Here is a 55,443-nt window from a genome sequence, read left to right as displayed (position 1 = left end):
ATTGCCACGAGATTGTCGCCGGAGGTGGACCGTTTGGCCCTGTCTGCGCTGGTTCTGACATTGGCCGCCGGGATGATCCTGCCCTTGGCGCTGCTGGTTGAGGGATGGCCTAGTGCATTGAATACAAAAAGCTTATTGGCGCTGCTTTATCTTGGCATCCTGCCGACCGGGGTGGCGCAAGTCCTGCTGGTGCAGGTCAACCGCGAGGCGGGCCCGAGTTTTTTCAGCCTTGTCAATTACATGGTGCCGGTCTGGTCGGTGATCCTTGGCGCGCTCGTGCTCAGCGAGGCTTTGCCGCCGAGTTTGCTGGCGGCGATGACGCTGATTCTGGTGGGTGTCGGCATGAGCCAATGGGGGGCCTTGCGCCGGGTGTTTGGCGCAAGGTGATGTTTACAGAACTTACGAAATACCCCCGGATTCTGTAAGGTCCCTACCCTATCGCGCGGCCCGGTCAGGATTTGGCAAGCAATCGGCCTCAATCTGTGGACAAGTCACGATCCCGGACGAGGTTTCGACAAGCCTAGGATCGCGGCGCGGCAAGGGTTGCACGCCAGAGGTCGAGCGCGGCGCGGGTTTCTGCCACGTCATGCACGCGCAGGATCTGCACCCCCTGCGCCGCGCCGCCCAAGGCCACGGCGAGCGAGCCGGGGGATACGGTCGGCGGCAACGGGCGTGCGGCTGATTTCGCCGATAAAGCGCTTGCGCGAGGCACCAAGGAGGATGGGACAGCCGAGGCTGTGAAAGAGCGAGAGGTTTTGCAGAAGGGTAAGGTTGTGCGCGACCGTCTTGCCAAAGCCGATGCCGGGATCGGTCACGATGCGCGCGCGGGGAATACCAAGCGCGACAAGCGCCTCGATCCGTGCGGCGAGCCAGTCGTAGACATCGAGCAGGACGTGGTCGTAACGCGGGTCTTGCTGCATGGTCTCGGGCGTGCCCTGCGCGTGCATCACGCAGACCGGCAGGGCATGGGTGGCGGCATAGGGGGCAAGCGCGGGGTCATAGGTAAAGCCCGCCACATCGTTGATGAGATTGGCCCCTGCCGCATGGGCGGCCTGAGCCACGGGGGTCTTGCGGGTGTCGATGGAAATGGGTGTGGTGATGCCGGCGCGCAGGGCCGCGATGACCGGAGCGGTGCGGGCGATTTCATCCTCGATCGGCACAGGCGCGGCACCGGGGCGGGTGGATTCGCCGCCCACGTCCAGAATTGCGGCCCCGTCGGCGGCCATCTGACGGGCATGGGCAAGGGCCACCTCGGGATCAAAATGCTGCCCGCCGTCGGAAAAGCTGTCCGGGGTCACGTTGAGGATGCCCATGATCTGCGGCGCGGCCATATCGAGCCCCGCAACCGGCGCGCGAGGCGTGGTGAGGCGATGCAGCGCCTCGGTCGGCAGGTCAGCGGCGGGCATGAGATAGGAGGGCGCAGAGCGATCCAGCACCTCGACCGTATCGAACCAGCACAAGCCGCCCGCGAGGGTCAGCGCACCGGCAGGGCGTGCGGGGTCGGTGCGGGGGATGGGGCGATAATAGGGCATGGGCGGCCTCGATACGGCATGGGATCAGGCCGGGGAGGTAAGGGGATGGGCCGCTGCGGTCAAGGCCGCGCGCAATCAGACGCTCGCGTCGGGCGCGGGGCGCACCGTCACCCCGTTGATGCGCCAGCCCTCTGGCGTTTCAATCATCTCGTAGTCCACGATCCAGCCTGCGCCCGCAGTATCCACGACGCGCACCCCCTGCCAAAGGCGTCCGGCAATCTCGCGCATCTCGAGAAAGGTCACATCGGAGGGGCGCCAGACCATTGGATAACCCTCGCGCACCATGGCCCCGAATTGCTCGGGCGAGCCGAATTTCTGCTGGATGAAGGGGCTGGCATAGTCATAGGCGCGGGTGACATCCTGCGCCAGAAACGCCTCGATCTGCGCCGTGATGACGGCCTGCGCGTCCTCATCGGCGCGCAGGGGGGCTGCAAGACCCAGCATAAGGGTCAACGACAGAATGATAGAGCGCATGGCGCACCTCCCGCTGGATGAGAGGTAGCCCCCTCTTTTCCTGCGTCAAGCGATCAGGGGGTTTGCAGCGTTTCGAGATAGGCCACCAGATCGACAACCGGCTGGCTGGTCAGGATGGTCTGGCCGCGTTCGGTGCGCAGGCCCACGTCGCGATCCTCGAAAAAGCTGCCATAGATCGGCATCGGGCTACCGTGCGACACGAGAGGGTCGCGCCCGTCGATGCGGCGCACCACCCGCTCCACCGGGAAATGGCCATTGTTGCTGGATTTGAGCGCGGTCAGGTCGGTGGGATGCAGCGTCAGCACCGCCCGCATGGGGCCAAAGCCCGTGCCGTCAATCCCGTGGCAGGCGGCGCAATAGCGCTCATAGGTTTGGGTTCCGGCGCGGATGTCCTGAGCTTGCGTGGCGTTTGCCAAAGTGAGGCTTGCCAAGATTACGATCGAGAGTGTCGCGCGCATGAGAGGTCTCCTTGCGGTGTCCAAAAGCGGTGGTTCTCTTTATAGGTCCGGAGCGTGCCTCATGCCTTGATCGGGATCAACCGGCAAGGTCACAGACCTGAGCCCAGAGGGCATCCGGCACTGTGACGGGATCGCAGCTCTGCTTGCCCTGCCCCGGCATCCGCGCGCCTGCGTCCATGGTCGCGGCCTCTGCCACCTGCGCCAGCCGGTCAAAGAAGGCGCCTGACAGGTCCGGGTCCATCAGCAGGTAATACTGGCCCAGATCATGCGGGGGGCCATCCGGTGCCTTGAGCGGTTTCACATCGCGGCTGACCACGCCGCCGGTCATACCAGCGGCCAAAAGCTCGGCCATGAGGCCAAAGCCCCAGCCCTTTGCCCCGCCGATGCTGACGAGAGAGCCGCCCAGCGCCGCCTCGGGGTCGGTGGTGGGGTTTCCTTCCGCGTCAAGCGCCCAGCCGAGCGGGATCGGCTGGCCTGCCGCCTTGGCAATGGTGATCTTGCCAAGTGCTACAACGGTGGTGGATTGGTCGAACTGCATGGCAAGACCGCCCTGCCCGTCGGGCACCGAGAATGCGATGGGATTGGTGCCGATCACCCGCGTCTTGCCGCCCGGTGCGGCAACGATGGGCGAGGCATTGGTCATGCCGAGGCCAATGAGCCCGCGCCGCGCGATCTGTTCGGTGAAATAGCCCAGCGAGGTGCAGGTATGGGCATGCCCGATGGCAAGGCTGGCCACGCCATTGTCGCGCGCGGCCGCGGCGGCGCGGTCGATGCCACGGGCAAAGGCGGGTTGGGCAAAGCCCATGCGCGCATCGACCATGACCGCAGCGGGGCGAGGCTGGGTCACCTCTGGTTCGACGGTGCCATTGACGCGGCCCGTGCGCAATTGCTGGCAATAGCTCTCGAGATAGTAGAGGCCGCAGATGCGGTTGCCGATGCTTTCGGCGGCACGCACGGCGCGGGCGACCTCTGCCGCGATCCAAGGGGCGGCCCCATGGCGAATGAGGGCCGCCGTGGTGCGGGTCTCGATGTCATTCAGGTCTACGTCGGCCATGGTGCCCCCTCTCGCGGTATCTGCGCCGACAGCTATGGGTGCGCGGGCGGCGCGTGGTCAATCCAATCCTTCTGAAGTGGAGTTCAGTTTGGCCGAAATGGCAGCCCGGTGGCGGGGCTTTGCAGGGGATGGCGCGATGCTCTTGCCCCTTGGGGCCAAGGCGGGGTAAGAGCAGCAAAAGCGCAATAAGGGAAGGGCAGCATCATGCGGCGTGTCGTTGTCACAGGTCTGGGTCTGGTGACCCCGCTGGCCGATGGGGTCGAACTGAGCTGGAGCAGGCTCTTGGCGGGGCAATCGGGGGCGGGCACCATCATCCGCTTTGACCCGGTCAATGTGGTGACGAAATATGCCTGCCAGATCCCCTTGGGCGATGGCACCGACGGCACTTTTCACTCCGATAAGTACATGGAACCGAAAGAGCGCCGCAAGGTGGATGATTTCATCCTCTATGGCATTGCCGCGGCCCAGCAAGCGGTCGAGGATTCAGGCTGGATGCCCGAGGATGAGGCCGCGCGCGAGCGCACCGGCGTGATGCTGGGATCGGGCATCGGCGGGCTTCGCTCGATCGAAGAGACTGCCGGGATCATCCGCGAAAAGGGCGTGCGGCGGGTGTCGCCGTTCTTTATCCCCGGCGCGCTGATCAACCTGATCTCGGGTCAGGTGAGCATTCGCTATGGGTTCAAAGGACCGAACCATTCGGTCGTGACCGCCTGCGCCACCGGCGCGCATGCGATTGGCGATGCTGCGCGGCTCATTCAATGGGGTGACGCGGATGTGATGGTGGCGGGCGGCGCCGAAGCCTCGATCTGCGAAATCGGGATTGCCGGGTTCAACGCCTGCAAGGCGCTGTCGACCAAGCGCGCGGATGATCCGCAGGCCGCAAGCCGCCCCTATGACGTAGACCGCGACGGTTTCGTCATGGGCGAGGGCGCGGGCGTGGTCGTGCTTGAGGAATACGAGCATGCCAAGGCGCGCGGCGCTAAAATCTATGCCGAAATTCTGGGCTATGGTCTGTCGGGGGATGCCTATCACATCACCGCGCCGTCCGAGACGGGCGATGGCGGGTTCCGCGCGATGCAGGCGGCGCTGAACCGTGCCGGGCTGAACCCCTCGGATATTGATTACGTCAACGCGCATGGCACCTCGACCATGGCCGATACCATCGAATTGCAGGCGGTTGAGCGGCTCTTGGGTAATGCAGCGGCGAATGTGACGATGAGTTCGACGAAATCCTCGGTCGGGCATCTTCTGGGCGCGGCCGGTGCGGTTGAGGCGATCTTTTGCATTCTGGCGATCCGCGATCAGGTGGCCCCGCCGACGATCAATCTGGACAATCCGGCGGTGGAAACCCCGCTTGATCTGGCCCCGAACGCCAAGCGTGAGCGCAAGATCGACGTGGCGCTCAGCAACAGCTTTGGCTTTGGCGGCACCAATGCGGCGCTGATTGTCGGGAAGCCGCGCTGATGTGGCGACACATCGTCTCGAACTTTCTGACGCTGCTGGTGGTGGTGGTGTTTCTGCTCGGCGGTGTGATCCTCTGGGGGCAGCAGCAATATTCGGCACGCGGTCCCTTGTCGGATGCGATCTGTCTGCGGGTTGATCCCGGCAGCACGATGCGGCGCGTCTCGAGCCGGTTGGAAAGTGACGGGGCGGTGACGAGCGGCGCGATTTTTCGCATCGGCGCGGAATATACCGAGAAGGACGCGCTGCTCAAGGCGGGAAGCTGGCTGATCCCTGAAGGCGCGAGCATGGCGGAGATCACCGACATCATCACGCGCGGCGGGGCCAGCACCTGTGGCACCGAGGTTGTCTATCGCCTGGGCGTGACCAGCGCCGAAGTGGTGGTGCGCGAGTTGGATGCCGCCACCGGGCGCTATGAGGAACGGGCCAAGTTCGATCCCAATGCCGAGGGCGCACCACCGGCGGAGTTCACGGACGTGCGCGAACAGGCCGATACGCGCTATCGCGTGGCCCTGGCCGAAGGCGTGACAAGCTGGCAGGTGGTCGAGGGGTTGAAGGCGGTTGATGTGTTGACCGGCGAGGTGGCCGAGCTGCCGCCCGAGGGCACGCTTGCGCCCGACAGCTACGAGGTGCGCGCCGGTGATACGCGCGAGAGCGTGCTCACCCGCATGAGCGAGGCGCAGGCGGTCATTCTGGCCGCGGCGTGGCAGGGACGCGCCGAAGGCCTGCCGCTGCAATCGGCGGAAGAGGCGCTGATCCTTGCCTCGATCATCGAGAAGGAAACCGGCGTGGCGGATGAGCGGCGGCAGGTGGCGAGCGTGTTCGTCAACCGCCTCAACCGTGGCATGCGGCTCCAGACCGACCCGACGGTGATTTATGGCGTGACCGAGGGCAAGGGCGTGTTGGGCCGGGGCCTGCGGCAGAGCGAATTGCGCGGTGCAACGCCTTGGAATACCTATGTGATCGAGGGGCTGCCGCCCACGCCTATCGCCAATCCGGGCCGCGCCAGCATCGAGGCGGCGGTGAACCCGGACAGCACGGATTACGTGTTCTTCGTGGCCGATGGCACCGGCGGCCATGCCTTTGCCGAGACATTGGACGAGCACAACCGCAACGTCGCCCGCTGGCGCCAGATCGAGGCAGAGCGCGGGAATAACTGAGGGGGTGAAGGGGCGTTTCCAAGCGGCGAGCCGCGCGGTCGCTGGGCCGGGGACTAGCGAAGCAACATCTTGGATGCCACTTAATACCAGTCAAGGCCGTATGGCCTATCAGAATTGCGCCACACTTCAAAATCGCTAGGCCGCGGGACGGCCCAGCGATCGCGCGGCGGCGCTACGCGCCTTGTTCCGCGCGCGGTTAATTGCCGAACGGCATCCCCCCTCACCGCCCCCGGATTCTCGGGTCCAGCGCATCACGCAACCCGTCGCCCATGTAGTTGATCGACAGCACCGTGAGCGAGATGCCCAGGCCGGGCCAGAACACGCGCTCGGGGTAATCCTGCAGATATTGCACCGCGTCGTTCAAGAGCCGCCCCCATGTCGGGAAATCGGGCGGAAAGCCCAGGCCCAGAAACGACAGCGCGCTTTCGGTGATGATCGCATTGGCAATGCCAAGCGTGGCCGAGACCATGATCGGCGACATCACATTGGGCAGGATATGCCGGGTGATGAGGCCGAAATTGGTGGTGCCGATGGACCGCGCGGCGAGGATGAATTCGCGCTCTTTCAGCGCCAGCACATCGCCGCGCACGATCCGCGCCGTGGGCATCCAGCTTGTGACGCCAATGGCGACCACGATCAGGATGAAAATCCCGGTCTCGGGGCCAAAGACACCGTTCAGGCTCTCGCGAAAGAGCAGCACCATCACGAGCAGGAGCGGCAGAAGCGGCAGCGACAAAAAGAGGTCCGTGAGCCGCATGAGCGGCCCGTCAAGGCGGCGAAAGAACCCCGCCAGAACCCCCACCAGCGACCCCAGCACCAGCGCCAGCAGCATCGCCGTCAGACCCACCGCAATCGAGGTCTGCCCGCCCGCCATCATCCGCGCCAGCGTGTCGCGGCCAAGCTGGTCGGTGCCAAAGGGATGCGCCCAACTTGGCCCCTGATTGCGGGCGCGAATGTCGATGAAGGTGGCGTCATAGGGCCAGACCAGCGGGCCAAGAAAGACGGCGGCGATGATCGCGATCAGCACGATACTGCCAATGAGCGCGCCCCGGTGGCTGCGGAACTGATCCCAGACGTCGCGCCACTGGCTGCGCGGCGGGGCGGTGGGGCCGGTGTCGGCGAGGGCCGCGATGGGTTTGGGGGTCTCAGTCATAGCGAATCCTGGGGTCGAACACGCCATAGAGCACGTCGGCGACGATGTTGAAAAAGACGATCAGCACAGCAATCATGAAGGTCACGGTCTGCACCATCGGCAGGTCGTTGGCCTCGATCGCGGTGATGAGAAGCTGGCCCAGACCGTTCACCTTGAAAATCTGTTCGGTGATGATCGCGCCGCCAAAGATCGAGGGCACGCCAAGGGCGATGACCGTGATCACCGGGATCATCGAATTGCGCAGCACATGCACCATGACCACCGACCATTCCGACAGCCCCTTGGCGCGGGCGGTGCGCACGTAATCCTGATTGAGGTTGTCCAGCATCGAGGCGCGCATGAAGCGGCTGATCTGCGCCGTGGTTTGAAGGGCGAGCACCATCACCGGCATGATCATCTGCATCAATTGCTGTTTGAACGTGGCCCAGTCCACCACCACCAGCGTGGTGTCATAGATCGAGGGCAACCAGCCCAGTTGCACCGAAAAGATCACGATCACCAGCACGCCGGAAAAGAAGGGCGGCACCGAATAGCCGACCATGGTCACAAAGGTGCCGGTCTGGTCGAACACGGAATATTGCCGATAGGCGGAATAGATGCCGATGGGCAGGGCGATGAGGATGCCCACCACATAGGACATGGCCACCACCCAAAGGGTCTGCGGCATGCGCTGCACGATCACATCCATGACCGGCGAGCGGAATTGCCAGCTGAGCACGCGCTGTTGCCCTTCGGCCCAGGCCGTGCCGAAGAGCCAGTCGATGAACATCATCGGCTCGACCACGAAGAATTGCCACATCCATTTGACAAAGCGGATATGCGTGGGCTCGCCCAGACCGAGAGCGAGGCGCATCTTTTCCTTGACCTCGGGCGGCACGGTCAGCGGGACCTGTGCCATGGGATCGCCGGGGGCCAGTTCGAGCAAGAGAAAGATCACGAGGCTGATGAACAGCAACGTCGGGATCGCGAGGACGAACCTTCGGATCGTATAGGTCAGCATGCGCGGCGCCTTATGCGGGTCGTTCTTATTCGTGTCTGACAGTCAAAGCGCCGCCCCGGAGGATGCACCGGAGCGGCCTTTGCCGTCAGATCACTTGATCCGGAACCAATCCGCGGCGTTCCAGAGCTCGGTGTCCCAGGTGTTCAACTCGACCCCGCCCAGCGAGTTGGAGCGCGCCGAGACGCGGCCACGATCCACCAGCGGCACGATGGTATAGCTGTCCTTGGTCAGCATGTCGTTGAGTTTGCGGGCAATCTCGCCGCGCTTGTCCAGCTCGGCGGTGCGGCCCAGTTCCTTGACCAGTTCGTCATAGGCCGGATCGCAGAAGCGGTTGATATTCTCGCCCTGCCACTGGGTTTCCGGGCGCGGGGCCTTTTCACAGGTATAGCCGGCCAGATAGCTTTGCGGATCGGTGCCGTCGAAGTTGTTGGCATACATTTCCACATCGGCGTAGAACTTGGGGAAGGTATCGGGGCTTCCCGGATCGCTGCCAAAGAACACGGAGGCAGAGATATTGCGCAGCTCGGTCTCGACGCCGATTTCGGACCACCACTGTTTGATCAGCGCCTGAAAGTCCTGACGCACGGCGTTGGTCGACGTTTGATAGAGCAGCGACAGCTTCTTGCCGTCCTTTTCGCGGATGCCGTCCGCACCCACGGTCCAGCCTGCCTCTTCCAAGAGCGCCTTGGCCCCTTCGATGTCCTGCGTCAGGCAGTCGGTGTTGTCGGAGGCAAAGATTTCCGGTGCCGGCACGAGGTTGCAGGTGGGACGCCCCGCCTTGCCATAGCCGATTTCGGTCAGCAATTCGCGGTCGATGGCCATCGACAGCGCCTTGCGCACGCGCATGTCGGTCAGGATCGGATGCGGATGCTTGGCGGTCGAGCGTTCGCCCTCGGGCAGGTCGGGCGAGGGATCGGTGAGGTTCATCTCGATCCGTTCGACCAGCGTGCCAAAGGCCGACATGGCCACGCCCTTGCCCGCCGCCTCCATGTTGGCGATCACGTCGGGGGCGAGTTGCAGGTTCCACGCATAGTCAAACTCGCCGGTTTCCAGCACCGCGCGGCCCGCCGCCGTGGCATCGCCGCCCCCCTTGAAGGTCATGGTGGCAAAGCGCGGCTTGGCCGGGTCGCGGTAATTGGGGTTGGCCGAGAGCGAGATCACGTCATTGGGGCGGAATTCATCGACCTTGAAGGGGTCGGTGCCGATGGGGGCGAAGTTGGCATCGGCACATTCCTGCGCCTTGGCCCCCAGACAATTTGCGAATTGCGCCGCCTGAATGATCGGGGCCTGCCCACCCATGAAGGGGCCATAGGGCACCGGGGTGGGCTGCGAGAAATTGACCTTGACCGTCAGGTCGTCGATCACCTCGACCGAGGACACGCCCTCATATTTGCCAAGCTGGGCGCAGCCGCCTTCGGGGTGCATGCAGTATTCGGCAGTGAATTTCACGTCATTGGCGGTAAAGGGCGTGCCATCCGACCACAGGATGCCCGGCTTGATCTTCCATGTGATCGAGGTGAGGTCCTCGGACACACCGCCATTGCCGACGGTCGGGATTTCCTCGGCCAGATAGGGGATCATCTCGCCCTTGGTGTTGTAGCGGCCCAAGGGTTCGATCACGAGGCTGGCGGCCTCGACCTCTTTGGTGCCGCCCGAGAGATAGGGATTCATGATGGACGGCGCTTGCCAGTAGATCAGGTTCACGTGGCCATCGGCGCCGCGCTCGGCTTGCGCCATAGTGGCGAGACCGGCAAGGGCGGTCGCGCCCAAAAGCAATGGTTTCAGGGTCATTTTGGTTCTTTCTCCACTGTTGGACAGCTCTTTGCGCCGTCTCGTTTGCGCTTTTTCAGGGAAAACAGGCCGCGATGGCGCGTGCCGCATCCCCTGACCGGCACTGGCATCACAGACTGGATAAGAATAAAATGCAAGCATTCCATTCATCGCGTCGCTCAACATCGCGTCATGCGTGCAGCGTTATTTGACAGGCGCGCGCGAAAGTGAGTAGCGTTTAGGCATCATCCCCTGAATGCAGAGGCCGCCCCCATGCTGGATACCCCGATTGTCCGGATCGAGAATCTCCGGGTCGAGTTCGAGACGCGGGATGGGCCGGTGGTGGGGGTCGAGGATGTGTCCTTTGCCGTCAACCCCGGCGAGACGGTCTGTGTCGTCGGCGAGAGCGGATCGGGCAAATCGGTGTCGTCGCTGTCGCTGATGCGGCTGATTGATTACGGCGGCGGCACTATTGCGGGCGGGCGCATCCTCTTTGACCGCAAAGAGGGCGGCGCGGTCGATCTGGCCCAAACGGATCAGAGCCTGATGCGCACGATCCGGGGCAATGAGATCGGGATGATCTTTCAAGAGCCGATGACCGCGCTCAACCCGGTCTTTACCGTGGGGCGGCAATTGTCCGAGGGGCTGCGCGTGCATCGCGGCATGGACAAGGCGGCGGCACGGGCGCAAGCGCTGGAATTGCTGCGCGAGGTGCGGATTCCAGAGCCGGAGCGCCGGTTGGAGCAATATCCGCACGAGTTGTCTGGCGGGATGCGGCAACGGGTGGTGATCGCCATGGCGCTGGCCTGCAAACCGCGCCTTCTGATTGCGGACGAGCCGACGACCGCGCTCGACGTTACCATTCAGGCCGAGATTCTGGCACTGATTGACCGGCTCAAGCGTGAGACCGGCACGGCGGTGATTTTCATCACGCATGACATGGCGGTCGTGGCACAGATGGCTGACCGGGTGGTCGTGATGTTTCGCGGCAACAAGGTGGAAGAAGGGCCGGTCGAGCAGATTTTCGAGGCCCCGAGCCATGACTATACCAAGGCGCTGCTCGCGGCGGTGCCCAAGCTGGGCGAAATGCGCGGCAAAGCCTGGCCCGAGCCCATGCGCCTCTTGGGCGCGGACGCCCATGAGGTCAAGCCGATCAAAGGGCAGGATCAGGAGCTGTTGCGCGTCAAGGGGTTGATCACGCGGTTCCCGGTCAAGGGCGGGTTCTTTCGCCGGACGCTGGCCAATGTCCATGCGGTCGAGGATCTGTCCTTTACCCTGCAAAAGGGCCGCACGCTCAGCCTTGTGGGGGAATCGGGCTGCGGCAAATCCACCGCTGGCCGCTCGATCCTGCGGCTGGTCGAGCCGATGGCAGGCGAGGTGGTGTTGGATGGCGTTGACATCATGGCGCTTGGCCCCGCCGATCTGCGCCGTGCCCGCGTGGATATGCAGATGGTGTTCCAAGACCCGTTCGCAAGCCTCAATCCGCAGATGAAGCTGGCGGCGCAGGTGGCGGAGCCGATGAAGAATTACGGGCTGGCCTCGGGCTCCGAGATCGAGGACCGGGTGGCGATGCTGTTTGACCGGGTGGAATTGCCGCGCTCTTTCCTGCGGCGGTTTCCACATGAGCTCAGCGGCGGACAGCGGCAGCGGGTGGCGATTGCCCGCGCGCTGGCCCTGAACCCCAAGCTCATTGTCGCGGATGAGGCGGTAAGCGCATTGGATGTCAGCGTGCAGGCGCAGGTGCTCAACCTGATGATGGAATTGCAGGCCGATCTGGGGCTGAGTTACGTCTTTATCAGCCATGACATGGCCGTGGTCGAACGGGTGAGCCATGATGTCGGCGTCATGTATCTGGGACGGATCGTCGAGCGGGGGCCGCGCGCGGCGGTGTTCGAGAACCCGCAGCATCCCTATACGCAGGCCCTGATGAAGGCGGTGCCGATCGCCGATCCGCGGCGGCGCAAATCCGAGAAGGACCTGAATTTCAAGCCGATCCCCTCGCCCATCCACCGGGTCGGGTACGAGCCGGGACCGTCGGTCTATCAAGAGGTCACACCCGGGCATTTCGTGCTGACATCCGAAAGCGGATATTGAGCATGGCCGCGCGTTTGACGCCGTTCGAGATCATGGAGCGGCTGGTGGGTTTTCCCACCGTGAGCCGCGACAGCAATCTGCCGCTGGTGGATTGGGTCGAGGACTATCTGGCGAGCCACGGCATCGCCGCGCATCGCCATTACGACGAGACCGGGCAGAAGGCCGCGATTTTCGCGCATGTCGGGCCCGAGGTGGCGGGGGGTGTCGTCCTCTCGGGCCATACCGATGTGGTGCCCGTGGATGGCCAGCCCTGGAGCAGCGATCCCTTCAGCGTGGTCGCGCGCGACGGCAAATATTACGGGCGCGGCTGCTGCGACATGAAAGGCTTTGACGCGCTGGCGATCTGGGCGCTGGTCGAGGCGCATCATTCGGGCGTGGCGCGCCCCCTGCAACTGGCGCTCAGCTATGACGAGGAGGTGGGCTGTATCGGCGCGCCGCCGATGATTGCGGCGATGCAGGGCGTTCTGCCGCGCGCCGACCTCGCCATTATCGGCGAGCCGTCGATGATGCAGGCGGTCACGGGCCACAAGGGCGGGCTGGGATACGAGGTGCATGTGGTGGGCTATGAGGTGCATAGCTCGATCCTGCATCTGGGCGTCAATGCGATCATGGCCGCCGCCCCGCTGATCGACTGGGCCAATGCGCGCAATGCCGAGAACCGGGCGCAGGTGCCAACGGATCTGGCCGCGATGTTCGACCCACCCTGGACCACGCTGCATGTCGGGCAGATTTCGGGCGGCACGGCGCATAACATCACCGCCAAGGATTGCCGCTTTGGCATGGATTTCCGGGTGGTGCCGGGCGAGGATGCCGAAGGATGGGGGCAGCGGTTTGTCGACGAGGTGCGCGCCGCCGAGGCCGCGATGCAGGCGTTGCGCCCCGAGACGCGGATCGACCTGTGCCCGAGGTTCCGCGTGCCGGGGCTGCAACCCGAAGAGGCGGGCGCGGCGGAGGGTCTGGTGCGCCAGATCACCGGCGACAACGGCCGCCACGTGGTCAGCTACGGCACCGAAGCCGGGCAATTCCAGGAGGCGGGCTATTCCGCCGTGATCTGCGGGCCCGGCGACATCGCGCAGGCGCATCAGCCTGATGAATACATCACCGTGGCACAGTTCGAGGCAGGCCATGATTTCATGCGTGCCCTCTTGGGGCGGTTGCAGGGGTAAAGGCCCCTGCCCCTTGCCCCGCCCCCTGCCCTAGGATACTCCGACGGCATCAAGCATTTCATCTCGAAGGTGCCCTGCCCATGCGTCTGAGCCGTTACTTTCTGCCCGTTCTCAAGGAAACCCCCGCGGAGGCGCAGATTGCCTCGCACCGGCTGATGCTGCGGGCGGGGATGATCAAGCAGGCGAGCGCCGGGATCTATTCCTGGCTGCCGCTGGGCTTCAAGATCCTGCGCAAGCTGGAAAACATCGTGCACGAAGAACAGGTGCGCGCGGGCCATATCCCGGTCTTGATGCCCACGCTGCAATCTGCGGACCTGTGGCGCGAGTCCGGGCGCTATGACGATTACGGCGCGGAAATGCTGCGGATCAAGGACCGGCATGATCGTGACATGCTCTATGGTCCGACCAATGAGGAATTGATCACCGATATTTTCCGGGCGCATGTCGGCAGCTACAAGGACCTGCCGCTCACGCTCTATCATATCCAGTGGAAATTCCGCGACGAGGTGCGCCCGCGCTTTGGCGTGATGCGGGGCCGCGAATTCCTGATGAAGGACGGGTATAATTTCGACCTGACCAAGGAAGACGCGCTGCACGCCTATAACCGCCACATGGTCAGCTACCTGCGCACCTATGAGCGGATGGGATTGCAGGCCATCCCGATGCGCGCCGATAGCGGGCCGATCGGCGGCGACGACACGCATGAGTTTCTGGTGCTGGCCGATACGGGCGAATCGGAGGTGTTCTACGACAGCGCCATCACCGATCTGACCCTTGGCAACCGGGTGGTGGATTATGCCAGCCGCGAAGAATGCGAGGCCATCGTCAAGGAATGGACCACGCCCTATGCACGCACCGACGAGACCCATGACGCAGCACTCTACGAGGCGATCCCCGAGGCGCGGCGCAAGGCCAGCCGTGGCATCGAGGTGGGCCAGATTTTCTACTTCGGCACCAAATATTCCGAGCCGATGGGGGCCAATGTGCAGGGACCGGATGGCAAATCCGTGCCGGTGCATATGGGCAGCCATGGCATCGGCGTGAGCCGTCTGATCGGCGCGATCATCGAGGCCAACCATGACGACAAGGGCATCATATGGCCCGAGGGCGTGACGCCGTTCCATGCCGGGATCGTGAATCTGAAACAGGGCGATGCCGAGGCGGACGCCGCCTGCGAGGCGCTGTATGCGTCGCTGGTGGCCTTGGGGATGGAGCCGCTTTACGATGACCGCGACGAGCGGGCGGGCGGCAAATTCGCCACGATGGACCTCATTGGCCTGCCGTGGCGGATCACCGTGGGACCGCGCGGGTTGAAGAATGGCGTGGTCGAGGTGACCTGCCGCCGCACCGGCGAGAGCGAAGAACTGCCGCCAGAGCAGGCGGTGGAAAAGCTGGCGCGGGTCTATGCGGGCCATGTGCTGCGGCCGAGTTTGTGAGGATGTGAGGGGGGGCGAATTCCCCCGCGCGGAACAAGGCGCGGAGCGCCGCCGCGCGATCGCTGGGCCGTCCCGCGGACCAGCGATTTTGAGGACGAGAGCCTTACTTTGAGGTCATACGGACTTGGCTGGCATAAAGTGGCAGTCACGTCTGTTGCATCGCTAGTCCCCGGCCCAGCGCCCGCGCGGCTCATCGCTTGGGGCTGAGGTTGCCCCTCCCTTGACGCCCCCATCCGAAACCCCCACTCTCCGCCCGAACCCGAGATCGAAGGAACCGGAATGGCCAGAACGCCCACCCCTTTTGCCGCCTTTGAATGGCTGATCGCCTGGCGCTATCTGCGCGCCAAGCGGGCCGAGGGCGGCGTCAGCGTCATGACCTGGATCAGCCTCATCGGCATCACGCTGGCGGTCTTTGCCCTTATTGCCACGCTCGCCGTGCGCTCGGGCTTTCGCGCGGAATTCGTCGATACGATCCTTGGCGCCAATGCGCATGTCACGGTTTACAATTCCGGCGCGGTCGATGCCTCGGGGCGCGTGGACCGCAGCCTTGAGAATTACGCCGCCATGGCCGAGCGCGTGCGCGCGGTTCCCGGCGTGACCCGCGTGGCCCCGCTGGTCAAAGGGCAGGTCATGGCCAATGCCCGCGACCGCAACGCCGGGGTGCAGATCTTTGGCATCATGGCCGAGGATCTGAAAACCATCCGCCGCGTGGCCGATCCCGAAACCTCTCAAGGGGACATTGGCCGCTTTGACGAGGGCATCGCCATCGGTTCCGGCGTGGCGCAGGAACTGGGTGTGACCGTGGGCGACCGGATCAAGCTGATCTCGCCCAACGGGGTCAAGACACCGCTGGGCACCAGCCCGCGCGTCAATGCCTATGAGGTGGTCTATATCTTTACCGCCGGGCGCTATGACATCGACCGGGTGCGCGCCTATCTGCCTTTCGCCGAGGCGCAGAGCTTTTTCAACCGCGATGGCCGCGCCGACGAGCTGGAGGTGATGGTGGCCGAGCCGGAAACCGTCGATGACCTGACCCTGCCGCTCTTGGAGGCGGCGGGCGAGCGGGCGCTGCTCTGGACATGGCAAGACGCGAGCGGGTCATTCCTGCGCGCGCTCGAGGTCGAGGATAACGTGATGTTCGTGATCCTTTCGATCCTCGTGCTGATCGCGGCCATGAACATCACGAGCGGCCTGATCATGCTGGTCAAGAACAAGGGCCGCGACATCGGCATCCTGCGCACCATGGGTCTGACCGAGGGGTCGATCCTGCGGGTGTTCTTTATCTGCGGGGCCTTTACCGGGATGATCGGCACGGCGATGGGGGTCATTCTGGGCTGTCTCTTCACGCTCTATATCGACCCGATCTTCAGCTTTGTGAACATGGCCATGGGCGGTCAGGTCTGGGATCCGTCGATCCGGGGCATTTACCGGCTGCCCGCGCAATTGCGGGGCGAGGATGTGATGTCGGCGGTGGTGCTGTCGCTTGGCCTGAGTTTCGTGGTCACGATCTTTCCGGCGCGGCGCGCGGCGCGGATGAACCCGGTGGAGGCGCTGCGCTATGAGTGAGGCGGTGTTGCGCCTGAGCGGCGTCGAGAAGATCTACAATCGCGGCCTGACCTCTGAGGTGCGGGTGCTGAACGGTGTCGACCTCACGCTCGCGCGTGGCGAGATGGTGGCGCTGGTGGCCCCGTCAGGGGCCGGCAAATCCACGCTGCTGCATATCGCGGGGCTGCTCGATACGCCCGACGCGGGCCGGGTCGAGATCGGGGGCGAAGACATGACCGGCCTCAACGACCGGCGGCGCACCATGGTGCGGCGGCAGGAGGTAGGCTTTGTCTATCAGTTCCACCACCTCTTGCCCGAGTTCAGCGCGCTGGAAAACATCGTGTTGCCGCAACTGGCCAATGGCGTGGCACGGCGCGAGGCCGAGACGCGGGCGCAGGCATTGCTGGAAGAGGTGGGTGTCGGGCCGCGCGCCGGGCACCGGCCCTCGGCCATGTCGGGGGGCGAGCAACAGCGCGTGGCCTTTTGCCGGGCGCTGGCCAATGCCCCCCGCGTTCTCTTGGCAGACGAGCCTACGGGCAATCTCGATCCCGGCACCTCGGATCAGGTCTTTGCCGCGCTCACCGGGCTGGTGCGCGGCACGGGCCTCTCGGCGCTGATTGCCACGCATAACCTTGATCTGGCGGCCCGGATGGACCGTATCCTGCGGCTGGATCAGGGGCGGGTCGTGCCGGGCTGAGCGGCCGGGCTTACAAACCCGACTGCGCCACGTCCTGAAAGAGCACCGGCACGCGGCAGGATTTGGGCGGTGCCTCGCCGATCATCAAGAGGTCCGAGGCCTCGATATGGCCCGCGAACCACGCCGCGAGCGCCACGGGGTCATCGGTCGCGACCCCCGGCCCGTCCACGGCATCGAGCACGATCTTGGACGGGGCCCAGACGCTGATCTGTCCGTGTTTCATCGACCAATCCAGCTCGGTCCGGGTGGCCACCACGACGCAGCGCTCATCCTGCCCGGCCAGAACCCAGGCATTCTGCTCCATCGCCAAAAGGTCGACACGGCGCTGTGTCATGCGGTGCCCCGTCTGGGGGGCTGCCACATCGGCACGGCCCACACAAAGGATCACCGGCTCGGCCCGCGCCTCGAGCTGATCAAGCCAGCGGGCCAGATTGGGCGAGCGGATCGCGGTATTGGTCAGGAACACCACATGCGGATGCGGCGTGGTCGCGGCATGGGGCGTGATCGGCTTGGTCTTGAGATCATTGACCGAGCGCACGATTTCGACGCCCAAGGCCCCCGGACCCCGGTCCAGCTTTTCGATGCGGACGAAGGTGCGCACCGCCTGCGGCTCCCACAGGATGCGTTCGGCGATACGTTCCGCGAGGGTTTCGAGCAGGTTCAGCCGCTCTTCGGCCAGTTCGGCGGCAATCGCCTCTGTCACCTTGTCATAGCTCAGGATGCGGTCCACATCATCCTCGATGGCATCGGTCAGCGGGCGCACCTCGACCACCACGTTAAAGCAGATGCGCTGTGTCGTGCCGCGCTCGGCCTGAAAGGCGCCGATCTCGACCTCGACCACGTGATCGCGCACCGAAATGCGGTCCAGCGGCCCATCGGGCGAGGTGGCGCGCGCGCGGGCAGAGGGATGCTCGAAGGCGAGGCGGATTTCGTGTGTCATAGTATCGGTCCTGCGTATCTTGGGCATGGGGATAGCACGCAGGGTCAAGCCCTTGAAAGGGCGAATACGACCGCCAAGCGTGCGGAGGCGGCAGTGACACGCAGGAATGGGCAGACACCGCAACAGACCCCGGATCGCTCCGGGGCCTGTTCTTCGCACGGCACATGGCCCGGCGGGCGGGCCTAGATCGCGGGCCTCAGGCCTTGCATGCGGGGCAAGGCGCGTCTCCGGCAGAGGGCTGTCGCGGAGACTGGACAAGGACAGGGAGCGACCCGGCGTGCGGACCCTGTTGGCGCTCGGCCTCTGGCATCTCGGCCAAGGCTTCGTGCAGCCCATCGAGATCGGCGCTGTGAAAGAGGCGCGAGGACGTCATAGAGAGATAGAAATAGGACATGGGTGTGGCTTTGCGGTCTGCGCCGGTTAGCCGGTGCGTACGGTATCGGGCTGGATGCGCCCCAGCATCATGCGGGTGACGTGAATGGCATCCTTGAGCCCGAGACGTTCCTGTTTCAGCCGCTTCAACATGGCCATGTCAGGCATCGGGCGCTGGTGTTCGGTCGTGATACGGGCGTCGATATCCTGATGGCGGCGGCGCAGGGTGGCGATCCGGCTGAGCAGCGATTGCGGGGAAATACGGCGCGGTGTCATTCTGGGTCTCCTTCTGCGGACGTCAGCGGGGCATCATGCTGACAGCCCTGATATGGGTAGGGTGCGCGTCAATAAAATCCGATGGAATATTAAAACTTGATAGGAATTTCCTATATTCTCGCCAGGGCAGAGGAGGGCCGACATGGCGCAGGATGTAACACTCAGGCAGTTGCGCTATTTCATCGCGCTGACCGAGACCGGGCATTACCGCAAGGCCGCTGAACGTGTCGGCGTCAGCCAACCCTCGCTCAGCCAGCAAATTCTTGGCCTTGAAACCGCGCTTGGAATGACGCTGGTCGAACGGGGCCATCGCGGGGCCATCCTCACGCCGGGCGGGCGCGAGGTGCTGGCCCATGCCCGCAAGATCGTGGAACAGGCCGAAGTTCTGGGCAGTCTGGCACAAGCCACCCGCGAGGGCATGGCCGGCACCATCCGCCTTGGGGCCAGCCCGACGCTGGGCCCCTATTTCCTGCCCTATGTGGTGCGGCGCCTCAGGCGGCATTATCCCGGGCTCAAGCTGATCATCCGCGATGCCGCCCCGACCGTCCTGCAAGAGGAATTGCTGGAGGGGCGGCATGATCTGATCCTTGCGCAACTGCCGCTCCATTCGGGGGATATCGCCGTAGAGCGGCTCTTTCGAGAACCGCTCAAACTGGCGGTGGCGCAGGATCATCCGCTGGCAGGCAAGGACATGGCGCGGGATGAGGATCTGACCGGGCAGGACATTCTGGCGCTGCCGCGTGGCTATCCGCTCCATGCGCAGATGGTCGCGCTCTGCGAAGAGGTTGGTGCGCAGTTGCGGCAGGATTACGAGGGCAGCAGCCTTGATGCGCTGCGCCAGATGACGGCGCTCAATATGGGGATATGCTTTCTTCCTGCGCTCTATGTGCAGTCAGAGGTTGCACCAGAGACCGGCGATGTGGCGATCCTCAGCTTTCGGCAGGACAGGTTCCTGCGCTCGGTCGGGGTGGCGTGGCGCAGGCGGTCGGCGCATGGGCCGATGGTGGAACAGATCGTGCGGGTGATCCGGGATGTCGCGCGCGACCGTTTTGCCGGTCTGGTGCGGCTGGAGTGATCACGCGCGGCGCTTGCGGGACACGCGCACGAAGGGGGCCGCCAAGAGAGACCAGCCCAACAGCGCCTGACCATGAGCAGACAGGCTGTGCGGACCTTGCAACGCGAGAAGTGCCAGCGCCTCTGCCGGGGTGCGCGGCGGCCATATTACCCATTGCGCAGGCAGGCTTGGGATCAGAAGGCGGTAGTATTCGTAATAGACTTGGGGGGATAACCAGACAAAGAGCCAATAGAGGCTGAACGCGCCCAAGAGCCGAACCCAGATTGCACTGGTCCGCAACAAAAGCCGGGCCACCAGCAGAAAGGCAATAGACAGCAGGAGGCTCAGAGCGACAAGGCCGCATTGCCCCGCGAGGGACAGATCGAAAAAGGAATCCCGCGCATACATCGGCAAGCTATTTCATAGGGGGCACGCGTGATCGGCGCTTGGGATACCTCGCGCCCCGAATTGGCAGGAAAGGGAAAACCGCCATTTCCGGCGGTTTTCGGTGTCACGCGCCGACAGCGGATCACTTGAGCGGGGCGACGCCCAAGATGACGCTGAACTGTTCGCAATAGATGTAGAGCTCATCATAGTTGTCGACGTCGATCGATGCAGGCACCTCAAAGCTGGCGGCGCCTTTCTTGACGGTCAGCTTGTCATGGATCTTGGAGCCCTTGGCATATGTCTCGTGATTGCCAAAACCGATCTTGATATCCGGTGGGTTCTTGCTGGGATCAAAGACGTAGTCTTCTGCGAGGTGGACAACGGTCTTGCCATCCTGTTTCTTGATCTTGACCGTTCCCGACACCGTATAGCCCTGCCGGCCCGACAGCGTGCCCTTGCGGATGTCCGGGCCAGCAAAGGACGGCGCGGCCCCGAGCGTGGTGGCCGCAGCGGCCAAAGTGAGGCCAGCAAAGTGTCGACGCGTGATGTGCATGGAAATTTCCCTTTATGACTGTATCGAAACCGCACTTAGGCACCGCTTGGCCGCATGGCAATTACGGGGCCGCTCACGTGTGATCACCTTGGTGATAGCGCGGCAATTGCGGGGCCGCGCAACGGATGCGATGCTTGCGCAATGCCCTGCGGCGCAGGATTGGGCCGCTGCCATGCAAAAGGCCCCGGATTTCTCCGGGGCCTTTGTGTTTCATGCGGTCCGCCTTAATGCGCGGGCTGTTTGTCCCAGTCTTCACGCTTGGGGAGCTGTTCAAAGGTGTGCTCCGGCGGCGGCGACGGCAGGGTCCATTCCAGCGTGTCGGCATATTCGTTCCACGGGTTCGGACGGGTCTCGCGTGCGCCCCGGAAGAGGGCATAGATCACGAGGCCAAAGAAGAACACGAAGGACGCGAAGGAGATGAAGGCACCGACCGACGACCACCAGTTCCAGACCGCGAAGGCCTCGGGATAGTCGATGTAGCGGCGCGGCATGCCCTGACGACCCAGGAAGTGCTGCGGGAAGAAGGTCAGGTTCGCACCGATGAACATCGCCCAGAAGTGCAGCTTGCCGCCCCATTCGGGGATCATGCGCCCGGTCATCTTGGGGAAGTAGAAGTAGATCCCCGCAAAGATCGCGAACACCGCGCCCAAGCTCATCACATAGTGGAAATGCGCCACGACATAGTAGGTGTCATGATAGGCACGGTCCACGGCGGCCTGGCTGAGGACAATGCCGGTCACGCCACCCACGGTGAAGAGGAAGAGGAAGCCGAAGGCCCAGAGCATCGGAGTGCGGAATTCGATCGATCCACCCCACATGGTCGCAATCCAGGAGAACACCTTGACGCCCGTCGGCACCGCGATGACCATCGTTGCCAGCATGAAGTAGCTCTGCTGCGTCAGCGACATGCCCACGGTGTACATGTGGTGCGCCCAGACGACAAAGCCCAGAACACCGATCGCGATGAGCGCCCAGACCATCGGCAGATAGCCAAAGATCGGCTTGCGCGCGAAGGTGGCGATCACGTGGCTGATGATCCCGAATCCGGGCAGGATGATGATATACACTTCCGGGTGGCCAAAGAACCACAGGATGTGCTGATAGAGGATCGGATCGCCGCCGCCCGAGGGGTCAAAGAAGGTGGTCCCGAAGTTGCGGTCGGTGAGCAGCATGGTGATTGCGCCCGCCAGAACCGGCAGCGACAGCAGGATCAGCCAGGCGGTGACAAAGATCGACCAGGAAAACAGCGGCACCTTGAACAGGGTCATGCCCGGCGCGCGCATGTTGAGGAAGGTGGTGATCATGTTGATCGCACCCAGGATCGACGAGGCACCCGACACGTGGACCGCGAAGATCGCGAGGTCCATCGACATGCCGCCTTCGTTGACCGAGAGCGGTGGATAGAGCACCCAGCCCACACCCGAGCCCAATTGACCATTGCCACCCGGTGCCAGAAGCGAGGCGACGCCCAGCGAGGTGCCCGCAACATAGAGCCAGAACGACAGGTTGTTCATGCGCGGGAACGCCATATCCGGCGCGCCGATCTGCAAGGGCATGAAATAGTTGCCAAAACCGCCAAACAGCGCGGGAATGACGACAAAGAACATCATCAGCACGCCGTGATAGGTGATCATCACGTTCCACAGGTGGCCGTTGGGCGTACATTCGGCGACGTCAGAGGCGATGAACCGCGCGCCTTCCATGCACATGTATTGAACGCCCGGTTCCATCAGTTCCATTCGCATATAGACGGTGAACGTGACCGAGATCAGGCCGACGAATGCCGAAACGATCAGATAGAGGATACCGATATCCTTGTGGTTCGTGGACATGAACCACCGGGTGAAAAACCCGCGCTGATCTTCGTGTTCGTGGCCGTGAATGGCTGCATCTGCCATTGTGTGCCTCCTGCTGGTGTTGGTGCCGGGGCAAGGAACGTCTGAGTCTCACATGCCCGTGATGTTTCAGGGTTTTAGAATGTCTGGGGGAGCGCGGCAATGCGCGAATTTGATGCAGATCAAAGAATTTTGTCGCACCCCCTTGCGGTTGGGGCAGGGATGACGGGGGGGTGGGGGAGGCAAGGCATGGGCAGCCGCCCGCTGCTGCGCCTAAACTTGGCCTTAACCAGACTCGGCCCATCATGGCGGGGCAACATAGGCGGGCGGGTACGATGAATCACCTCTACTACGGCGACAAACTGACGGTGCTGCGCCCCGTCGAAACCACGCCCGTCCCGGGCCTGACCCGGGACCTCTCCGAGGCAGCGCAGAGGCCCCGGCGCGGGGGCCGGGGCGATATGACCCCGATCAGACCCCTTCACCCTTTCGCCGCGAACACCTCTGTTATCCGCGCGAGTTCCGCCTCGAGCCCATAGGGCGGGTTGACCACGAAGAGGCCGGAGCCCACCATCCGGTGCCCGGCGCGCACCGGGGGAAAGCGGACCTCGTGGCGCAGACCCTCGGGAAAGGCCGCGCCAAGCTGGGTCAGCATCCCCTCATGCGCCCCGCTGGTCAGGATCGGATACCAGAGCATCAGGATGCCCACGTTCCATTTGCGGGCGATCTGGGCGAATTGCCTCGGGATGCTGTCATACTCGGTCTTGACCTCATAGCTGGGGTCCGCGAGCAAGAGGCCGCGCCGGGGCGTGGGCGGGCAAATCTCTTGTGCCATTTCGAACCCGTCCTGCTGGCGGATTTTCACATCATACCCCGCCAGATTGCGGCGCAGATGGGTATTCTCGCCGGGGTGCAATTCGGCCAGATGCAAGTGATCCATGCGGCGAAGGCCCTGCGCGGCGATCAGGGGCGAGCCGGGATAGGCAGCGGCCCCATGCGCCGCGCGGGTCTGGGTCAGGCAGCGGCGAAACGGGTGATCGGGGGCAAAGCGCACCTCGAGCCGCGCCACGCCCTGCGCCGCCTCGCCGGTTTTCAGCGCCGCGGCATCATTCAGATCATAGAGGCCACGCCCGGCGTGGGTCTCGATATAGCTGAGGGGTTTGTCCTTTTGGCACAGATAAGCCAGCACCCAGGCCAGGGCCGCGTGCTTGTGAACATCCGCCGGATTGCCCGCGTGATAATGGTGCTGATAGCTGAGCATGGCGGTTGGTAGCAGGTCGCGCGGGGGGCGAAAAGGGGGCGCTTGGCGTTCCCATCCCGGGCCTGACCCGGGACCCCTCTGCCAAATCCAGAGGCCCCGGCTCAGGGCCGGGGCGGCAAATACACCCGTCCCGGGCCTGACCCGGGACCTCGCGCCCCAAACCCTGAGGCCCCGGCCCAAGGCCGGGGCGGTTTCCCTACCCCGCCGCAGGCGCGCGCAGCGCACGGAGCAATTCGCCGTAGAGCGCCACACGCTCTTCTTCGGACAGGAACGCGCCGATCTCGACCTCGCGCCCCGCCCCCTTGAGCGTGAGGTAATGCGCGACCGGCCCGCCGGTGTCATGCATGTTGACCTGCGCCCAATAGCGGTTGCAGGCCCATTCCTGCACATCGCCGCGCGGGTTGGTGCGCAGCAGATGCACCTCTTCGGGCGCGATGGTCAGCACCTCGCTCAGCCGCGCGCTGCGATAGCTGTGTTCCAGCGCCCACCACATCCCCGCCAGCGCCAAGAGCAGGAACGGCAACAGCCCCCAGAGCACCGCCGTCCCCAGAAGCGGATAAAGCGGCAGGGTGATGAGCGTGAAGGTGGCCAGCACAAAGGCGGCAAAGCCCCGGCGCGGCAACGAGCGATGCGGCCAGAGCGAGAGGGTCATATCTGTGTCGGCCTCGGGGTGAGGCGTGGTCCATTCATACGGCATGTCGGGGTTTTAATCCGCCGGTGCGAAATGAAAAGAGCGCGGAGAGCCTGTAAGCCGGATTCTGTCCACCCCGGACCGAAACCCGGGGCTGGATGACCATTCCTCTTGGGACGCTGTTGCCAACGCCCCTCTAGCTGCCAACCCGGACCGCCGGGCCAAGACGTGCCTGCGGGCGGTATCCCGGACCTGGGTCCGGGACCAGCCCCCGCGCGCGGTCCCTATTTGGCATTGCTCCCGGTGGGGCTTGCCGTGCCGGTCCGGTTGCCCGTCCCGCGGTGGGCTCTTACCCCACCGTTTCACCCTTACCCCGGATCGCTCCGAGGCGGTCTCTTCTCTGTGGCGCTTTCCCTTGGGTTGCCCCAGCCGGGCGTTACCCGGCACCGTTGTCTTGTGGAGTCCGGACTTTCCTCGTCACCCTTGCAGGTGCCGCGGCCATCCGGCCCTCCGCGCAAGGGCTGACTTAGGCGCTTGGGGCGGCGCGGTCAACGGCGAAGCGTGCGGCGAGGTCCGCCATCATCGCGCAGTCCTGCGGCGCGAGCGGCCCCGTGCCACAGGGGCGAAACCGCAGGCGAAAGGCGCGCAGGATGTCGGCGTCGCTGACACCCTCGGCCCGGACATAGCCAAATCGCGCGGCATCGCGGTCGAATTGCGCAGGCGTGGCCCCACCCCCTGCCCCGATCTCTGGCCAGACCGACAGCCCCTGCCGCGCCAGCCGCCGCCAGTCAAACCGCGGTCCCGGATCGCCCTTGCGCGCAGGCGCCATGTCGGAATGGGCAATGACGCGCGCAGGGGCAATATCCCAGCGCGCCATGATCCCCGCCATCAGCCCCTCCAGCGCCGCCATCTGTGGCTCTGGAAACGGCTCTGCGCCGGTATTGGCCAGTTCAATCCCGACGGAGCGCGAATTGACATCCGTCACATCCCCCCATTGCCCGGCCCCGGCATGCCAGGCGCGGGCAGCTTCATCGACCAGATGCCAGACGCGGCCCTTGGGACAGATGAGGTAATGCGCCGATACCTCGGCAGCGGGATCACACAACCGCTCAAGCGCGGCCTCGGGCGTGGCCATCGCGGTATAATGCAACACGATCATGTCCGGCCGCACGTCGCCCCGGCGCGGGCCGAAATTGGGCGACGGGTGACGGATCACCGCAGGTTCAGCCGCGCACCGCGTTGCGGAACGGGCGCGGGTCCCAATTGCAGGCATAGCCATCGCCATCGGGGTCGAGCCCCTGACGATCCCGCTCGGGGCCGCCACGCCGCAGGAAATCAAGCTGCGCCTGATCGGCAGAGGGGTATTGCGCGCAATTGCGCTCGAACTTCGAGGCGGCATTGATGCTGAGGCGGCGATAGACCGGCGTGCCCACGGCATGTTTCGTGCTCAGCGCGTAGTCCACGATATTGGGGCCCACGTCGCTCGGACGGCTGCCGATCGCCTGTGGTTGCACCACCTGGTATTGCGCGCGGTTGTTGGCGATGCGTGCGGCATCCTCGGCAATCGAGCGTTCGGCCCCCACGGCATCAAAGTTGTTCTCTTGCGAAATCCCGGCGGCATTCTCGACCGCTGGGGGCGGATTCGACGGGCTGGCATTCAGCGGCGGCACGCCGGAATTGGCCTCTGCCGCCTCAAGAGCCGCGCGCGCCTCGGCGGCGATGGTGGCGGCGTCATCGGCCTGCGCCGCGGTCTGGCCCGTGGCGCTCAGCGGTTCGGACGAGACCGCATTGGGCGGCGGCAGAGCACCGCGTGCCAGCGCCGCCTCGCGCGCGGCCTTGTCGCGCTGATAGGTGTCATAGTTCTGAAAGCCGACCCCGGCACCACTATCGGGCACGGCGGGGGCACAGGCCACCAGCGCCATCAGGGCAACCAAACCAACAGTGAACCGCATGTCTTTCATCCTGCCAAATGCCGTTTCGACCCGCGCCTTACCACCATTTCGCGGGTTTGGCCACAAAGCCTGCAGCCTGTTCCAGCGCATAGGCGGTATTGAGCAGATCGCCCTCTTCCCAAGGCCGCCCAATGAGTTGCAACCCGAGCGGCAGCCCCTTGCCATCCAACCCGGTTGGCACGGCAATGCCCGGCAGACCGGCAAGGTTGACGGTCACGGTAAAGACGTCGTTGAGATACATCTGCACCGGATCGGCATCCGTCATCTCGCCCAGACCAAAGGCGGCGCTTGGCGTGGCGGGGGTGAGGATCGCATCGACGCCCGCGGCAAAGGCCTCGTCAAAGTCGCGCTTGATCAGCGCGCGCACCCGGCGGGCACGGTTGTAATAGGCGTCGTAGAACCCGGCCGACAGCACATAGGTCCCCACCATGACGCGGCGCTGCACCTCGGAACCAAAGCCTTCGGCGCGGGTCTTTTCGTACATTTCCGTGATGCCATCGCCCTGCGACAGCTTGGCCCGGTGGCCATAGCGCACCCCGTCATAGCGCGCGAGGTTGGATGAGGCCTCGGCGGGGGCGATCACGTAATAGGCGGGCAGCGCGTATTTCGTATGCGGCAGGCTGATGTCGCGGATATCGGCCCCGGCCGCGCGCAGCATGTCGGCCCCGTCAGACCACAGCTTTTCGATCTCGGCGGGCATGCCCTCCATCCGGTATTCGCGCGGGATACCGATGACCTTGCCGCGAATATCGCCCGTGAGCAGCGCCTCGAAATCCGGCACGGGAATGTCGGCCGAGGTGCTGTCCTTGGGATCATGCCCGCACATCGCACCCAGCATGATCGCAGAATCGCGCACCGTCTTGGTCATCGGCCCGGCCTGATCGAGGCTCGAGGCAAAGGCCACGACCCCCCAGCGCGAGCAGCGCCCATAGGTGGGCTTGATGCCGGTGATGCCGGTAAAGGCCGCAGGCTGGCGGATCGAGCCGCCGGTATCGGTGCCGGTCGCGCCAAGGCAGAGATCGGCGGCCACGGCACTGGCAGAGCCACCGGACGAGCCACCGGGCGTCAGCGCCGCCTCATCATTGCCGCGCCGCCAGGGGTTGACGGCATTACCATAGCACGAGGTCTCGTTGCTCGATCCCATGGCAAACTCGTCCATGTTGAGTTTGCCCAGCATCACCGCGCCCGCGTCAAACAGGTTCTGCGTCACGGTCGATTCGTATTCCGGGCGGAACCCCTGCAAAATCCGGCTTGCGGCCTGAGAGGGCACGCCCTTGGTGCAAAAGAGGTCCTTGATCCCCAGCGGGATGCCGCACATCGCGGGCGCATCGCCCTTGGCAATCCGCGCATCCGCCGCAGCGGCCTGCGCGCGGGCAATCTCGGGCGTGTGATGCACAAAGGCGTTGAGCGCCCCGGCCCCCTCGACCGCCGCAAGACAGGCCTCGGTCAGCTCGACGCTGGTCACGTCGCCCTTGCGCAGCGCATCGCGCGCATCGGCAATCGTCAGTTTGTTGAGATCGGTCATCATTCCACCACTTTCGGCACGGCAAAGAAGCCCTCGCGCGCATCGGGCGCGTTGGACAGCACCGCCGCCTGCTGATTGCCATCGCTCACCACATCCTCGCGCCGCTTGAGGCGCATGGGCGTGACGCTTGTCATCGGCTCGACCCCCTCGACATCGACCTCGTTCAACTGCTCGATGAACCCGAGAATGGTGTTGAATTCATTGGCCAGCGCCGGCAGCGCGTCTTGCGGCACAGCGATCCGTGCCAGCTTGGCCACCTTGGCGGCGGTTTCGAGATCAATCGACATGAGCCTCTCCCACGATCCGTTTGGCTTGCGTTTACCGCCGGGACCGCGCGGGCGCAAGCGGATCGGGCGGGCACATCGCCCCCTTTCCTTGCCCGGCATGCTTGCTAAGGTATGGGCAACATGAAACCCTAGCGGAGACACCAATGCACATCACATGGCTCGGCCACAGCTCTTTCCGGATCGAAATCGGTGGACAGGTTCTGCTCCTCGATCCCTGGCTCAACGGCAACCCGATGCTGCCCGAGGATCAGCACGGCCCCGCCACCGAGGGCGCCACCCATATCCTGCTGACCCACGCGCATTTCGACCATGTCGCCGATGTGCTGCCCCTGGCCAAGCGGCTTGGCGTGCCGGTCGTGGGGCAATATGACCTCATGTCCCATTGGGAGGCCAAGGAGAATATCCAGACCGTCGGCTTCAACAAGGGCGGCACGGTCGATCTGGGCGGGGTGCAGGTGACGATGGTCCATGCCACCCATTCCACCTCGATCGCGACCGACGCCGGACCGCAGGTCACGGGCAGCGAATGTGGCTATATGATCGCGGGCGAGGGGCATGTGATCTATGTCTCGGGCGATACCGATGTGATGGCCGATATGGGCGTCTTCAACGCGCTCCATGCGCCCGACATCGGGATTCTCTGCGCGGGCGGGCATTTCACCATGGACATGCGCCGCGCCGCCTATGCGGCCAAGACCTTCTTTGACTTCAAGACGGTGATCCCCTGCCACTACCGGACCTTCCCGATTCTGGAGCAATCCGCCGATGCGCTGGCGGCGGCCCTGCCGGGGGTCGATGTGATCGAACCGCAGGTGATGCAGCCGATCACGCTCTGAGCGCCGCGCGCCTTTCCCTGTTCCCGAAATACTCAAATACGCCCCGGCCCTGAGCCGGGGCCACGCGCATCGCTCTTCTCACTCAGCGCTTGGCGCGCCGCCAGCCTGCGGCGCGGGCCTCGGCCTCGGAACAGAACCAGCGTTCGCCCTTGGCCTCGTTGATGCGCGTCGCGTCATAATCCGCCTGTCCGGGCATGTGATAAATCCGATTGCCGGATCCGCTGCGGTTGCCCTTGATCACACAGCCCCCTTGCGGCGCGGGCGCGTTTGCCTGGGCCTCTGCCGCGCGGTTTTCGCGCACCATGCGGCGGTGATCCTCGGGGCGCGCCATCAACACCTCGTGCAGGCCGCGCCCCGCCACAACGGCGGCTTTTTCATCCAGATCATAGGCCATCGAATATTTGCGATAGGCCAGCGCCAGACCATCCGCCACCAGCATCCTGCCCACATCCTGCCCCAGCACCGTGCAGCGCGCGACGGTGCGGTCATAGCGGTCCTTCTCCACCGCCTCGCAGCGTGCCTCGCGGCCCTCGATCCGGGCGCGCACCTCTTCGGCCACCCATGTGCCGCAATCCCAGGTCTCGCCATCGGGGTTGGTGCAGATCTGCCCCAGTTCCGGCGCGTCGATCCCATGCAGCCGCACGCGGACCTCGCCCACGTCGAGCGTATCGCCGTCGATCACCCGAACCGGGCCGCCAAACCCCGCTGCCCCCGCCGCAAGCGGGACCAGACCGAGAACGATGAGTAAACAAATCCTTAACATACCCCCTTATGCCGGAGGCCGACGCCCGCCCGCAAGACAGAAGGTGAACAAAAGGTTAACGCCTCAGCGCTGGCTTTGCGCCCAGTCGGCATGCATCCACGGCTCGGCATTCTCGGGCGGCAGCGGGCTGCGGCCCAGCACGGCATCGGCGATCTTTTCGCCCACCATGATCGAGGGCGCGTTGAGATTGCCGTTGGTGATGCGCGGAAACAGGCTCGAATCCGCCACGCGCAGCCCCTCGACCCCGATCACCCGGCCCTCTGGATCGACCACCGCCATCGGATCGCTCGCGCGCCCCATCTTGCAGGTGCCGCAGGGGTGATAGGCGCTCTCGGCGTGTTCGCGGATGAAATCGTCAAGCTCATCGTCGCTCTGTACCGCCGCACCGGGCTGGATCTCGTGCCGGACATAGGGCGCAAAGGCGTCTTGCGCAAAGATCTCGCGCGTGAGGCGAATACATTTGCGGAAATCCTCCCAATCCTGCGCCTCGCTCATATAGTTGAAGCGGATCACGGGATCGTCGGCGGGATTGGCGCTGCGCAGGGTCACGGCGCCGCGCGAGGGGCTGCGCATCGGCCCGACATGCGCCTGAAAGCCATGCCCCTCCGCCGCCGCCTTGCCATCGTAGCGCACGGCGATGGGCAGGAAATGGAACTGGATATCGGGATAGTCCACACCCGCGCCCGAGCGGATGAAGCCGCAGCTTTCAAACTGGTTGCTGGCCCCCGGCCCGGTCTTGTTCAAGAGCCAGCGCGCGCCCACCCAGGCCTTTCCCATGAGGTTCCAGTATTTGTAGAGGCTCACGGGCTGGCTTGCGGCCATCTGGATATACAGTTCCAGATGATCCTGCAGGTTCTGACCCACGCCCGCCCGGTCCGCGACCACCGGGATGCCATGGTCCGCCAGATGCGCGGCCGGGCCAATGCCGGAGAGCATCAGGATCTTGGGCGAGTTGATCGACGAGGCGGCAAGGATCACCTCGGCGCGCGCGCGCACCACTTCCTTGCGGCCCTTGATCACCACTTCGACGCCCACGGCGCGGCCCTCTTCCATCACCACGCGGGTGACAAAACCCCGGATAATATCGCAATTCTCGCGTTTGAGCGCAGGCCGCAGATAGGCATTGGCCGCCGACCAGCGTTGTCCCTTCCACACGGTCATCTCGAAGGGGCCAAACCCCTCTTGCTGATGGCCGTTGTAATCATGGGTCTCGGGATAGCCCGCCTGTTTGCCCGCCTCGACAAAGGCGCGCACCAGCGGGTTGTCGCGCCGCCCCCGGCTGACGTGCAGCGGGCCATCCGTGCCGCGCCAGCCCGCATCGCCACCATGCCCGCCATCGTGCCAGCTTTCCATCCGCTTGAAATAGGGCAGCACATCGGCATAGCCCCAGCCATCGCAGCCCTGATCGCGCCAATGGTCATAGTCGCGCGCATGACCGCGCACATAGACCATGCCGTTGATGCTGCTGGAGCCGCCAATCACCTTGCCGCGTGGACAGGCGAGGCGGCGACCTCCCAAATGCGGCTCAGGCTCGCTCAGGTAGCCCCAGTCATAGCGCTTCATGTTCATCGGATAGCTCAGCGCGCCGGGCATCTGGATGAACGGCCCGGCATCGGTGCCGCCATGCTCGATCACCAGCACGGATTTGCCCGCCTCGGCCAGACGGTAGGCCATGGCACAGCCCGCGCTGCCTGCGCCCACGATGACATAATCGGCTTGCATCAGTTTCTCTTTCCTTGAGGGCATTTCCCGCCGCAGAGGGCGGAATTTGAGTATTTACAGAACGAAGAACGCATCACTCACCCCGCGGGAAGCGCTTGCTTTCCTCCAGCACGTTGAGGTCCATGTGGTTGCGCATGTACCGCTCGGACGCCTTTTGCAGCGGCTGGTAATCCCACGGGTAATAGCCGCCCTTGCGCAGCGCCTCGTAGACCACCCAGCGGCGCGCCTGACTTTCGCGCACGGCGCCGTCAAAGGCCGCCAGATCCCAGCGCGCCTCGGCCTTGGCCTGCAACTGTGCCAGAGTGCCCGCATGGGCCGGGTCATCCGCCAGATTGGTCAGTTCATGCGGATCGGCCTCCAGATCGAAGAGCTGATCGGGGTCGAGCGCGCAGCGGTTGAACTTCCACTTGCCATAGCGCAGCGACACCAGCGGCGCTTGGGACGCTTCGGCGGCATATTCCATCGCGACGGGCGCGTCGCGGGTGCCGCCCTGCCCCAGATAGACCAGCGATTGCCCCTCGACCCAGGGCATCACCTCGGACATATCCGCCCCGGCCAGTTCGCAGAGCGTTGGGCAGACGTCGATATTGCTGACCGGATCGGTGATCAGCCCCGGCGCCATGCCGGGGGCCGAAATCATCAGAGGCACGCGGGCTGACCCCTCGTAGAAACACATCTTGAACCACAGCCCGCGCTCGCCCAGCATGTCGCCATGGTCCGAGACAAAGAGGATGATCGCCTCTTGCCGTGTGCTCTCCAGCGCCTCGAGAATCTCGCCGATCTTGTCGTCGAGATACGAGATATTGGCGAAATAGGCGCGGCGCGAGCGGCGGATGTCCTGCTGCGAGATGTCAAAATTGCGCCAGTCATTCGCGTCGAAAATCCGCCGCGCGTGGGCATCATGCGCCTCATAGGCCATGGCGGGCACCTCTGGCAGCAGGTGATCGCAATCCTCGTAGAGATCCCAGTATTTCTTGCGCGCCACATAGGGGTCATGCGGATGGGTGAAACTGACCGTCAGACACCAGGGCCGCGCATCGAGCCCCCGCGCCAGATCATAGACCTTGGCGCGCGCGTTGTAGGCAACCTCGTCGTCATATTCCATCTGGTTCGAGATTTCCGCGACCCCCGCGCCCGTCACCGAGCCCATGTTGTGATACCACCAGTCGATGCGCTCGCCCGGCTTGCGATAATCCGGCGTCCAGCCGAAATCGGCGGGGTAGATGTCGGTTGTCAGCCGCTCCTCGAACCCGTGCAACTGGTCGGGGCCCACGAAATGCATCTTGCCGCTGAGGCAGGTCTGATAGCCCGCGCGGCGCAGGTGATGCGCATAGGTGGGAATATCGGCGGCAAACTCGGCGGCATTGTCATAGACGCGGCTGCGCGACGGCAAGAGCCCCGACATGAAGCTGGCACGCCCCGGCGCACAGAGCGGCGAGGCGGTATAGGCATTGGCAAACCGCGTGGAGCGCGCCGCAAGCGCCTTGAGATTGGGGGCGTGCAGCCACGGCGCGGGACCATCGGGAAAGAGGGTGCCGTTGAGCTGATCAACCATGAAAATCAGGATATTGGGCGCGGTCATACTTTGTCCTTTTGGGGCAGGCTGGTGTCGAGGTAATGCAGCAGCACATCAATCGCGAGGCCGGGCTGCATCGGCCCTTCGCGCAGCGCCTGACGGATATAAAGCCCGTCGATCATCGCCGCGAGACCGCGCGTCAGCGTGCGCGCCTCGGCGGGGGCCAACGCGCGAAAGGCGTGATGCAGATTCGAGCGCAACCGCCGCTGATAGATATGCAACAGACGCCGCGCCTCGTCCGAGCGCTGCGCCTGCACGTAGAAATTCAGCCAGGCCGAGACCATTTCGCCGCGAAATTGCGCCGGCGTGAAACTGGCGCGGATGATCGCCTCGATCCGATCGCGCGGGGTCTTGGCCATGATCAGCGCACCGCGCACCTCGGCCCCGTAGAGCGTGAGGATATGGCGCATCGCTGCGGCGAACATCGCCTCCTTGGACCCGAAATAATGATGGGCCAGCGCGCTCGACATGCCCGCGCGCCGGGCGATCTGCGCCACGGTCACATCCAGGCTGCCATGCGCGCCGATCTCGGAAATCGTGGCCTCCACCAGCGCGGTGCGGCGGATCGGTTCCATCCCGATTTTCGGCATGCGCCCCCTCCAAAGACCTGTTGCCAGACTGGCCTAATCGTGTTTAATTGACTCGTCAATCAATAAAAAACGCGAGGGACCGCATCACAACACCGCCCCCCTGCCAGAATGGCGTTGTATTTCATGACAGCGTCATATTAGCCTTGGCAGGTATAAACCGACCGCCACGCGGCAGGGGGCCGCGCGATCCTCAGAGGACATAAGGCCGGTTCGGAAAGCAAACCAAAGGGAGAAGACCAACATGACCATCCTCAATTCCGGCCGCATCAACCGACGCGGTTTCATGGCCACCACCGCCGGGGCCGCGCTCATCGCGGGCCTGCCGCTGCGGGCCAAGGCGGCGCCTTCGCGCGGCGGGCATCTGCGCGCGGCCATCGGCCACGGCCAGACCACCGACGTGCTTGATCCGGGCACCTATTCCAACAGCTTCACCACCTCGCTCGCCTTTGCCATCCACGGCCGGCTGACCGAAGTGGCCGCCGATGGCTCGCTCATCCCCGAAGTCGCCGAAAGCTGGGAAGCCTCGGCCGATGCCTCGGTCTGGCGGTTCAAGCTGCGCTCGGGCGTGACCTTCCATTCCGGCAAGGCCGTCACCGCGGCCGATGTCGTCAGTTCGATCAACTTCCACCGGGGCGAGAATTCGACCTCTGCGGCGGGGCCGCTGGTGGCCAACGTGACCGACATCACCACCGAAGGCGATGACATCGTCGTCTTTACCTTGGATGGCGGCAATGCCGACTTCCCATACTTCCTCAGCGACTATCACCTCGTGATCTGCAAGGCCGAAGGCGACAGCATCGACTGGAAATCGGGCGATGGCTGCGGCAGCTATGTCCTCAAGGATTTCAGCGCCGGTGTGTCCTACGCGGTCGAGCGCAACCCGAATCACTGGCGCAGCGATGTGGCCTGGTTCGACAGCGCCGAAGTGCTGGCCATCGTCGATCAGAACGCCCGCACCACGGCGCTCGTTTCGGGCGATGTGGATGTGGTCGACCGGCTCGACCTCAAGACCGTGGGCCTCTTGGCGCGCAACCCCAATATCCAGATCAATTCGGTCGCGGGCACGCAGCATTTCACCTTTGCCATGGACACCCGGGCAGAGCCCTACAACAACCCCGATGTACGCCTTGCTCTGAAATACGGCATCAACCGTCAGGAACTGGTGGACAAGATCCTGTTCGGCTATGGTTCGGTCGGCAATGACCATCCCATCGGTCAGGGGCAGCGCTATTTCAACACCGAACTGGCGCAGAAAACCTATGATCCCGACAAGGCCAAGTTCCACCTTAAGCAAGCCGGCCTCGACAGTCTCGATGTCAAGCTTTCGGCGGCGGACGCGGCCTTTGGCGGCGCGGTCGATGCGGCCGTGCTCTACCAGAGCTCCGCTGCGGGCGCGGGCATCAACCTCACGCCGGTGCGCGAAGCGAATGACGGCTACTGGTCGGACGTGTGGATGAAGAAACCCTTCTGCGCCGTCTACTGGTCGGGTCGCCCGGTCGAGGATCAGATGTTCGCCACCGCCTATAAATGCGGCGCGGCGTGGAACGACAGCTTCTGGTGCAACGACCGCTTTGACGAGCTGATGCTCAAGGCGCGCTCGGAACTCGACGAGGCCAAGCGCCGCGAGATGTATTTCGAGATGCAGCAGATCTGTAGCGACGACGGCGGCGTGATCGTCCCGATGTTCGCCAACTACGTCTTTGGCAACTCGAACAAGATTGCACATTCCGACACCCTTGGGGCCAATTGGGATGTGGACGGCATGCGCTTTATCGAGCGCTGGTGGATGGCCTGATCCAGCCCACCTGACCTGACTGCAAGGCCCGGGGGGGATTCCCCTCGGGCCTTTGCCAAACCGGGCGCAGCCCCGGAATAATCAACCGTGGGAGACATCACATGACCTTCAAGAAAACCCTGACCGCCATTGCCCTCGCCACCGCGGCCGCCGGGCCAGCCCTTGCCAATTGCGACAGTGTGACCTTTGCCGATGTTGGTTGGACCGACATCACCGCCACCACCGCTGCAACCTCTTTCGTGCTCGAGGCGCTTGGCTATGAGACCGAGGCCAAGGTGCTCTCGGTGCCTGTGACCTATACCTCGCTTGCCGCAGGCGACATCGACGTGTTCCTGGGCAACTGGATGCCGACCATGGAGGCCGATATCGCCCCCTACCGCGAAGCAGCCACCGTAGACACCGTGCGCGCCAACCTCGTGGGTGCGAAATACACGCTGGCCACCAATGCCGCTGGTGCTGCCCTCGGGATCACCTCATTCGAGACGATTGCAGGGCATGCCGAGGCGCTCGACTCGACCATCTACGGCATCGAGCCTGGCAATGACGGCAACCGCCTGATCCTCGACATGATCGAGGCCGATGCCTTTGGTCTCAAGGGCTTCGAGGTCAAGGAAAGCTCGGAACAGGGCATGCTCGCACAGGTCAGCCGCGCCGACCGCCGCGAGGAACCCATCGTGTTCCTCGGCTGGGAACCGCACCCGATGAACGCCAATCACGAGATGACATATCTGACCGGCGGGGATGACTGGTTCGGCCCCGATCTGGGCGGTGCCACGATCTATACCAACACCCGCGCAGGCTATGTCGCGGAATGCCCCAATGTGGGCAAGCTGCTGGAAAACCTCGAGTTCTCGCTGGCCATGGAAAACGAGATCATGGGCGCGATCCTCAATGACGGGGCCAAGCCCGAAGATGCCGCAAGCGCCTGGCTCAAGGCCAACCCGGATGCCGTCACCCCGTGGCTCGCGGGCGTGACCACCAAGGACGGCGGCGACGCGGCAGCAGCCGTCAAATCGGCCCTCGGCCTCTGAGCGATAAGGGGCGGCGCTGGACGCTGCCCCACGCCCTTTTTTCCAGACAGATCAGATGTGAGGCACCCGCATGGACTGGCTGAGCGATCACAAAATCCCGGTGGGGAAATGGGCCGAAGGCTTTTTCCTCTGGCTTCAGGACAATGCGGCGGGCTTCTTCGATGCGCTGTCAGTACTCATGGAGGGGCTGATCGACGCCTTTCTGTGGGTGCTGCAAACTCCGCATCCCATGGTCATCATCGGCGTCTTTGTCGCCCTCACGTGGGCGTTGCAGCGCAACTGGAAAACCTGCCTCTTCGTGCTTCTAGGCTTTCTCTTCATTCTCAACCAAGGCTATTGGGAGGAAACCACCGAGAGCCTGACACTGGTGATCTCGTCTTGCGTGTTCTGCATGGCCTTGGGCGTGCCTCTGGGCATCGCCGCCGCGCATCGCCCGCGCCTCTATGACGGGATGCGGCCAGTGCTCGACCTCATGCAGACGCTGCCGCCCTTTGTCTATCTCATCCCCGCGATCGTGTTTTTCGGCATCGGCATGGTGCCCGGCCTCATCGCCACGGTGATCTTTGTCGTCCCCGCGCCCATCCGCCTCACGCATCTGGGCATCTCCAACACGCCACAACCGCTGCTGGAGGCGGCACAGGCCTTTGGCGCCACCAACCGCCAGACCCTCTGGAAGGTGGAACTTCCCTACGCCCTGCCGCAGATCATGGCGGGGCTGAACCAGACCATCATGCTCTCGCTGTCGATGGTGGTCATCGGCGCACTGGTGGGGGCCGACGGCCTTGGCGTGCCGGTGCTGCGCGCGATCAATACGGTCAACATCGCCCTTGGCTTTGAATCCGGGCTGATGATCGTCGTCGTCGCCATCGTGCTTGACCGCATGCTCCGGATGGAGGGACGCAAGTGACCGACGCAATCGTCAATTTCAACAAGGTCTCCATCGTCTTTGGTGATGCCCCGCAGACCGCCCTGCCCTTGATGGATCAGGGCAAGACCCGGCCCGAGATCCAGCAACAGACCGGGCAGGTTCTGGGCGTGCATGACTGCGACCTGTCGGTCGCTCCGGGCGAAATCCTCGTGCTGATGGGCCTGTCGGGCTCTGGCAAATCCACGCTCCTGCGCGCGGTCAATGGCCTCAACCCGGTGGTGCGCGGCACGGTCGAGATCCACGACGGCAGCGGCATGGTGGATGTCACCAACGCCAACCCCGCCACGCTGCGCCGGTTGCGCCAGCACCATATCGCCATGGTGTTCCAGCAATTCGGCCTGCTTCCCTGGCGCTCTGTGCGCGAAAACGTGGGCCTCGGCCTCGAACTGGCAGGCATCCCCAAACCCGAGCGCGCCGAGCGCGTCGACCGGCAACTGTCGCTCGTCAACCTCTCCGACTGGGCCGAGCGCCGCGTGGGCGAGCTGTCGGGCGGCATGCAACAGCGCGTGGGCCTCGCCCGCGCCTTTGCCACCGATGCGCCGATCCTTCTGATGGACGAACCCTTTTCAGCCCTCGATCCGCTGATCCGCAACCATCTTCAGGACGAACTCATCGACCTGCAAAAGACGCTGGGCCGCACCATCATCTTTGTCAGCCACGATCTGGACGAGGCGTTCAAACTGGGCGACCGCATCGCCATCATGGAGGGCGGGCGCATCGTGCAATGCGGCACGCCGCAGGACATCTTCACCAATCCCGCCACCGATTATGTGGCCGAATTCGTGGCCCATATGAACCCGCTGGGCGTGCTTTGCGCCCGCGATGTGATGGAGCCTGCGGTGGGCACGCCCGAGACCTGCGTCGGCCCCGATGCCAGCATTCAGGACGTGATGGAATGTGCCCAGGGGCATGACCGTCCGGTGGGTGTGATCGACAATGGCCAGCTCCTGGGCCAGATCACCCGCAACCGCATCCTGGCCAAGCTGCTTGATCCTCGCGCCTGAGCGCCCTCAGACCTTGGTCGCCGAAACCGTCGGCGTGATCCGCCGCTTGAGCACCGCCTCGCGCCAGCTGATAAAGCTGACCGCGCCCACGATCACCATCCCGCCCAAGACCACGAACACATCCACCCCCTCGCCAAAGACCAGCGCCCCCAAGAGCACGGCCCAGACAAGTTGCAGGAAGGTCACCGGCTGCGTGACCGCCAGAGGGGCGGCGCGAAACGCCAGCGTCATCGTGTAATGCCCCGCCGTGGCCAGCGTGGCCACCGCAAAGAGGATCGCCAATTCCCACGGCGTCGGCGTAACCCATACCGCCGCCGCAAGGGGGGCCAGCCCGATTGTCACCGTGATCGACAGCATGGCCACCACCACGCCGGGGCTGCTGCGCCCCGAGACCACCTTGGCAATCAGATAGGACGCGCCAAAGAAAATCGCGGTAAAGATCATCGCCAGATGCCCCGGCCCCACCTCGCGAAATCCGGGCCGCAGAATGATCAGTGCCCCGATCAGGGCCACGCCCACCGCCAGCACTCGCCGGAGCGCCAAGCGCTCACCGAGGAAAAGACCGGCCCCCAGCGTCACATAGATCGGGGCAAGGTAATTCATCGCCGTCACATCGGCGATGGGAATCCGCGCCATCGCATAGAACCAGAGCGCGACACCGACCGTATGCACCAAACCGCGCGCCGCGAAAAACCCCCAGGTGCCGCGCTCCAGCCGCAAGCGCCAGAGCGAGCCCAGCATCGGAATGAGAAAGACAAGCCCCATGGCATAGCGCAGAAACGCCGCCTGCGGCGCGGGCACCCGCGTGCCCAACACCTTGACCAGCGCCGTGACCCCAACAAAGAGCAGCCCCGTCACGACCATCCAGAAGATGCCCCAGCCCGGTCGTGCCGTGCTCTCTGCCCTGCTTGCCTGTTGCGCGCTCATGGCTGCATTAATTCACGCCTCTGCCCGGCTGTCGAGGCTGGCTTGGGGCTTTGCCATGCAGCCTGCGCAACGCACCCTGCCACCTGATGCATGGCTCAGCCGCGCAGCAAGCCAAGTGCAATCGCCCACATGACACAGCCCACCCCGGCATCGAGCACCCGCCAACTGCCGGGGCGGCGAAACAATGGGGCCAGCAGGCGCGCGCCATAGCCCAAGGCAAAGAAGAACACGAAACTCGCCGTGACCGCCCCCAGACCAAAGGCAAAGCGATCCGAATATTGCGCCGAGACCGACCCCAGCAAGACCACCGTATCGAGATAGACATGCGGATTGAGCCATGTCAGCGCGAGGCATGTCAGCACGGCGCGCCGCAGACTGCCTGCGCCTTCGCCCGCCTCAAGGGCTGCCCCACCACGCCAAGCCGCAAGAAAACTGCGCGCGCCGTAAACCACCAAGAACGCCGCCCCACCATAGCGCATGATCCGCTCCAGCCCCGGCACCGCCTCGGACAACACACCAAAGCCGGTCACACCTGCCGCTACCAGCACCGCATCGGACAGCGCACACACCAGCACCACCGCCAGGACGTGCTCGCGCCGCAGCCCCTGCCGCAGCACAAAGGCATTCTGCGCCCCGATGGCCATGATCAGGCTCAACCCCAATGCAAATCCCGCCAGCCCCGCCTGCATCCGCCTGCCCTTTCATCGCTCTTCAAATACGCGATCGCGACCGCGCCGCCCGGGCTTGCCTATCGGGTCGCATATCATTACTCAAATTCAATATGCTTATTCGGGATTAGATTTCTTAATGTCGCTGCCCCCCGATCACCTCGCCACCCTCTCGGCCATTCTGCAAACCGGCAGTTTCGAGGGCGCGGCACAGGTGCTTGGCCTCACGCAATCGGCCATCTCGCAACGGCTCAAGGCGCTTGAGGCCCGCGTCGGCGCGCAGCTCGTGCATCGCACGACGCCGTGCACCGCGACCCCCGTCGGCCAGCGTCTTGCCGCCCATGCCGATCAGATTGCCCTGCTTGAAACCCGGCTTCGCGAAGATCTCACAGGGCTTGCCCCTGCACCGCAAACCCGGCTGCGCCTCGCCGTCAATGCCGACAGCCTCGCCACGTGGCTGCCTGCGGCCTTGGCCAGCCTGCCCGGTCATCTCTTTGATCTGGTGATCGACGATCAGGATGTGTCGCACGACCGCCTCTTGCGCGGCGAGGTTCTGGGCGCGCTGACCACCCGCGCCAGCCCCCTGCCCGGCTGCGATGTGACGCCGCTCGGAGCGCTGCGCTATCAGGCCATCGCCAGCCCCGAATTCATGGCCCGGAATTTTGCCGACGGGGTCACGTCGGACAGTCTTGCAACCGCACCGATGCTGCAATTCAATATGAACGATCAGTTACAGCATCGTTGGATCACGCAAGCCACCGGGGCCACGCTCTCGCCGCCCTGTCACCGCTTGCCATCGTCCGAGGGGTTCGTGACCGCCGCGCGGCTTGGCATGGGCTGGGGCATGGCCCCCGAGGCGCTCTTGCAGGATGATCTGGCACGCGGCACGCTCTGCCTCCTGCGCGCCGACTGCCCGTTTGATACGCCGCTCTATTGGCAATGGACACGGCTTCTGGACAAGGCTCTCGCCCCGCTCACCCGTGCGCTGCGCCGTGGGGCGCGGCTGGGGCTGCGCGACCTTACAAAATAGAGGCGGATTCCGTAAGGTCTGTCACTTCTGCCAAGGCCCGCTCGACCAGTTCCGGCCCCGCGCCGGGCCGCGTCGCCCCCTCCGACAGATGCCGCCGCCAGGCCCGCGCGCCCGGTTTTCCGGAAAAAAGCCCCAACATATGCCGCGTGATCTGGTGCAACCGCCCACCGCTTGCGAGATGCGACTCGATATAGGGCAGCATGTCCCGCACGGCCCCTTCTGCTGTGGTATCCGGCCCAGTGGCACCGTAAATCCGCCGGTCCGCCGCACAGAGAATATCCGCCGGTTGATGATAGGCCGCGCGCCCGACCATCACCCCGTCCAGACCTTGATCGAGCAGGCTAACCGCTTGATCAAGCGATGTAATTCCGCCGTTGATCGAGATGTGCAGATTGGGGAAAAGCATCTTCATCCGCTGCACCAGATCATAATCCAAGGGCGGAATGTCGCGGTTTTCCTTCGGGCTGAGACCATCCAGCCAGGCCTTGCGCGCATGGATCTGCACCCGCTGCACGCCCGCCGCAATGATCCTTGCCAGGAACTCCGGCAATACCTCTTCGGGGTTCTGGTCATCCACTCCGATTCGGCATTTTACCGTAACTTCAACAGGTTGCGCGGCAATCATGGCGGCGCAACACTCGGCCACAAGCGCCGGCTCGGTCATCAGGATCGCCCCGAACCGCCCCGACTGCACGCGGTCCGACGGACAGCCACAGTTGAGGTTGATCTCGGCATAGCCCGCCTCTGCCCCCATGCGCGCCGCCAGCGCCAACTCCGCAGGGTCCGATCCCCCCAATTGCAAGGCGACCGGATGCTCCTCGACAGAAAAGTCCAACAAATGCAACGCATTACCCCGCACCAAAGCAGGCGCCGTCACCATCTCGGTATAGAGCAAGACATGCCGACTGAGCCGCCGATGGAGGTAACGGCAATGCCGGTCGGTCCAGTCCATCATAGGGGCCGTAGACAGGCGCGCTGCCGCAGTGGCTGCGTTTTTTGGCATTCAGCAATCTCCTCAGGGCCATCAGCATTTGGGACGAACCCTCAGTGCACACCATACGCACACGAGAGGCGTGCCGCCACCCTACCCGGTGCAGCGACAGGCATTCGGCGGTGTTTGGGAAGGATTGAGCCTCAGCCTTGAGAAGCGGAAGTGAAGCGCGATCGCGCTTGGGCACAATAACCTTGTAAATCATCCATTCGATGGAATAATTGCGAGGCATGATCGAGCGCAGGCACAGACAGTCCATCGAAGGCGCATTGGAGCGTCAGGCCGGCGTGGTCCTCCTTGACCCACGCCAGGCCGGCAAGACCACCCTCGCCCAGGAAATCGCAGAAACACGTGACGCGGTCTACCTTGACATGGAACGAAGCGCTGACCGGCGGATCCTCGAGGAACCCGATCTCTACCTGGATGAACAGATGGGTCGGCTTGTCGTGATCGACCAGGTTCAGCTGATGCCCGACCTCTTCAAGGCACTGCGCGGGCAGATCGACCGACGCCGGCGAAAGGGCTTTCGGAACGGGCAGTTTCTGCTGCTGGGGTCCGCGGCGGATACGCTCTTGCACCAAAGCGCGGAGTCGCTGGCCTGACGCGTCAGATATCATGAGCTGACACCGTTCGGGCTTCTCGAAACCGGCAAGGACACCCTCTCGCGGCTCTGGATGCGTGGTGGGTTTCCCGACAGCTAACTCGCCGCGAGCGATGGCGACAGTCTGGCGTGGCGCAAAGACTTCACCCGCACCTATCTGGAGCGCGACATCCCGGCCTTCGGCCTGCGAATCCCGGCGAAAACCCTGTGCAGGTTCTGGACCATGCTGGCGCACAGCCAGGGTGGCTTGCTGAATGCGGCGAAGCTTGCGGCGAGTCTCGGCGTGTCCGGACAGACGGTGGCACGTTATCTCGACCTCCTCGTCGATCTGATGCTCGTCCGTCGGCTGCCGCCGTGGCACGCGAACGCCGGGAAGCGGCTCGTCAAATCCCCGAAGGTCTACATTCGGGACAGTGGGCTGACCCATGCCCTCCTTAAAATCCGCTCGCAGGAAGATCTTCTTGGCCACCCGGTCGCCGGCGGAAGCTGGGAAGGCTTCTGCATCGAGAACCTGATTTCGACCGCTCCTCGCGGCACCGAGGCGAGCTACTATCGGTCGTCCGCCGGGGCAGAAATCGACCTCGTTCTCAAGCTGCCTGGTGGCGCGCTATGGGCGATAGAGGTCAAGCGCGCAACGTCGCCAAAGGTCAGCCGCGGCTTCCACATCGCGTCAGACGACCTTAGTGCCGAGCATCGGATTCTTGTCTATGCCGGTGACAAGGACGTTCCGGTCGCAGACGACGCGCGCGCAATGCCTCTGTTGGGTGCCCTTGAGCGCCTGTCGTCGGCGTAGACTTGTGGCGGCGCTACCAACTGATGACAACCTCGGCGCAACTCGTACATCTACCGCTGGTCCAAGCCAGCAACACGCCGACCTACAAGAGAAATCTGTCCGATCCTGCAGAAGCAAGAACATGCAAGATCAGAAACACTTGGGTGCAATCCTCAACGCGGACCGGCAATAGACTAGGAACGATTGAGGCTACGTTATCCAAGACGTGGACCGAACGATGGACATCGACCAATTGGCGATTGCCCTCTCATCGAGCGGCAACTGCAACACCTTCACCCCAACAAATTCATGAAATTCCTGGCGATTTAGTCGGTTCAGCCCTACCAAGACGGGGATTTCCAGTTCGATTGCTCTGGCGATCACCCATCGGAAGCCCCTGCCTTCTGCCTCGTGCTTTCCGAACTTGTTCACGATCAGCAAATCCACAGGCCCGGTTTCCAGACGCTGAGCGGTCAGACTGACCGCGTCTTCAAGCCCAGCCGGGTCGAGGCGGCAGCCTCGTGCGCCCGCTCCCAAAGATTGCGAAATCCGTGTTTCTGGACCGTGCGGAAGGACAAGGACGCCCATATTGCACTGTCGTGCCCCCTTGCCTTGGGAGTCACGCTGCACCGTGCCGACAATGTGCAAGCCGTCATTAATGAGCCTGTGCGCCACCTGCCACAGGACAGGATTGACCCCACCCCGCGCATCAGACGCGACACAAGCCAGGGCGTCTCCAGTCACAGCGGGTCAATCCGGATCAGGCGACCTTTCGGGTCAAAAAATCCGGCCTCGTTCAACACCATGCGATCAGCGGTAACCGCGTCGATCCTGTCCTGCAGTCGTGATTGCGCTACCAAATCGATCACCGGCCCACCATCGCCGTCGCTTTCGGAAAATATCGCCACACCGTCCCACGCTTTACCATTCTGGTCGATCAGTTGTTTCATCTCTGGCCAGGTTACCTCGTCACCGATCACGTGCAGATAGGCGCAGGCCGTCATGTCAACCCGCGCCCCAATGGTCACGAGCAGGATCAGCGCAGTAAACCCATCCGTAGCCGCGTGCCGCGCCTGCAACCACTGCTCGAAATCCGATTCAGAATTCGACAACGGGGGCCTCGAACGGTTCCTGATCAAACAGCGCGAGAAAGGCTGCTCCGGTCGTAGTTTCGTACCAGGCTTCGAATTCCAGAAATTCTGCGGCAGGATTGCTATTCTTCTCCGCGAGACAGTCGCAAATTGACCTGGTCACAGCATCAAAACGGTCAAGTATGGCATCGCGAGCTTCTGTCTGGCCATGCCAGCCAAACTCGATTGCAAACCTCTCACGTACGGCGGCACAAGCCGCAGTTTCGTCATCGGCAGCGCGACACTGCTCGGTAATGCGCAGAAGAAACCCAGCCCTGCGAAAAGCAAAAACCCTTGCCCGCTCGCGTTTCTCGACCTCTTCGGCAAAAGAGCGGCGAAAACGGATTTCCTCCTGCTGCGCCTCGATGGCCAGCCGGTCCAGCTCGGTCAGGAAGGCGGGAGAGTCACTCATCTTGGTCCTTTCATTCTGCATTGACCTGGCGGAGGAGGCGGGAGTCGAACCCACCAGGGACTGTCTCGCAGCCCCTCCCGGATTTGAAGTCCGGACGCCCCACCGGGGACGATTCTCCTCCTGAAACGGGTCCGGGCGCATCGGCCCGGGAAAACAGATCCTTCTTGTGCGGGTTGATCCGGCGGATATCGCCTCGCCGCATCGTAAGCCCCTGACGATCAAAAAACTCGAGGATCTGAATGGCCACTTTGCGGCCATTGTCGAGACGGTCGCGAAAGGCCACCACCGCAAAGCCCTCGGGCCCGGCACGCGCGGCCAGATCGCGGACGATATCGGCCATCTCGGTCACGCAATCCGCAAGAAAGAAATGATCGCGCGCCAGTTCCTCGACATCACCGCGCCGCGCCGCCAACTTGAAGATGCGCCGCAACAAAGCCTCTTCGAGCCCAATGTCTCGGGCTATGTCGCGCACGCGCGGCGGGCGAAACCGCTCCTCTCCGCTCAGACGCGGCAACAGGCGCGCCCAGATCTCCTCTTCCTCGGGCGAGAGTTTCACCTCGAACCACGGTCGGCGCAGCCAGGACCGGTCAGGCTTGGCCACGCCTTCCTCGGCAAGACGGGCGACAACCGCTTGAAAAACCGGAGCCGGCAAGCGTGGGCGAAGTGCGAGACGCAGCCTTTCCTGCCCGATACCCGGTAGATCGGGAGTCTCTTCGTGGACCGCATCCAGCCGCGCAGCGATCTCGTCGCGCAGGGCACCCCAGCGGTCAGCGGAAAAGGCCGCAACACCACCATCGGATCGCGGCAATGCGACAAGCTGAAGACGATCAATAAGGCTAGCTGCCTCGTCGGGATGCTCGGCCCGATCACGCAGCCAAATTGCTGGATCGGCCCAGCCGCGGGGTCCGTCAAGCGCCGCCATCAAAGCCTCTTCTGTGGTCCCAAGCGCCAGTGCATCGAGCTCCGCAAGTCGTTCGGGCGCCCGCCGCCGCCGTTCTGGAGCAGACAAATCGAGGATCACGCCGCCGCCTAACGTCCGCCTGGCCGAGATATCGCGGAGCACGAAGCGGTCGCCTACGGCTGCCGCGAGTGGCGCATCCAGCACAAGCTGCGCATAGCCCTCACGGCCAGGCGGGATTGCATCGGCGCTAAGCGGGACCAGTCGCGCCGTGATCTCTTCTGCACCATGATGGAGCCGCGCCGCCGCCCATTGCGACAAGGATTTCGCCTCGCACGACAACACACGCAGCAGCACATCTATTCGCCGGGTCGGCGCGTCAAGCACCGGATCAAGAAGCACCGCGCCCCTTGGGATGGCTGCAACGCTCACCTTTGGCCCGGCAAGAGCTACGGCACAGCGTTGCCCGGCCACTGCCTCGGTCACAGGGGCATTCTGCGCCCGCAGACCCCGGACGCGCGCATCGATCCCAGAAGGCGACACCCGAACCCGCGCGCCTTCGGTCACACGGCCCGACAGGATCGTACCTGTCACCACAGTCCCCGTGCCCTGCATGGTGAAAACGCGGTCGATCGCAAGCCGAAAAGCGCCTGCGTTACGGCGAGCTTTGTAAGACTGGGCAAATGTATCCAGGACGTGCACTAGTTTATCGACGCCCATGCCTGTTGCCGACGACACCGGTAAGATCGGTATATCCGAAAGGCCTGTGCCTTGAAGAACTGCAGCAATCTCTGCTTTCGCCTCGACCAACCGCTCGGCCGAGACAAGGTCTGTCTTGGTCAGCGCGACAAGTCCCTGTTTCAGGCCCAGCAAATCAGCAATTGCAAGATGCTCGCGTGTTTGCGGCATGGGGCCGTCGTCGGCAGCAACCACCAACATCAAGAGATCTATCCCCGTCGCGCCAGCGAGCATCGTATGCACGAGACGTTCGTGCCCCGGAACATCCACGAAACCGACCGTACCACTCGGTCGTTTCCAATAGGCGAAGCCAAGTTCAATGGTAATGCCGCGCGCCTTTTCCTCGGCCAGCCGGTCCGTTTCAACCCCTGTGATTGCCCGCACGAGGCTGGTCTTGCCGTGGTCGATATGTCCGGCAGTGCCAACGATCATGGCAGTAGCTCCGCCAGTGGTTCCACGCGGCGCGCTTCGGCCTCGGCTTGTTGAACCGCGCTGAGCCCACCTTTCAGACCCCGCAGATAGGTTCCCGCCAGCGCGCTCCCTGCGTCGCGCCCCTTGCACACCAGTGCACAACCCGCGACCGGCGCGCGCGAAACACCGCGGCCCAAGGCGCGAGCAACACCAAGCAGGACAAGCGCATCCGCACTGCCCGCCTCGGCTGCGCGGGTCCACCACCAGATCGCGCCTTCAGGATCGGCATCGCCCCCGGTTCCGTCATAAAGCATTCGTCCGAGCCGCAGCATGGCATCGGGCCGACCAAGTTTTGCAGCCTCTTCGGCATAGGTGCGAGCGGCAGACAGATCGACATGCGGGCTGTCCGGATCACCCAGAAGTTCAGCCAGCTGCTCTGCAGCGAGCGCATCACCCTTGGCGGCTGCCTTTTTGAGGAGATCCCGCGCCGTTACCGCGTCCACGGGCACACCGCGCCCGTCGAGATAGACAAATCCAAGCATCCGTTCGCCAATCGGGTCGCCCTGCATCGCCGACGCAATCAGCCATTTGACCGCCGCAGCGTCATCCTGTGGAACTCCGGGAACCGTCAGCAGAACAATTGCCACTTCGGCTTGCGCACGCGCGTGACCGGCCTTGGCCAGCGGCACAAGGATGTCCAGCGCAGGCTCGACCACACCATCATCCAGCAGGGCAAGACCACGTGAAAGCTGATCTTCGGCCGATGGTGCGCGCAAGAACAAGTTCTTCAGCATGGCTGAGCCTCAAGGGCATCGAGCTGGGCGAGAAACGCCTCCTCGTCATCAAGACAACGCAAGTCGAAAAGCACCGCTCCGCCCTCCACCCGACCGATCACCGGAATTGGAAGGCGGCGAAAGCTGGAAGCAAGCCGGTCGGCCTGGCCTCCGCTTGCAGGAAGGCGCAGTGCCACCGACGGGATGGTTTCCAGAGGAAGAGATCCCGATCCGATCTGGCTGTGGGTATCCGCAATCTCCACGCTTCGTCCGGTGATCGCAGCCACCTGCGGCGCTAGGCGCTCCGCCAGCGCCTTCAATGCATCAACGGGCCGCGCGAACGCCGCGAAGGTCGGCAACTTTCCTGCAAGACGATCGGGGTCGCGATACAGCTTGAGCGTTGCTTCCAAAGCGGCCAGCCGCACCTTGTCAAGCCGCACCGCCCGCTTGATCGGATGTGTAGCGCAGGCCCGGACCAGATCACGCCGCCCGACGATGAACCCCGCCTGTGGGCCACCCAGAAGCTTGTCACCCGAAAACGTCACAAGGTCCGCACCGTCGCGCATTGCGTCCTGCACCGTGCGCTCCCGAACCAGCCCCCAGCGCGAAAGGTCAACCAGAGTGCCCGATCCAAGGTCGTCGATCAACGGCAATCCGGCCTCACGCGCCAACGGTGCAAGCTCTGTGACCCCGGTTTCTTTGGTGAAGCCCTGCACCAGGTAGTTTGAAGTGTGCACCTTCATCAGCAAAGCCGTCTCCGGACCGATGGCCGCGCGGTAGTCCTTTAGATGAGTGCGATTGGTGGTACCTACCTCGCGGAGCCGCGTGCCAGCTGCCTCCATGATCGACGGCATCCTAAACGATCCGCCGATCTCGATTAACTCGCCCCGCGATACGATGGTTTCCCGCCCCTTGCCAAGCGCGGCCAGCACCAGAAGCACTGCCGAGGCGTTGTTGTTGACGAGACAGGCGTCTTCGGCTCCGGTGAGTTCGGCAACCAGTGCACAGACGGCGTCGTCGCGTTGTCCGCGTCGACCTGTTTCAAGATCGTATTCCAGCGCTAGTGGATAACGCATGGCTTGGGTGGCCGCATTGACCGCATCGGCCGCATAGAGCGCACGGCCCAGATTGGTGTGTAGCACCGTGCCTGTCAGGTTGAATACACGTACCATACGGGACGCATCGCGCGCCAGCAGTGCAGCGTGTGTGTCCTCTGCAATCCGATCCGCGTTGGCACTACGATCCGAGGCCATGGCCGGTTCGGCCTTAAGCAGCGCACGCAGCCCGTCAATCCCCTCGCGCACCACAGCGACCGTTGCCGTATGGCCGAATTGCGCAACGCAATCCTGTCCACATCGTGTCCGTAACACCTCGTCCACCGAGGGAAGCCCTGCAAAGGCGCGGCCCATTGAATCAATATCCGATGAGAAACGGATTTAGAGAAAATCGTGACTTGCCCTCGCTCGTCAGCAACAGGTCCAACGCAAGGCTTCCGACGTCATCGGCAATGGGATCCAGCGAGTTGTCTTTATTCTGGTACAGAATCTTGGTGTAGCTGAGACATTTCGGACAGGTCTCGGCCTTCACGTTCGGGTTGCCACCCTCGATGCTATTGAACACGAGGCCACGCTCGTTCTCGCAGTTCAGGCAAATCACGCGAACGACATGCCATTCGGTTGCACAGAGTGCACAGGTGCAAAAGCGCGTGTTGACCATCCCTTCGCGGCCAACAACTGCAGACGAGACCGGCGCACCACCGCAGGCCGGACATGCACTGTTCGACACTTTGGCCAGCGTATTGACGTCAAGCCCGGCAGCCATGCGTGTCATGTGAACCTGAAGCGCTGCGGCAGCCAGAACGGTGTCGGCAATTTTTTCCGGATCGACTTCTTCGGCAAGCGCATTGTCGAGTAGCGCACCCCGAGCGGCCTTGTCAGCCTTGCGCAAGCGCATGATAGCCTCTTGCGTCGCCGCAGGCATATCGGAGCTGTCAATTGCCTTGAGCAATGCATCGAAAGTGGTCAGCGCAACTGGATCTTCGGCCATCGCCGCGCGCCCCAGTTGCGGCAAGCCGTGACGAGACGACTGTTCCCGTTCCTCTGGAGGCGGCAGAACGATTGAAGGCAGATCGGACAAGATCGACGCTTGCGCATCGCAGAGCGCCGATAGAAACAGAAGATAGGGTGCCAAATTATTGCCGTTTTCTGCCAGAGTGGCAAAGCGTCGGGCGCGCGTTGCAAAAACCCGCGACGGATCGGGCAAGATAGCAAAGGGAGGGGCGGCAACTTCGCCAATGCTCATCGGTTCGGGAGCTGCGGAAAACGAGCCGGCACGCGGCATGCGGATCACCTTTCTGGTTGGGCTGCGCGCCGTTCACCGGAGCGCGATATTTGTCTTTGGTAGGAGCTCCGGGGCCGTATCCGGCCCCGGAAATAAGGCCTTGTTCCGGATCACTCTGCCGGCGGATTTCCCTTGGCAGTCTTGCCGACCTCTTCGCGCAGCCAGCGGCGGTGATGCCGCCAGCCCCAACCACCCGTGACTTCGCCTTTGACCATGGCCGAAAGCGTGCCTTTTACCCAGATGGCCGCGTAGACATGAACAATCCACACAACGATGGCGATCACGGCCGCAATGGCATGGACAAGCACTGCGATCCGGCTCTGTTCGATCGTAAAGGTCAGCCCGAGGGTCGTCGCCATCCATTCGTGCTTGGCGTCCCATAGCACCACGCCGCTGAAAAACAGCGCAATGATCAGGATCGACATAAGCCAAAACACCATTTTCTGGCCTGCGTTATACTTACCCATTTCGGGCAGGTCTTCTTCGCGCCCCGCCAGAACCGACCGCAAACGTGCCAGCCAGACATTGTCATTGCGTTCCCAGAGGTTCAGCTTCCAGAACCTGACGAACAAGCCAAGGAAACTGATCGCCAGAACCAAACCGATCCAAGGATGGAACTCACGGACATTTGCACCACCTCCGAAGAGGCCCGTCAGGAAGTAGAGGCTGGGATGAAACAAAGCCATGCCTGAAAGCGCCAACAGGACCAAGCTGATTGCCGTTACCCAGTGATTGGCGCGCGCCAAGGCCGAGTATCGTTTGACATAGGTCTTTTCAGACATCTCTGCCCTCCTTCAGCTTGCGAGCTTCATCTTCATCATGGTCCGAAACCTCGTTCGGGCCCGCCATGAAGTAATGCCCAAGCCCCACCACAGCCGCTGCACTGATGGCCAGCATACCGGCGTATTTTGTGACACCCTTCCAGGTCTCTACGATCGGACTGATCCGGGGCGCATCCGGAAGGCCAGCATAGAGAGACGGCTTGTCAGCATGATGCAGCACATACATCACATGCGTCCCGTTTACGCCCGGCGGATCATAAAGCCCGGCTTTTGCATAGCCTCGCTCCTTGAGGTCTTCTACCCGCTCGTTCGCCAGTGCGATCATGTCGGTCTTGGAGCCGAAGCTGATCGCCTTGGTCGGACAGGCTTTGGCACAGGCCGGACCCATACCTTCTGCAACACGGTCCGAACACAATGTGCACTTATAGGCCTTATTATCGGCCTGGCTGATCCGCGGGATGTTGAACGGGCATCCTTTCACGCAGTAGCCGCAGCCGATACAAGCGTCCGAGTTGAAGTCGACGATGCCGTTAGAATACTGCACGATGGCACCTGGAGCCGGGCAGGCTTTGAGGCAGCCCGGGTCGGTGCAGTGCATGCAGCCATCCTTACGGATCAACCACTCCAATCTGTCATCCTGCGGGTTCTCGTATTCGGTGAACCGCATCAGTGTCCAAGTGTTGGGGTTGAGGTCGGCGGGGTTGTCGTACACTCCCACCACCTCCTCCGGTTCCTGGCGTAGCTCGTTCCACTCCATGCAGGCCACTTGGCAAGCCTTGCAGCCAATGCACTTGGAGATGTCGATGAGCTTTGCCACCTGGTTCTCGGCGGTCAGAGCAGGCTCTGCATCCGAGGTCGCCGACCGACGCACAAGGTCGAGCTTTGGATTGATGTAAGACATTCCTTGTCCCTCCCTTATGCCACGGCCGGTGGGTCGGCACGCTCGATGTCAACTAGAAACGCCTTGTATTCAGGCGTATTCGTGTTGGCATCACCGACAAACGGTGTGAGAGCGTTGACCCCGATGGCTGTCTTGGTCTCGCCGATGAAACCGTAGTGGATCGGCATCCCGACGGTGTGCACAGTCTTGCCGTCCACCGTGAGTTGCGGAATCCGCTTGGTCACCACCGCCTTGCCCTTCACCGAGCCGCGGTTCGAGAACACGCGCACCCAGTCGCCATTGGAAATCCCCTTCTCCGCAGCAAGCGCTGGGTTGATCTCCACGAAGAATTCGGGCTGCACGATGGCGTTCAGCTTGGATGTCTTCGTCCACCAGTGGAAATGCTCCACAAGGCGGTAGGTCGTGGCGACATAAGGGAACTCGTCCGACGTGCCGAACACTTCCATGTCCCCCTTGAACACCCGCGCTGCGGGATTCGAGGAGTTGTTGGGGTGAAGCACGTTGGACACCGGGCTTTCGAACGGCTCGTAGTGCTCGGGGAACGGCCCTTCGGCCATCAGTTTCCGGGCAAAGAGCCGCGAGACGCCCTCGGGGTTCATGATGAACGGCCCAACGTTCCGATCCGGGTTCACGGTTGCGCCGTAGTCCGGCACATCCGGCCCCGTCCACTTTGAGCCGTCCCACTGTATATAGGCCTTCCTCTCGCTCCACGGCTTGCCCTGCGGGTCCGCCGAGGCGCGGTTATAGAGGATGCGCCGGTTGGCCGGCCAGGCAAAGCCCCAGTTGGGATGGACACCCATGCCCGAAGGGTCTGCATTGTCCCGCCGCGCGGTGATGTTGCCCGCTTCCGTATAGGTGCCGGTGTAAAGCCAGCAAGCTGAAGACGTGCTGCCATCGTCCCGCAGGTGTCCGAAACTTGCCAATTGCTGACCAGCTTCATACTGCACTTTGGTGGGGTCGGAAGCATCCCGGATCGTAGTGATCGCCTTGCCGTTCAGTTCTTTCAGAAGCTCGTCGGGTTGCGGATACATAGGATCGGCATACTGCCAGTCGAGGTTCAGGATCGGCTCGGGAGCCGTACCCCCCTCTTCACGGTAGAGTGTCATGATCCGCTGCATCAGTTCCGCCATGACCTGCGCATCATGGCGCGCATTGCCCGGTGGCTCAGCCGCCTTCCACCGCCAGTTGAGACAGCGGCTGGAGTTGGTGAAGCTCCCTTCATCTTCGGCAAAGCAATTGGTCGGCAGGACGAACACCTCGGTCTGGATATCCGCCGAAGTGACCGGGTTGGCATCGCCGTGGTTCTTCCAGAACTCGGCGGTGTCGGTCATCAGCGGGTCCATAGAAACCAAGAACTTCAGCTTGGACAGGCCAGCCGACATCTTGGCCTTGTTGGGCACCGACATCAGCGGGTTGAAGCCCTGGCAGATGAAACCGTTGACCTCGCCCTGGTAGACACGCTCGAAGATCTGGAGGGTGTCGTAGACCTTGTCGATCTTCGGAAGCCAGTCGAAGCCGTAATCATTGGCCGGAGTAGCCGCCGATCCGTACATCGCCTTGAGCAAACTGACGTAGAACTTCTTGTAGTTCTGCCAGTAGCTTGTCTGATCCGGCAAAAGCGGGGTGAAATTGCGCGCGGCCAGGTGGCCGTCAAAATTCCCCTCGCCATCCCGCGGCATGCCCAGGTAGCCGGGCGTCAGATGCGCCAGCACTCCGATATCGGTAAGCCCTTGCACGTTGGAATGTCCGCGCAACGCATTCACGCCACCGCCGGGAACACCTTGGTTGCCAAGCAGAAGCTGGATCATCGCTGCCGTGCGGATGTTCTGCGAGCCATGTGTGTGCTGGGTCCAGCCCAGAGCATACATGATTGTCATCGACCTTTCACCGTTGCCGGTGGAGCCGATATATTCACAGACCTTGAGGAACTTCTCCTGCGGCGCGCCGGTGATGCGTGACACGACTTCAGGGGTGTAGCGTGCAACATGCTTCTTCAACAGTTGGAACACACAGTTGGGGTCAGAAAGCGTCAGGTCACGCTTGGCGAACCCGTCCTCTCCCAGCTCGTATTCCCACGAGGTCCGATCATAGGCCCGACGCTCCGGGTTGTAGCCGGAATAAAGACCTTCACCTTCGTCGAACGAGAAATCACCGCGGATGATGAACGAGGCGTTTGTGTAATTCGCCACGTAATCCTTGTGATACTGATCGGTCGAAAGCAGATAATTGATCACACCTAGTAGGTAGGCTGTATCTGTACCGGCCCGGATCGGACAGTAATAGTCGGAAACTGCGGCGGATCGGGTAAAGCGGGGATCAACCACCACAAGGCGCGCCTTGTTATGATGCTTCGCTTCTGTCACCCATTTGAAACCGCAGGGATGTGCTTCGGCAGCATTGCCGCCCATGATCAGAACAACATCAGCATTCTTGATGTCGGTCCAGTTGTTGGTCATTGCACCACGCCCGAACGTCGGAGCCAAACTGGCCACCGTGGGAGCGTGTCAGATGCGTGCCTGGTTATCGACCTGAATAAGGCCGAGACCCCGGACGGACTTCCAAGTAAGCCAGCCGGTCTCGTTCGAGGTGGCGCAGCCTGCAAGGAAACCTGTCGAAAGCCAACGGTTTACTGTTGTGCCGTCGGCGTTGCGCTCGATGAAGTTGGCGTCGCGGTCATCCTTCATCAGGCGCGCGATCCGCTCCATGGCAAAATCCCAGCTAACCGTTTCCCACTGGTCCGATCCGGGCTTGCGATAGAGCGGCTCGGTCACACGCTGCTTGGACTTGATCATGTCCAGAACGCCCGAGCCCTTGGGGCAGAGCGTGCCGCGGTTCACCGGATTGTCGGCGTCGCCCTCGACGTGAAAGATGTCAGCCTGCTCGCCCTTTGATACATCCCCGCGGCTGTAGATCAGCATGCCGCAGCTCACGGAACAATAGGGGCAGGTGTTGCGGGTTTCGGTGGCGGCTTCCAGCTTGAACGCGCGCGCTGTGGCGGCGAACGCCTCTTCGGCGCCTCCAAACCCCATCGCGGCGATCGCTGTTCCTGCAAGAGCGCCTCCCGCGCCACGCAAGAATCCGCGCCGTGTCAATTGAACGTTCATGGTCCTCCCTTCCTTGGCTACCAGTATCAGTCGCTATGCGTAACGTGTCGTAAATATGTTTAATTTCCTCAATGTTCGGAAAGTTTACAACAATATACATATTTGACAACAATTTTCACAGTTGACCTCATCCGACGATGAGGTCAGTTAACGTTCTTTCAGCTGGGTGGAGCGACGCCCATAATCCAACAGCCAAGTGCTAAAGATGATTGGAATATCAGCCAACTGGTATAGTGGCGCGGCGGATGCGAAACCAAAAAGTCCCATCTTGCTGTGTTACGGAAAGAAGGCAGTGCCCCTTGCTCCGGCAGAAATGCGTTATGTCGATTTCGGCGACTGGATCGTCTGCCAGCAGAACCAGTTCGGCACCTTCCGGCAATTCGTTTAGGACCCTGTTCGCCGCCAGGACCGGTTCCGGGCAGAAGGTACCGCACATGTTCAGAACCCGCGTCATGTCCGTTGCCCCAACAGTGTCTCTTGCGGACGTTGGCTGAGACTACTGGCCCCAAGTCTCCGCCGAATCGCCCGCGACATCGAATCGATGGCTGCCGTCAGCCCTCCGGCCATGACCAGCAGAACGACCGCACGGTCGAGCCGCAACTCGGCCATGGCACTGTCGATGTAAAACCCCAGCGTCATCACTCCGA

54 protein-coding genes, 1 tRNA gene, 1 other RNA gene and 3 pseudogenes (1 of these 59 only partly in view) are annotated in these 55,443 nt (G+C 63.2%); 17 read left to right on the top strand and 42 right to left on the bottom strand.

The window, feature by feature from the left end:
* Window positions 1-387, top strand: the end of a protein-coding gene (locus ROSMUC_RS00285) for a DMT family transporter (RefSeq protein WP_037268253.1). Its footprint begins 531 nt before the window's first position; the window shows 387 of its 918 coding nt (coding positions 532-918); its start codon lies off the left edge, out of view; its stop codon occupies window positions 385-387.
* A 133-nt stretch (window positions 388-520) separates the two neighbouring features.
* Here ROSMUC_RS00285 and folP read toward each other — a convergent pair.
* From folP to ROSMUC_RS00265, 4 genes and pseudogenes are all read right to left on the bottom strand, one after another.
* Window positions 521-1,532, bottom strand: a pseudogene (folP, locus tag ROSMUC_RS00280) (dihydropteroate synthase).
* A 75-nt stretch (window positions 1,533-1,607) separates the two neighbouring features.
* Window positions 1,608-2,006, bottom strand: coding sequence for a DUF4864 domain-containing protein (locus tag ROSMUC_RS00275; protein WP_037268251.1), 399 nt, complete (start codon window positions 2,004-2,006; stop codon window positions 1,608-1,610).
* A 53-nt stretch (window positions 2,007-2,059) separates the two neighbouring features.
* Complete coding sequence (locus ROSMUC_RS00270) at window positions 2,060-2,464, bottom strand: c-type cytochrome (protein ID WP_037268249.1); 405 nt, start codon at window positions 2,462-2,464, stop codon at window positions 2,060-2,062.
* Between the two features lie 76 nt (window positions 2,465-2,540).
* Window positions 2,541-3,518 carry an Ldh family oxidoreductase gene (locus ROSMUC_RS00265; RefSeq protein ID WP_037268247.1) on the bottom strand — a complete coding sequence of 326 codons (978 nt, stop codon included), beginning with the start codon at window positions 3,516-3,518 and terminating at the stop codon, window positions 2,541-2,543.
* Between the two features lie 204 nt (window positions 3,519-3,722).
* Between ROSMUC_RS00265 and fabF the strand changes: the two genes are divergently transcribed.
* Together fabF and mltG are read left to right on the top strand one after the other, a co-directional pair.
* Window positions 3,723-4,982, top strand: a complete 1,260-nt coding sequence (gene fabF, locus ROSMUC_RS00260) for a beta-ketoacyl-ACP synthase II (RefSeq protein ID WP_037268242.1) — start codon at window positions 3,723-3,725, stop codon at window positions 4,980-4,982.
* Complete coding sequence (gene mltG, locus ROSMUC_RS00255) at window positions 4,982-6,139, top strand: endolytic transglycosylase MltG (RefSeq protein WP_037268241.1); 1,158 nt, start codon at window positions 4,982-4,984, stop codon at window positions 6,137-6,139. The genes fabF and mltG overlap by 1 nt, the downstream gene beginning before the upstream one ends.
* A 220-nt stretch (window positions 6,140-6,359) precedes the next feature.
* On the opposite strand, the gene ROSMUC_RS00250 is transcribed toward mltG, so the two are convergent.
* From ROSMUC_RS00250 to ROSMUC_RS00240, 3 genes are all read right to left on the bottom strand, one after another.
* Window positions 6,360-7,292: an ABC transporter permease gene (locus ROSMUC_RS00250; protein WP_037268239.1), complete on the bottom strand. Its 933-nt coding sequence runs from the start codon at window positions 7,290-7,292 to the stop codon at window positions 6,360-6,362.
* Window positions 7,285-8,292 carry an ABC transporter permease gene (locus ROSMUC_RS00245; protein WP_037268238.1) on the bottom strand — a complete coding sequence of 336 codons (1,008 nt, stop codon included), beginning with the start codon at window positions 8,290-8,292 and terminating at the stop codon, window positions 7,285-7,287. Before ROSMUC_RS00245 ends, ROSMUC_RS00250 begins: the two co-directional genes overlap by 8 nt.
* Window positions 8,293-8,382: 90 nt before the next feature.
* Window positions 8,383-10,083 carry a peptide ABC transporter substrate-binding protein gene (locus tag ROSMUC_RS00240; protein ID WP_037269715.1) on the bottom strand — a complete coding sequence of 567 codons (1,701 nt, stop codon included), beginning with the start codon at window positions 10,081-10,083 and terminating at the stop codon, window positions 8,383-8,385.
* A 252-nt stretch (window positions 10,084-10,335) separates the two neighbouring features.
* Here ROSMUC_RS00240 and ROSMUC_RS00235 point away from each other — a divergent pair, with 252 nt between their 5' ends.
* From ROSMUC_RS00235 to ROSMUC_RS00215, 5 genes are all read left to right on the top strand, one after another.
* Window positions 10,336-12,156, top strand: coding sequence for an ABC transporter ATP-binding protein (locus ROSMUC_RS00235; RefSeq protein WP_037268233.1), 1,821 nt, complete (start codon window positions 10,336-10,338; stop codon window positions 12,154-12,156).
* A 2-nt stretch (window positions 12,157-12,158) separates the two neighbouring features.
* Window positions 12,159-13,322, top strand: coding sequence for an acetylornithine deacetylase (gene argE, locus ROSMUC_RS00230; protein ID WP_037268231.1), 1,164 nt, complete (start codon window positions 12,159-12,161; stop codon window positions 13,320-13,322).
* Between the two features lie 80 nt (window positions 13,323-13,402).
* A complete protein-coding gene (gene proS / locus ROSMUC_RS00225; RefSeq protein ID WP_037268230.1) occupies window positions 13,403-14,758 on the top strand; it encodes a proline--tRNA ligase in 1,356 nt (451 codons plus the stop codon).
* Window positions 14,759-15,037: 279 nt separating this feature from the next.
* Window positions 15,038-16,324, top strand: coding sequence for a lipoprotein-releasing ABC transporter permease subunit (locus ROSMUC_RS00220; protein WP_037268226.1), 1,287 nt, complete (start codon window positions 15,038-15,040; stop codon window positions 16,322-16,324).
* Window positions 16,317-17,000: an ABC transporter ATP-binding protein gene (locus tag ROSMUC_RS00215; protein ID WP_037268224.1), complete on the top strand. Its 684-nt coding sequence runs from the start codon at window positions 16,317-16,319 to the stop codon at window positions 16,998-17,000. The genes ROSMUC_RS00220 and ROSMUC_RS00215 overlap by 8 nt, the downstream gene beginning before the upstream one ends.
* A gap of 10 nt (window positions 17,001-17,010) precedes the next feature.
* Here ROSMUC_RS00215 and ROSMUC_RS00210 read toward each other — a convergent pair whose 3' ends face one another.
* The 3 genes from ROSMUC_RS00210 to ROSMUC_RS00200 all read right to left on the bottom strand — a co-directional run bounded on the left by ROSMUC_RS00210 (window position 17,011) and on the right by ROSMUC_RS00200 (window position 18,588).
* Complete coding sequence (locus ROSMUC_RS00210; protein WP_037268218.1) at window positions 17,011-17,940, bottom strand: dihydroneopterin aldolase; 930 nt, start codon at window positions 17,938-17,940, stop codon at window positions 17,011-17,013.
* Window positions 17,941-18,136: 196 nt separating this feature from the next.
* The gene (locus tag ROSMUC_RS21160; protein WP_102105819.1) at window positions 18,137-18,334 is read right to left on the bottom strand and encodes a hypothetical protein; all 198 of its coding nucleotides are present in this window, start codon (window positions 18,332-18,334) and stop codon (window positions 18,137-18,139) included.
* 26 nt (window positions 18,335-18,360) lie between these two features.
* Entirely contained in the window at window positions 18,361-18,588 is a 228-nt protein-coding gene (locus tag ROSMUC_RS00200; RefSeq protein ID WP_037268215.1) for a YdcH family protein, read from the bottom strand.
* Window positions 18,589-18,730: 142 nt separating this feature from the next.
* Between ROSMUC_RS00200 and ROSMUC_RS00195 the strand changes: the two genes are divergently transcribed.
* A complete protein-coding gene (locus ROSMUC_RS00195; RefSeq protein WP_037268211.1) occupies window positions 18,731-19,663 on the top strand; it encodes a hydrogen peroxide-inducible genes activator in 933 nt (310 codons plus the stop codon).
* On the opposite strand, the gene ROSMUC_RS00190 is transcribed toward ROSMUC_RS00195, so the two are convergent.
* From ROSMUC_RS00190 to gatC, 11 genes are all read right to left on the bottom strand, one after another.
* The gene (locus ROSMUC_RS00190; RefSeq protein ID WP_037268204.1) at window positions 19,664-20,050 is read right to left on the bottom strand and encodes a hypothetical protein; all 387 of its coding nucleotides are present in this window, start codon (window positions 20,048-20,050) and stop codon (window positions 19,664-19,666) included. It lies immediately after the preceding gene.
* Window positions 20,051-20,171: 121 nt separating this feature from the next.
* The gene (locus ROSMUC_RS00185; protein WP_037268202.1) at window positions 20,172-20,582 is read right to left on the bottom strand and encodes a DM13 domain-containing protein; all 411 of its coding nucleotides are present in this window, start codon (window positions 20,580-20,582) and stop codon (window positions 20,172-20,174) included.
* A gap of 73 nt (window positions 20,583-20,655) precedes the next feature.
* The gene (locus ROSMUC_RS20915) at window positions 20,656-20,796 is read right to left on the bottom strand and encodes a hypothetical protein (protein WP_170062539.1); all 141 of its coding nucleotides are present in this window, start codon (window positions 20,794-20,796) and stop codon (window positions 20,656-20,658) included.
* A gap of 10 nt (window positions 20,797-20,806) precedes the next feature.
* Window positions 20,807-22,480 (bottom strand): cytochrome c oxidase subunit I, encoded by a 1,674-nt coding sequence (ctaD, locus tag ROSMUC_RS00180; protein ID WP_037268201.1) that lies wholly within the window; start codon window positions 22,478-22,480, stop codon window positions 20,807-20,809.
* Between the two features lie 418 nt (window positions 22,481-22,898).
* Window positions 22,899-23,678 carry a 23S rRNA (adenine(2030)-N(6))-methyltransferase RlmJ gene (rlmJ, locus tag ROSMUC_RS00175; RefSeq protein WP_037268199.1) on the bottom strand — a complete coding sequence of 260 codons (780 nt, stop codon included), beginning with the start codon at window positions 23,676-23,678 and terminating at the stop codon, window positions 22,899-22,901.
* Window positions 23,679-23,874: 196 nt separating this feature from the next.
* A complete protein-coding gene (locus ROSMUC_RS00170) occupies window positions 23,875-24,375 on the bottom strand; it encodes a DUF2244 domain-containing protein (RefSeq protein ID WP_037268198.1) in 501 nt (166 codons plus the stop codon).
* A 34-nt stretch (window positions 24,376-24,409) separates the two neighbouring features.
* Window positions 24,410-24,823, bottom strand: an RNA gene (rnpB, locus tag ROSMUC_RS00165) — RNase P RNA component class A.
* A gap of 12 nt (window positions 24,824-24,835) precedes the next feature.
* On the bottom strand, window positions 24,836-25,468 hold the full coding sequence (locus tag ROSMUC_RS00160) for an N-acetylmuramoyl-L-alanine amidase (protein ID WP_052115200.1): 633 nt from the start codon (window positions 25,466-25,468) through the stop codon (window positions 24,836-24,838).
* 64 nt (window positions 25,469-25,532) lie between these two features.
* Window positions 25,533-26,261: a hypothetical protein gene (locus tag ROSMUC_RS00155; RefSeq protein ID WP_037269711.1), complete on the bottom strand. Its 729-nt coding sequence runs from the start codon at window positions 26,259-26,261 to the stop codon at window positions 25,533-25,535.
* 37 nt (window positions 26,262-26,298) lie between these two features.
* On the bottom strand, window positions 26,299-27,786 hold the full coding sequence (gene gatA / locus ROSMUC_RS00150; RefSeq protein ID WP_037269709.1) for an Asp-tRNA(Asn)/Glu-tRNA(Gln) amidotransferase subunit GatA: 1,488 nt from the start codon (window positions 27,784-27,786) through the stop codon (window positions 26,299-26,301).
* Window positions 27,786-28,073, bottom strand: a complete 288-nt coding sequence (gene gatC / locus ROSMUC_RS00145; RefSeq protein WP_037268196.1) for an Asp-tRNA(Asn)/Glu-tRNA(Gln) amidotransferase subunit GatC — start codon at window positions 28,071-28,073, stop codon at window positions 27,786-27,788. The genes gatA and gatC overlap by 1 nt, the downstream gene beginning before the upstream one ends.
* A 143-nt stretch (window positions 28,074-28,216) precedes the next feature.
* Here gatC and ROSMUC_RS00140 point away from each other — a divergent pair, with 143 nt between their 5' ends.
* Window positions 28,217-28,909, top strand: a complete 693-nt coding sequence (locus tag ROSMUC_RS00140) for a metal-dependent hydrolase (protein WP_037268195.1) — start codon at window positions 28,217-28,219, stop codon at window positions 28,907-28,909.
* Between the two features lie 82 nt (window positions 28,910-28,991).
* Here ROSMUC_RS00140 and ROSMUC_RS00135 read toward each other — a convergent pair whose 3' ends face one another.
* The 4 genes from ROSMUC_RS00135 to betI form a co-directional block, all read right to left on the bottom strand.
* A complete protein-coding gene (locus ROSMUC_RS00135; protein WP_037268193.1) occupies window positions 28,992-29,672 on the bottom strand; it encodes a thermonuclease family protein in 681 nt (226 codons plus the stop codon).
* A gap of 63 nt (window positions 29,673-29,735) precedes the next feature.
* Entirely contained in the window at window positions 29,736-31,394 is a 1,659-nt protein-coding gene (gene betA / locus ROSMUC_RS00130) for a choline dehydrogenase (RefSeq protein ID WP_037268192.1), read from the bottom strand.
* Window positions 31,395-31,467: 73 nt separating this feature from the next.
* The gene (gene betC / locus ROSMUC_RS00125; RefSeq protein WP_037268189.1) at window positions 31,468-32,976 is read right to left on the bottom strand and encodes a choline-sulfatase; all 1,509 of its coding nucleotides are present in this window, start codon (window positions 32,974-32,976) and stop codon (window positions 31,468-31,470) included.
* Window positions 32,973-33,560 (bottom strand): transcriptional regulator BetI, encoded by a 588-nt coding sequence (gene betI / locus ROSMUC_RS00120; RefSeq protein WP_245875076.1) that lies wholly within the window; start codon window positions 33,558-33,560, stop codon window positions 32,973-32,975. The genes betC and betI overlap by 4 nt, the downstream gene beginning before the upstream one ends.
* Before the next feature lie 241 nt (window positions 33,561-33,801).
* Here betI and ROSMUC_RS00115 point away from each other — a divergent pair, with 241 nt between their 5' ends.
* The 4 genes from ROSMUC_RS00115 (at window position 33,802) to choV (ending at window position 38,318) form a co-directional block, all read left to right on the top strand.
* A complete protein-coding gene (locus ROSMUC_RS00115) occupies window positions 33,802-35,355 on the top strand; it encodes an ABC transporter substrate-binding protein (RefSeq protein ID WP_037268185.1) in 1,554 nt (517 codons plus the stop codon).
* Window positions 35,356-35,456: 101 nt separating this feature from the next.
* Window positions 35,457-36,386, top strand: a complete 930-nt coding sequence (gene choX, locus ROSMUC_RS00110) for a choline ABC transporter substrate-binding protein (RefSeq protein WP_037268183.1) — start codon at window positions 35,457-35,459, stop codon at window positions 36,384-36,386.
* Between the two features lie 70 nt (window positions 36,387-36,456).
* Window positions 36,457-37,293, top strand: a complete 837-nt coding sequence (gene choW, locus ROSMUC_RS00105) for a choline ABC transporter permease subunit (RefSeq protein WP_037268180.1) — start codon at window positions 36,457-36,459, stop codon at window positions 37,291-37,293.
* Complete coding sequence (gene choV, locus ROSMUC_RS00100) at window positions 37,290-38,318, top strand: choline ABC transporter ATP-binding protein (protein ID WP_037268178.1); 1,029 nt, start codon at window positions 37,290-37,292, stop codon at window positions 38,316-38,318. The genes choW and choV overlap by 4 nt, the downstream gene beginning before the upstream one ends.
* 6 nt (window positions 38,319-38,324) lie before the next feature.
* Here choV and ROSMUC_RS00095 read toward each other — a convergent pair whose 3' ends face one another.
* Window positions 38,325-39,245 (bottom strand): DMT family transporter, encoded by a 921-nt coding sequence (locus tag ROSMUC_RS00095; RefSeq protein WP_037268176.1) that lies wholly within the window; start codon window positions 39,243-39,245, stop codon window positions 38,325-38,327.
* A 95-nt stretch (window positions 39,246-39,340) separates the two neighbouring features.
* Complete coding sequence (locus ROSMUC_RS00090; protein WP_037268174.1) at window positions 39,341-39,934, bottom strand: LysE/ArgO family amino acid transporter; 594 nt, start codon at window positions 39,932-39,934, stop codon at window positions 39,341-39,343.
* A gap of 118 nt (window positions 39,935-40,052) precedes the next feature.
* Between ROSMUC_RS00090 and ROSMUC_RS00085 the strand changes: the two genes are divergently transcribed.
* Window positions 40,053-40,943, top strand: a complete 891-nt coding sequence (locus ROSMUC_RS00085) for a LysR family transcriptional regulator ArgP (RefSeq protein ID WP_037268171.1) — start codon at window positions 40,053-40,055, stop codon at window positions 40,941-40,943.
* Here the strand turns inward: ROSMUC_RS00085 and dusA are convergent.
* Entirely contained in the window at window positions 40,933-41,946 is a 1,014-nt protein-coding gene (gene dusA, locus ROSMUC_RS00080) for a tRNA dihydrouridine(20/20a) synthase DusA (protein WP_052115199.1), read from the bottom strand. The two genes, ROSMUC_RS00085 and dusA, sit on opposite strands and share 11 nt — an antisense overlap.
* Before the next feature lie 218 nt (window positions 41,947-42,164).
* Between dusA and ROSMUC_RS21635 the strand changes: the two genes are divergently transcribed.
* Together ROSMUC_RS21635 and ROSMUC_RS21630 are read left to right on the top strand one after the other, a co-directional pair.
* Complete coding sequence (locus tag ROSMUC_RS21635; protein ID WP_342748325.1) at window positions 42,165-42,536, top strand: AAA family ATPase; 372 nt, start codon at window positions 42,165-42,167, stop codon at window positions 42,534-42,536.
* A 123-nt stretch (window positions 42,537-42,659) separates the two neighbouring features.
* Window positions 42,660-43,328 carry an ATP-binding protein gene (locus ROSMUC_RS21630; protein ID WP_342748336.1) on the top strand — a complete coding sequence of 223 codons (669 nt, stop codon included), beginning with the start codon at window positions 42,660-42,662 and terminating at the stop codon, window positions 43,326-43,328.
* Between the two features lie 189 nt (window positions 43,329-43,517).
* Here the strand turns inward: ROSMUC_RS21630 and ROSMUC_RS00070 are convergent, their stop codons facing one another.
* From ROSMUC_RS00070 to ROSMUC_RS00005, 14 genes and pseudogenes are all read right to left on the bottom strand, one after another.
* Window positions 43,518-44,051 carry a DUF2478 domain-containing protein gene (locus ROSMUC_RS00070; protein ID WP_052115198.1) on the bottom strand — a complete coding sequence of 178 codons (534 nt, stop codon included), beginning with the start codon at window positions 44,049-44,051 and terminating at the stop codon, window positions 43,518-43,520.
* Complete coding sequence (locus ROSMUC_RS00065; RefSeq protein ID WP_037268163.1) at window positions 44,048-44,419, bottom strand: hypothetical protein; 372 nt, start codon at window positions 44,417-44,419, stop codon at window positions 44,048-44,050. The genes ROSMUC_RS00070 and ROSMUC_RS00065 overlap by 4 nt, the downstream gene beginning before the upstream one ends.
* On the bottom strand, window positions 44,406-44,849 hold the full coding sequence (locus ROSMUC_RS00060; protein WP_075571689.1) for a hypothetical protein: 444 nt from the start codon (window positions 44,847-44,849) through the stop codon (window positions 44,406-44,408). The genes ROSMUC_RS00065 and ROSMUC_RS00060 overlap by 14 nt, the downstream gene beginning before the upstream one ends.
* A 26-nt stretch (window positions 44,850-44,875) precedes the next feature.
* Window positions 44,876-44,970, bottom strand: a tRNA-Sec gene (locus ROSMUC_RS00055).
* Window positions 44,971-45,084: 114 nt separating this feature from the next.
* Window positions 45,085-46,917 (bottom strand): annotated as a pseudogene (gene selB / locus ROSMUC_RS00050) (selenocysteine-specific translation elongation factor); the annotation flags it as partial.
* Window positions 46,914-47,690 (bottom strand): tetratricopeptide repeat protein, encoded by a 777-nt coding sequence (locus tag ROSMUC_RS00045; protein ID WP_052115197.1) that lies wholly within the window; start codon window positions 47,688-47,690, stop codon window positions 46,914-46,916. The pseudogene selB and the gene ROSMUC_RS00045, both read right to left, overlap by 4 nt.
* On the bottom strand, window positions 47,684-49,078 hold the full coding sequence (gene selA, locus ROSMUC_RS00040; RefSeq protein ID WP_037268154.1) for an L-seryl-tRNA(Sec) selenium transferase: 1,395 nt from the start codon (window positions 49,076-49,078) through the stop codon (window positions 47,684-47,686). The genes ROSMUC_RS00045 and selA overlap by 7 nt, the downstream gene beginning before the upstream one ends.
* 4 nt (window positions 49,079-49,082) lie before the next feature.
* Complete coding sequence (gene fdhE, locus ROSMUC_RS00035; RefSeq protein WP_037269703.1) at window positions 49,083-50,009, bottom strand: formate dehydrogenase accessory protein FdhE; 927 nt, start codon at window positions 50,007-50,009, stop codon at window positions 49,083-49,085.
* Between the two features lie 110 nt (window positions 50,010-50,119).
* Window positions 50,120-50,791: a formate dehydrogenase subunit gamma gene (locus ROSMUC_RS00030; RefSeq protein WP_037268151.1), complete on the bottom strand. Its 672-nt coding sequence runs from the start codon at window positions 50,789-50,791 to the stop codon at window positions 50,120-50,122.
* On the bottom strand, window positions 50,784-51,692 hold the full coding sequence (gene fdxH / locus ROSMUC_RS00025; RefSeq protein WP_037268148.1) for a formate dehydrogenase subunit beta: 909 nt from the start codon (window positions 51,690-51,692) through the stop codon (window positions 50,784-50,786). Before fdxH ends, ROSMUC_RS00030 begins: the two co-directional genes overlap by 8 nt.
* A 14-nt stretch (window positions 51,693-51,706) precedes the next feature.
* A complete protein-coding gene (gene fdnG / locus ROSMUC_RS00020) occupies window positions 51,707-54,184 on the bottom strand; it encodes a formate dehydrogenase-N subunit alpha (RefSeq protein ID WP_483880249.1) in 2,478 nt (825 codons plus the stop codon).
* A gap of 12 nt (window positions 54,185-54,196) precedes the next feature.
* Window positions 54,197-54,796, bottom strand: coding sequence for a sulfate ABC transporter substrate-binding protein (locus ROSMUC_RS21780; protein ID WP_037268140.1), 600 nt, complete (start codon window positions 54,794-54,796; stop codon window positions 54,197-54,199).
* 217 nt (window positions 54,797-55,013) lie between these two features.
* Complete coding sequence (locus ROSMUC_RS00010) at window positions 55,014-55,232, bottom strand: sulfurtransferase TusA family protein (protein WP_342748335.1); 219 nt, start codon at window positions 55,230-55,232, stop codon at window positions 55,014-55,016.
* A 14-nt stretch (window positions 55,233-55,246) separates the two neighbouring features.
* Window positions 55,247-55,443, bottom strand: a pseudogene (locus ROSMUC_RS00005) (ABC transporter permease); the annotation flags it as partial.

It is taken from the genome of Roseovarius mucosus DSM 17069, from assembly GCF_000768555.3.
Classification (GTDB): Bacteria; Pseudomonadota; Alphaproteobacteria; order Rhodobacterales; family Rhodobacteraceae; genus Roseovarius; species Roseovarius mucosus.
Note: the sequence above shows the minus strand (reverse complement) of the source record. Positions and strands in the feature narration are given on the sequence as shown.

Excerpts from the sequence above, each read along its gene's own strand:
- ROSMUC_RS00275 (WP_037268251.1), bottom strand. The coding sequence starts at position 2,006 with ATGCGCTCTATCATTCTGTCGTTGACCCTTATGCTGGGTCTTGCAGCC.
- ROSMUC_RS00270 (WP_037268249.1), bottom strand. The coding sequence starts at position 2,464 with ATGCGCGCGACACTCTCGATCGTAATCTTGGCAAGCCTCACTTTGGCA.
- ROSMUC_RS00265 (WP_037268247.1), bottom strand. The coding sequence starts at position 3,518 with ATGGCCGACGTAGACCTGAATGACATCGAGACCCGCACCACGGCGGCC.
- fabF (WP_037268242.1), top strand. The coding sequence starts at position 3,723 with ATGCGGCGTGTCGTTGTCACAGGTCTGGGTCTGGTGACCCCGCTGGCC.
- mltG (WP_037268241.1), top strand. The coding sequence starts at position 4,982 with ATGTGGCGACACATCGTCTCGAACTTTCTGACGCTGCTGGTGGTGGTG.
- ROSMUC_RS00250 (WP_037268239.1), bottom strand. The coding sequence starts at position 7,292 with ATGACTGAGACCCCCAAACCCATCGCGGCCCTCGCCGACACCGGCCCC.
- ROSMUC_RS00245 (WP_037268238.1), bottom strand. The coding sequence starts at position 8,292 with ATGCTGACCTATACGATCCGAAGGTTCGTCCTCGCGATCCCGACGTTG.
- ROSMUC_RS00240 (WP_037269715.1), bottom strand. The coding sequence starts at position 10,083 with ATGACCCTGAAACCATTGCTTTTGGGCGCGACCGCCCTTGCCGGTCTC.
- ROSMUC_RS00235 (WP_037268233.1), top strand. The coding sequence starts at position 10,336 with ATGCTGGATACCCCGATTGTCCGGATCGAGAATCTCCGGGTCGAGTTC.
- argE (WP_037268231.1), top strand. The coding sequence starts at position 12,159 with ATGGCCGCGCGTTTGACGCCGTTCGAGATCATGGAGCGGCTGGTGGGT.
- proS (WP_037268230.1), top strand. The coding sequence starts at position 13,403 with ATGCGTCTGAGCCGTTACTTTCTGCCCGTTCTCAAGGAAACCCCCGCG.
- ROSMUC_RS00220 (WP_037268226.1), top strand. The coding sequence starts at position 15,038 with ATGGCCAGAACGCCCACCCCTTTTGCCGCCTTTGAATGGCTGATCGCC.
- ROSMUC_RS00215 (WP_037268224.1), top strand. The coding sequence starts at position 16,317 with ATGAGTGAGGCGGTGTTGCGCCTGAGCGGCGTCGAGAAGATCTACAAT.
- ROSMUC_RS00210 (WP_037268218.1), bottom strand. The coding sequence starts at position 17,940 with ATGACACACGAAATCCGCCTCGCCTTCGAGCATCCCTCTGCCCGCGCG.
- ROSMUC_RS21160 (WP_102105819.1), bottom strand. The coding sequence starts at position 18,334 with ATGTCCTATTTCTATCTCTCTATGACGTCCTCGCGCCTCTTTCACAGC.
- ROSMUC_RS00200 (WP_037268215.1), bottom strand. The coding sequence starts at position 18,588 with ATGACACCGCGCCGTATTTCCCCGCAATCGCTGCTCAGCCGGATCGCC.
- ROSMUC_RS00195 (WP_037268211.1), top strand. The coding sequence starts at position 18,731 with ATGGCGCAGGATGTAACACTCAGGCAGTTGCGCTATTTCATCGCGCTG.
- ROSMUC_RS00190 (WP_037268204.1), bottom strand. The coding sequence starts at position 20,050 with ATGTATGCGCGGGATTCCTTTTTCGATCTGTCCCTCGCGGGGCAATGC.
- ROSMUC_RS00185 (WP_037268202.1), bottom strand. The coding sequence starts at position 20,582 with ATGCACATCACGCGTCGACACTTTGCTGGCCTCACTTTGGCCGCTGCG.
- ROSMUC_RS20915 (WP_170062539.1), bottom strand. The coding sequence starts at position 20,796 with ATGAAACACAAAGGCCCCGGAGAAATCCGGGGCCTTTTGCATGGCAGC.
- ctaD (WP_037268201.1), bottom strand. The coding sequence starts at position 22,480 with ATGGCAGATGCAGCCATTCACGGCCACGAACACGAAGATCAGCGCGGG.
- rlmJ (WP_037268199.1), bottom strand. The coding sequence starts at position 23,678 with ATGCTCAGCTATCAGCACCATTATCACGCGGGCAATCCGGCGGATGTT.
- ROSMUC_RS00170 (WP_037268198.1), bottom strand. The coding sequence starts at position 24,375 with ATGCCGTATGAATGGACCACGCCTCACCCCGAGGCCGACACAGATATG.
- ROSMUC_RS00160 (WP_052115200.1), bottom strand. The coding sequence starts at position 25,468 with ATGATCGTGTTGCATTATACCGCGATGGCCACGCCCGAGGCCGCGCTT.
- ROSMUC_RS00155 (WP_037269711.1), bottom strand. The coding sequence starts at position 26,261 with ATGCGGTTCACTGTTGGTTTGGTTGCCCTGATGGCGCTGGTGGCCTGT.
- gatA (WP_037269709.1), bottom strand. The coding sequence starts at position 27,786 with ATGACCGATCTCAACAAACTGACGATTGCCGATGCGCGCGATGCGCTG.
- gatC (WP_037268196.1), bottom strand. The coding sequence starts at position 28,073 with ATGTCGATTGATCTCGAAACCGCCGCCAAGGTGGCCAAGCTGGCACGG.
- ROSMUC_RS00140 (WP_037268195.1), top strand. The coding sequence starts at position 28,217 with ATGCACATCACATGGCTCGGCCACAGCTCTTTCCGGATCGAAATCGGT.
- ROSMUC_RS00135 (WP_037268193.1), bottom strand. The coding sequence starts at position 29,672 with ATGTTAAGGATTTGTTTACTCATCGTTCTCGGTCTGGTCCCGCTTGCG.
- betA (WP_037268192.1), bottom strand. The coding sequence starts at position 31,394 with ATGCAAGCCGATTATGTCATCGTGGGCGCAGGCAGCGCGGGCTGTGCC.
- betC (WP_037268189.1), bottom strand. The coding sequence starts at position 32,976 with ATGACCGCGCCCAATATCCTGATTTTCATGGTTGATCAGCTCAACGGC.
- betI (WP_245875076.1), bottom strand. The coding sequence starts at position 33,560 with ATGCCGAAAATCGGGATGGAACCGATCCGCCGCACCGCGCTGGTGGAG.
- ROSMUC_RS00115 (WP_037268185.1), top strand. The coding sequence starts at position 33,802 with ATGACCATCCTCAATTCCGGCCGCATCAACCGACGCGGTTTCATGGCC.
- choX (WP_037268183.1), top strand. The coding sequence starts at position 35,457 with ATGACCTTCAAGAAAACCCTGACCGCCATTGCCCTCGCCACCGCGGCC.
- choW (WP_037268180.1), top strand. The coding sequence starts at position 36,457 with ATGGACTGGCTGAGCGATCACAAAATCCCGGTGGGGAAATGGGCCGAA.
- ROSMUC_RS00095 (WP_037268176.1), bottom strand. The coding sequence starts at position 39,245 with ATGAGCGCGCAACAGGCAAGCAGGGCAGAGAGCACGGCACGACCGGGC.
- ROSMUC_RS00090 (WP_037268174.1), bottom strand. The coding sequence starts at position 39,934 with ATGCAGGCGGGGCTGGCGGGATTTGCATTGGGGTTGAGCCTGATCATG.
- ROSMUC_RS00085 (WP_037268171.1), top strand. The coding sequence starts at position 40,053 with ATGTCGCTGCCCCCCGATCACCTCGCCACCCTCTCGGCCATTCTGCAA.
- dusA (WP_052115199.1), bottom strand. The coding sequence starts at position 41,946 with ATGCCAAAAAACGCAGCCACTGCGGCAGCGCGCCTGTCTACGGCCCCT.
- ROSMUC_RS21635 (WP_342748325.1), top strand. The coding sequence starts at position 42,165 with ATGATCGAGCGCAGGCACAGACAGTCCATCGAAGGCGCATTGGAGCGT.
- ROSMUC_RS00060 (WP_075571689.1), bottom strand. The coding sequence starts at position 44,849 with ATGAGTGACTCTCCCGCCTTCCTGACCGAGCTGGACCGGCTGGCCATC.
- ROSMUC_RS00045 (WP_052115197.1), bottom strand. The coding sequence starts at position 47,690 with ATGCTGAAGAACTTGTTCTTGCGCGCACCATCGGCCGAAGATCAGCTT.
- selA (WP_037268154.1), bottom strand. The coding sequence starts at position 49,078 with ATGGGCCGCGCCTTTGCAGGGCTTCCCTCGGTGGACGAGGTGTTACGG.
- fdhE (WP_037269703.1), bottom strand. The coding sequence starts at position 50,009 with ATGCCGCGTGCCGGCTCGTTTTCCGCAGCTCCCGAACCGATGAGCATT.
- ROSMUC_RS00030 (WP_037268151.1), bottom strand. The coding sequence starts at position 50,791 with ATGTCTGAAAAGACCTATGTCAAACGATACTCGGCCTTGGCGCGCGCC.
- fdxH (WP_037268148.1), bottom strand. The coding sequence starts at position 51,692 with ATGTCTTACATCAATCCAAAGCTCGACCTTGTGCGTCGGTCGGCGACC.
- ROSMUC_RS21780 (WP_037268140.1), bottom strand. The coding sequence starts at position 54,796 with ATGAACGTTCAATTGACACGGCGCGGATTCTTGCGTGGCGCGGGAGGC.
- ROSMUC_RS00010 (WP_342748335.1), bottom strand. The coding sequence starts at position 55,232 with ATGTGCGGTACCTTCTGCCCGGAACCGGTCCTGGCGGCGAACAGGGTC.